General features: G+C 60.0%; 46 protein-coding genes, 1 tRNA gene and 1 pseudogene (1 of these 48 running past the window's edge). 16 read left to right on the top strand and 32 right to left on the bottom strand.

The window, feature by feature from the left end:
• From PY650_RS18035 to PY650_RS18020, 4 genes are all read right to left on the bottom strand, one after another.
• A protein-coding gene (locus PY650_RS18035; protein WP_285880825.1) for a Ppx/GppA phosphatase family protein crosses the window boundary here: on the bottom strand, positions 1 to 995 show its 5' portion. It extends 598 nt beyond the left edge of the window; the window shows 995 of its 1,593 coding nt (coding positions 1-995); its start codon is at positions 993 to 995; its stop codon lies beyond the left edge, outside the window.
• Positions 996 to 1,157: 162 nt separating this feature from the next.
• Positions 1,158 to 1,955, bottom strand: coding sequence for an anti-sigma factor family protein (locus PY650_RS18030; RefSeq protein ID WP_432761544.1), 798 nt, complete (start codon positions 1,953 to 1,955; stop codon positions 1,158 to 1,160).
• A gap of 16 nt (positions 1,956 to 1,971) precedes the next feature.
• The gene (locus tag PY650_RS18025; protein WP_285880823.1) at positions 1,972 to 2,616 is read right to left on the bottom strand and encodes an RNA polymerase sigma factor; all 645 of its coding nucleotides are present in this window, start codon (positions 2,614 to 2,616) and stop codon (positions 1,972 to 1,974) included.
• A 59-nt stretch (positions 2,617 to 2,675) separates the two neighbouring features.
• A complete protein-coding gene (locus tag PY650_RS18020) occupies positions 2,676 to 3,218 on the bottom strand; it encodes a tetratricopeptide repeat protein (RefSeq protein ID WP_285880822.1) in 543 nt (180 codons plus the stop codon).
• Positions 3,219 to 3,405: 187 nt separating this feature from the next.
• Here PY650_RS18020 and PY650_RS18015 point away from each other — a divergent pair, with 187 nt between their 5' ends.
• The 3 genes from PY650_RS18015 to PY650_RS18005 all read left to right on the top strand — a co-directional run bounded on the left by PY650_RS18015 (position 3,406) and on the right by PY650_RS18005 (position 6,338).
• The gene (locus PY650_RS18015) at positions 3,406 to 4,461 is read left to right on the top strand and encodes a type III polyketide synthase (RefSeq protein ID WP_285880821.1); all 1,056 of its coding nucleotides are present in this window, start codon (positions 3,406 to 3,408) and stop codon (positions 4,459 to 4,461) included.
• Positions 4,461 to 4,958, top strand: coding sequence for an isoprenylcysteine carboxyl methyltransferase family protein (locus PY650_RS18010; protein WP_285880876.1), 498 nt, complete (start codon positions 4,461 to 4,463; stop codon positions 4,956 to 4,958). Before PY650_RS18015 ends, PY650_RS18010 begins: the two co-directional genes overlap by 1 nt.
• Positions 4,959 to 5,090: 132 nt before the next feature.
• Positions 5,091 to 6,338 (top strand): NAD(P)/FAD-dependent oxidoreductase, encoded by a 1,248-nt coding sequence (locus PY650_RS18005; protein WP_285880819.1) that lies wholly within the window; start codon positions 5,091 to 5,093, stop codon positions 6,336 to 6,338.
• Positions 6,339 to 6,350: 12 nt separating this feature from the next.
• On the opposite strand, the gene PY650_RS18000 is transcribed toward PY650_RS18005, so the two are convergent.
• From PY650_RS18000 to PY650_RS17960, 9 genes are all read right to left on the bottom strand, one after another.
• Positions 6,351 to 6,878, bottom strand: coding sequence for a gluconokinase (locus PY650_RS18000; RefSeq protein WP_285880818.1), 528 nt, complete (start codon positions 6,876 to 6,878; stop codon positions 6,351 to 6,353).
• A 264-nt stretch (positions 6,879 to 7,142) separates the two neighbouring features.
• Positions 7,143 to 8,096, bottom strand: coding sequence for a peptide ABC transporter ATP-binding protein (locus PY650_RS17995; protein ID WP_285880817.1), 954 nt, complete (start codon positions 8,094 to 8,096; stop codon positions 7,143 to 7,145).
• Entirely contained in the window at positions 8,093 to 9,109 is a 1,017-nt protein-coding gene (locus PY650_RS17990) for an ABC transporter ATP-binding protein (protein ID WP_285880816.1), read from the bottom strand. The genes PY650_RS17995 and PY650_RS17990 overlap by 4 nt, the downstream gene beginning before the upstream one ends.
• Complete coding sequence (locus PY650_RS17985; protein WP_285880815.1) at positions 9,109 to 10,002, bottom strand: ABC transporter permease subunit; 894 nt, start codon at positions 10,000 to 10,002, stop codon at positions 9,109 to 9,111. Before PY650_RS17985 ends, PY650_RS17990 begins: the two co-directional genes overlap by 1 nt.
• A 9-nt stretch (positions 10,003 to 10,011) precedes the next feature.
• Positions 10,012 to 11,016, bottom strand: a complete 1,005-nt coding sequence (locus PY650_RS17980; RefSeq protein ID WP_285880814.1) for an ABC transporter permease subunit — start codon at positions 11,014 to 11,016, stop codon at positions 10,012 to 10,014.
• A gap of 89 nt (positions 11,017 to 11,105) precedes the next feature.
• Entirely contained in the window at positions 11,106 to 12,701 is a 1,596-nt protein-coding gene (locus tag PY650_RS17975) for an ABC transporter substrate-binding protein (protein ID WP_285880813.1), read from the bottom strand.
• A gap of 333 nt (positions 12,702 to 13,034) precedes the next feature.
• On the bottom strand, positions 13,035 to 13,523 hold the full coding sequence (gene rirA, locus PY650_RS17970; protein ID WP_285880812.1) for an iron-responsive transcriptional regulator RirA: 489 nt from the start codon (positions 13,521 to 13,523) through the stop codon (positions 13,035 to 13,037).
• A 284-nt stretch (positions 13,524 to 13,807) separates the two neighbouring features.
• On the bottom strand, positions 13,808 to 14,152 hold the full coding sequence (locus PY650_RS17965; protein ID WP_285880811.1) for a VOC family protein: 345 nt from the start codon (positions 14,150 to 14,152) through the stop codon (positions 13,808 to 13,810).
• Positions 14,153 to 14,296: 144 nt separating this feature from the next.
• Positions 14,297 to 15,793 (bottom strand): CoA-acylating methylmalonate-semialdehyde dehydrogenase, encoded by a 1,497-nt coding sequence (locus PY650_RS17960; RefSeq protein ID WP_285880810.1) that lies wholly within the window; start codon positions 15,791 to 15,793, stop codon positions 14,297 to 14,299.
• A 112-nt stretch (positions 15,794 to 15,905) separates the two neighbouring features.
• Here PY650_RS17960 and PY650_RS17955 point away from each other — a divergent pair, with 112 nt between their 5' ends.
• The gene (locus PY650_RS17955; protein ID WP_285880809.1) at positions 15,906 to 16,787 is read left to right on the top strand and encodes a LysR family transcriptional regulator; all 882 of its coding nucleotides are present in this window, start codon (positions 15,906 to 15,908) and stop codon (positions 16,785 to 16,787) included.
• A 403-nt stretch (positions 16,788 to 17,190) separates the two neighbouring features.
• Positions 17,191 to 17,343: a hypothetical protein gene (locus PY650_RS17950; RefSeq protein ID WP_285880808.1), complete on the top strand. Its 153-nt coding sequence runs from the start codon at positions 17,191 to 17,193 to the stop codon at positions 17,341 to 17,343.
• Positions 17,344 to 17,465: 122 nt separating this feature from the next.
• Here the strand turns inward: PY650_RS17950 and PY650_RS17945 are convergent.
• Positions 17,466 to 17,542 (bottom strand) — tRNA-His (locus tag PY650_RS17945).
• A 525-nt stretch (positions 17,543 to 18,067) separates the two neighbouring features.
• Positions 18,068 to 18,517: a phasin gene (locus PY650_RS17940; RefSeq protein ID WP_285880807.1), complete on the bottom strand. Its 450-nt coding sequence runs from the start codon at positions 18,515 to 18,517 to the stop codon at positions 18,068 to 18,070.
• Positions 18,518 to 18,740: 223 nt separating this feature from the next.
• On the opposite strand from PY650_RS17940, the gene PY650_RS17935 reads away from it, so the two are divergent.
• From PY650_RS17935 to PY650_RS17925, 3 genes are all read left to right on the top strand, one after another.
• Positions 18,741 to 22,436, top strand: coding sequence for an ATP-binding protein (locus PY650_RS17935; RefSeq protein ID WP_285880805.1), 3,696 nt, complete (start codon positions 18,741 to 18,743; stop codon positions 22,434 to 22,436).
• Positions 22,437 to 22,545: 109 nt separating this feature from the next.
• Positions 22,546 to 23,031 (top strand): RidA family protein, encoded by a 486-nt coding sequence (locus PY650_RS17930; RefSeq protein WP_285880804.1) that lies wholly within the window; start codon positions 22,546 to 22,548, stop codon positions 23,029 to 23,031.
• 175 nt (positions 23,032 to 23,206) lie between these two features.
• Positions 23,207 to 24,229 (top strand): class I SAM-dependent methyltransferase, encoded by a 1,023-nt coding sequence (locus PY650_RS17925; RefSeq protein ID WP_285880803.1) that lies wholly within the window; start codon positions 23,207 to 23,209, stop codon positions 24,227 to 24,229.
• Between the two features lie 85 nt (positions 24,230 to 24,314).
• On the opposite strand, the gene PY650_RS17920 is transcribed toward PY650_RS17925, so the two are convergent.
• On the bottom strand, positions 24,315 to 26,234 hold the full coding sequence (locus tag PY650_RS17920; RefSeq protein WP_285880802.1) for a DEAD/DEAH box helicase: 1,920 nt from the start codon (positions 26,232 to 26,234) through the stop codon (positions 24,315 to 24,317).
• A gap of 351 nt (positions 26,235 to 26,585) precedes the next feature.
• Positions 26,586 to 28,538, bottom strand: a complete 1,953-nt coding sequence (locus PY650_RS17915; RefSeq protein WP_285880801.1) for an acetoacetate--CoA ligase — start codon at positions 28,536 to 28,538, stop codon at positions 26,586 to 26,588.
• A 162-nt stretch (positions 28,539 to 28,700) separates the two neighbouring features.
• Between PY650_RS17915 and PY650_RS17910 the strand changes: the two genes are divergently transcribed.
• Entirely contained in the window at positions 28,701 to 30,602 is a 1,902-nt protein-coding gene (locus PY650_RS17910; protein ID WP_285880800.1) for an AsmA family protein, read from the top strand.
• Between the two features lie 38 nt (positions 30,603 to 30,640).
• Here PY650_RS17910 and PY650_RS17905 read toward each other — a convergent pair whose 3' ends face one another.
• The 4 genes from PY650_RS17905 to PY650_RS17890 all read right to left on the bottom strand — a co-directional run bounded on the left by PY650_RS17905 (position 30,641) and on the right by PY650_RS17890 (position 34,758).
• The gene (locus tag PY650_RS17905) at positions 30,641 to 31,456 is read right to left on the bottom strand and encodes an ABC transporter permease subunit (protein WP_285870714.1); all 816 of its coding nucleotides are present in this window, start codon (positions 31,454 to 31,456) and stop codon (positions 30,641 to 30,643) included.
• Between the two features lie 3 nt (positions 31,457 to 31,459).
• Positions 31,460 to 32,371, bottom strand: a complete 912-nt coding sequence (locus PY650_RS17900; RefSeq protein WP_285880799.1) for an ABC transporter permease subunit — start codon at positions 32,369 to 32,371, stop codon at positions 31,460 to 31,462.
• A gap of 2 nt (positions 32,372 to 32,373) precedes the next feature.
• On the bottom strand, positions 32,374 to 33,516 hold the full coding sequence (locus PY650_RS17895; RefSeq protein WP_285880798.1) for an ABC transporter ATP-binding protein: 1,143 nt from the start codon (positions 33,514 to 33,516) through the stop codon (positions 32,374 to 32,376).
• Between the two features lie 156 nt (positions 33,517 to 33,672).
• Positions 33,673 to 34,758, bottom strand: coding sequence for a polyamine ABC transporter substrate-binding protein (locus tag PY650_RS17890; protein ID WP_285880874.1), 1,086 nt, complete (start codon positions 34,756 to 34,758; stop codon positions 33,673 to 33,675).
• Between the two features lie 330 nt (positions 34,759 to 35,088).
• On the opposite strand from PY650_RS17890, the gene PY650_RS17885 reads away from it, so the two are divergent.
• The gene (locus PY650_RS17885) at positions 35,089 to 36,087 is read left to right on the top strand and encodes an aldo/keto reductase (protein WP_285880797.1); all 999 of its coding nucleotides are present in this window, start codon (positions 35,089 to 35,091) and stop codon (positions 36,085 to 36,087) included.
• 55 nt (positions 36,088 to 36,142) lie between these two features.
• Here the strand turns inward: PY650_RS17885 and PY650_RS17880 are convergent, their stop codons facing one another.
• The 4 genes from PY650_RS17880 to PY650_RS17865 form a co-directional block, all read right to left on the bottom strand.
• Entirely contained in the window at positions 36,143 to 37,015 is an 873-nt protein-coding gene (locus PY650_RS17880; protein ID WP_285880796.1) for a LysR family transcriptional regulator, read from the bottom strand.
• A 317-nt stretch (positions 37,016 to 37,332) separates the two neighbouring features.
• Complete coding sequence (locus PY650_RS17875) at positions 37,333 to 39,870, bottom strand: methyl-accepting chemotaxis protein (RefSeq protein ID WP_285880795.1); 2,538 nt, start codon at positions 39,868 to 39,870, stop codon at positions 37,333 to 37,335.
• A 357-nt stretch (positions 39,871 to 40,227) separates the two neighbouring features.
• On the bottom strand, positions 40,228 to 40,371 hold the full coding sequence (locus tag PY650_RS17870) for a hypothetical protein (RefSeq protein ID WP_285880794.1): 144 nt from the start codon (positions 40,369 to 40,371) through the stop codon (positions 40,228 to 40,230).
• A 230-nt stretch (positions 40,372 to 40,601) separates the two neighbouring features.
• Positions 40,602 to 41,786 (bottom strand): BaiN/RdsA family NAD(P)/FAD-dependent oxidoreductase, encoded by a 1,185-nt coding sequence (locus PY650_RS17865; RefSeq protein ID WP_285880793.1) that lies wholly within the window; start codon positions 41,784 to 41,786, stop codon positions 40,602 to 40,604.
• A 136-nt stretch (positions 41,787 to 41,922) separates the two neighbouring features.
• Between PY650_RS17865 and PY650_RS17860 the strand changes: the two genes are divergently transcribed.
• The 5 genes from PY650_RS17860 (at position 41,923) to edd (ending at position 48,991) form a co-directional block, all read left to right on the top strand.
• A complete protein-coding gene (locus PY650_RS17860) occupies positions 41,923 to 43,359 on the top strand; it encodes a glutamine synthetase family protein (protein WP_285880792.1) in 1,437 nt (478 codons plus the stop codon).
• Between the two features lie 13 nt (positions 43,360 to 43,372).
• Complete coding sequence (locus PY650_RS17855; RefSeq protein WP_285880791.1) at positions 43,373 to 44,671, top strand: NAD(P)/FAD-dependent oxidoreductase; 1,299 nt, start codon at positions 43,373 to 43,375, stop codon at positions 44,669 to 44,671.
• Positions 44,672 to 44,800: 129 nt separating this feature from the next.
• On the top strand, positions 44,801 to 46,276 hold the full coding sequence (gene zwf / locus PY650_RS17850; protein WP_285880789.1) for a glucose-6-phosphate dehydrogenase: 1,476 nt from the start codon (positions 44,801 to 44,803) through the stop codon (positions 46,274 to 46,276).
• A 15-nt stretch (positions 46,277 to 46,291) separates the two neighbouring features.
• Positions 46,292 to 46,990, top strand: a complete 699-nt coding sequence (gene pgl, locus PY650_RS17845; RefSeq protein ID WP_285880786.1) for a 6-phosphogluconolactonase — start codon at positions 46,292 to 46,294, stop codon at positions 46,988 to 46,990.
• Positions 46,991 to 47,167: 177 nt separating this feature from the next.
• Complete coding sequence (edd, locus tag PY650_RS17840) at positions 47,168 to 48,991, top strand: phosphogluconate dehydratase (protein WP_285880784.1); 1,824 nt, start codon at positions 47,168 to 47,170, stop codon at positions 48,989 to 48,991.
• Between the two features lie 69 nt (positions 48,992 to 49,060).
• Here edd and PY650_RS17835 read toward each other — a convergent pair whose 3' ends face one another.
• From PY650_RS17835 to PY650_RS17810, 6 genes are all read right to left on the bottom strand, one after another.
• Complete coding sequence (locus PY650_RS17835; RefSeq protein WP_285880782.1) at positions 49,061 to 49,474, bottom strand: hypothetical protein; 414 nt, start codon at positions 49,472 to 49,474, stop codon at positions 49,061 to 49,063.
• Positions 49,475 to 49,612: 138 nt separating this feature from the next.
• The gene (locus tag PY650_RS17830; protein WP_285880780.1) at positions 49,613 to 50,704 is read right to left on the bottom strand and encodes an ABC transporter ATP-binding protein; all 1,092 of its coding nucleotides are present in this window, start codon (positions 50,702 to 50,704) and stop codon (positions 49,613 to 49,615) included.
• A gap of 22 nt (positions 50,705 to 50,726) precedes the next feature.
• Entirely contained in the window at positions 50,727 to 52,379 is a 1,653-nt protein-coding gene (gene bglA, locus PY650_RS17825; protein ID WP_285880778.1) for a beta-galactosidase BglA, read from the bottom strand.
• Between the two features lie 36 nt (positions 52,380 to 52,415).
• Complete coding sequence (locus PY650_RS17820; RefSeq protein WP_285880776.1) at positions 52,416 to 53,579, bottom strand: carbohydrate ABC transporter permease; 1,164 nt, start codon at positions 53,577 to 53,579, stop codon at positions 52,416 to 52,418.
• 1 nt (position 53,580) lies between these two features.
• Entirely contained in the window at positions 53,581 to 54,594 is a 1,014-nt protein-coding gene (locus PY650_RS17815; RefSeq protein WP_285880774.1) for a carbohydrate ABC transporter permease, read from the bottom strand.
• A gap of 132 nt (positions 54,595 to 54,726) precedes the next feature.
• Positions 54,727 to 56,088, bottom strand: a complete 1,362-nt coding sequence (locus PY650_RS17810; protein ID WP_285880773.1) for an ABC transporter substrate-binding protein — start codon at positions 56,086 to 56,088, stop codon at positions 54,727 to 54,729.
• A 307-nt stretch (positions 56,089 to 56,395) separates the two neighbouring features.
• Here PY650_RS17810 and PY650_RS17805 point away from each other — a divergent pair, with 307 nt between their 5' ends.
• A complete protein-coding gene (locus PY650_RS17805; RefSeq protein ID WP_285880771.1) occupies positions 56,396 to 57,421 on the top strand; it encodes a LacI family DNA-binding transcriptional regulator in 1,026 nt (341 codons plus the stop codon).
• 84 nt (positions 57,422 to 57,505) lie between these two features.
• Here PY650_RS17805 and PY650_RS17800 read toward each other — a convergent pair.
• A pseudogene (locus tag PY650_RS17800) lies at positions 57,506 to 57,671 on the bottom strand (bifunctional methylenetetrahydrofolate dehydrogenase/methenyltetrahydrofolate cyclohydrolase); the annotation flags it as partial.

The raw sequence follows: 57,671 nt of genomic DNA, 5'->3' as shown, positions 1-57,671 counted from the left end.
GCGATTTCCGAGGAGCCGCCGCCAATATCGAACAGCACGACCGAGCGCGCCTCCGGACCGACGAGCGACGAACATCCTGAAACGGCAAGCCGCGCCTCCGTCTCGCGATCGATGATTTCGAGCCGCAGGCCGGTCTCTTCCGTGACTCGGGCGAGGAAGGCTTCGCCGTTTTCCGCCGCACGGCAGGCTTCGGTTGCGATCAGCCGCATGCGGCGGATCTCGCGCGTCTTCAGCTTGCCAGCGCAGATGCGCAGGGCCTCGACGGCGCGGTCCATGGCGTCGCTCGAGAGCCGTCCGCTGGCACCAAGCCCCTCGCCAAGACGGACGATGCGGGAAAAAGCGTCAACAACGCGGAACTGGCCGGGACGCGTTGGCTGCGCGATCAGCAGGCGACAGTTATTGGTGCCGAGATCGAGCGCCGCATAGAGATCGACGGATCGAAAATCGCCATCGTCGTGATGATGCGGCGCTTGTGCGTCGCGGCGTTGCGGCGGCGAATACCGATGATGATGATGATGGTCATTGTGAACAGGAGCTGGTTCAGCGGCGACACCAGCGGCGGGGGCGACGATCTGTGCCGTCTTTTCATGCACCAGCGGGCGGCCCTGCAGACCGCGCTTGCTCCGGTGCTTGCGCCTGTTCTTGCCATTCTTGTGCGATGGTGCATAGCCGTGCTCAGCCGCTGCACGATGCTCCTGCGCGGCGGAAGCCTGTTGCTGTTGTGCTGGGGAAGCATACTGCGCGCCATCATGCGCTACGCCGTGAGAACGGCGCCGACGCTTGCGCTTCTTGGCCGGAAAACCGGCGTCGTTGTCTATTGGGCGTATCGCCACCGGACCGGACGTGCCAGTCTGGTTGGCCTCCGCAGAATAAGCGTTCGGGCGGACGTGACCGCCACGCTTACGCTTAGCGCGCCGGGAGGATTTACCCTTCCTGCGCTCTGCTACCGACGCCCCGTCTGCCTGCGGCACTTTGCCGCTGTCGGGGTCACTCACGTATCTTTTCCACCGCGCCGCGCAAGGCCGAGAGGCATGCTGCAGGCGCTCATTTGATTTTCGTTGGGCGGAGAATATCAGCAGGATGGGTTTTCGCCAAATTCTTTTTGAATCGTGCGATTTGCGGGAGTTAACCCCTCCCACTCAGAAAGAGGGGCAATCTCAAACCGCCAAGCTTCCTCGAACACCATCGGCCAGCGTCTTTATCCGGTCGATCGGCGAATGACCGATCAGCATGAAGGCGTGGGTGGCATTCGACCAGTAGATGACATTCAAGCCGCGACGGTTTTCCATGTCCGGTGCCGAAGCGCCCAGGGTCGAGGGAATGATGCAAAGCGCCATCGGTCCGCTTTCGGGATCCAAATAAGCGATCTGCGCCAAAGGTTTGCTGTCATAATTCAAAACCTGGGCGCGCTTGAAATCGACGCCCGGTATCGCGACAGATTCGGGCGTCAGCGCGAGGCCCAGTTTGGAGCCCACTTCGCTCAATTGCGCAGCCTGCTCACCATGATCGCCTGCCGGTGCGCTCAATGTATCCGGCGTATAGAGCGAAAGATATTCGGCGACGACGGCGCGCCACTCGCTCCCCTCGTCTGGCGTGGCAAGACGATGGCTGATGCCGATCGCGGCGCGATCGATGGCGATGCCCACGACCAGGCAGGCGGCGATCGCCGAGAGGAAGCCGCGGCGGCTGATACCGGAAACGGCCCTGTTCTGTCCCGTTGTGGAATTCTGCTCCTTTGTGGACGGGATGGCGGCAAGCATGGCCTCCAGCTTAGCGCTTGGGGCGGCAGCAAGCATGGGCTCGAATGCCTTACGGAAAGGCAGATCGCTGCGCGATAGGAAATCGAAGCGCTCCGCCACTCGGGCATCGCTAGCGATCATCCTTTCTACGCTGTCGCGTTCGGCCGTCTCCAACTCGCCGTCGATATAGGCGGTGAGCAGCTCGTCCGAAGGCATATTTATCTTTTCCACTTCACTCATTTCCATTCCCCAGTCGCCCACCCCCAGAACGCCGTGCTCCATGTTCCGATGCAGTGCCATCGGCAAGCTTTGCGCGCGCCGCCGCCAACCGGCTCATCACCGTTCCGATCGGCACATCCAAAACCTCGGCCACTTCACGATAAGACAGTCCTTCGACATAGGCGAGGAATACCGCCGTGCGCTGCGCTTCCGGCAGCGCCTGCACCAGCTTCAGTACCTGGCCGGCGAGAATATGCGTTTCCGTCTCGCGCGCGCCATCGAAAACCAAGGTCTCATCGGCATCGACAAAACCCTGACCCATCCGCACCCGGCGCGAACGGATCTCGTTCAGCCAGATCGAGTGCAGGATTGAAAACAACCATCGATCGAGCCGCGTGCCGGCTGCGAACTGACCTGCCCGCTCCAGCGCTCTAACGCAAGTCGCCTGCACCAAATCATCCGCGAAGTCGCGCTGGCGCGACAGCACCACGGCATAGCGCCAGAGCCGCGTCAGGTGCTGCGACAGGCCCGTCCTGATATCCTCTTCGCTGGCTATGGCACCCTCCGCGAGGTTCGCGTTCTTGGGAATCGCCGGTCTTGCCGGCGGTTCCGATTTTACCCGACTATAAGCAGAAATTGTGGAATGAGCGACTGACACTCGGATATCTCTCTAAATGCTGACTGCTTATAGCGATCATCTCCGACCCGCCGTTGATATCAGAGGCTCGACGGATGCTGGATGGCCTCGTTCAGGTCCTGGTATTCCTCGCAGGAAGTGTTGCCGCAGAGCGCCTTGATCGTGCTCAACTGATCCTTGGCAAGATCGATCTGACCCTTGATGACATAGGCTTCGCCGAGATATTCGCGAACCAAGGAATACTTCGGGTCCATTGCGACGGACTTCAGGTAATAGGAAATACCTTCATCCGTGCGGCCGAGCTTGCGTGTGGCGTAGCCGCGATAGTTCAGCGCTTCTGCCGTGTTCGGATTTTGCATAGTGTCGAGTACTTCCAACGCTTCTTCATAGCGGTGGTCCTTCTTGGCGAGCGAATAAGCATAGTCGGCGCGGTTCTCGTCGGTAATATTGGCGCCCTGCTGCTTCACGCATTTCTTCGTCTTGTTGTCGTAGATCTCGCCCTTCTTGCAGGTCGGCGTCGTGCTCGAATTGTCGCCAGCCGCAAAGACGGGAACGGCAAAAGCGCCGAGGACGAGGCCGGCGCCGAGGGCGACGGAGACAAGGCGGAAAGCGGTAGTCGTCATGGGATTGCTCCTTGGCAAATGAACGTTGCGATGAGAGAACACGCCATCCGTTCATTTTATTCGGACCCCTCGGATATTTTCCTGGCGTTTGTCCTGGCGACCTGCCGTCACTCTTTCGTGACTGAATAACTCCTGATGCTGGCGTGTTTTCACCTATGTACCTGCCGAGGGTCGCAAGGAGAAACAAGTGACCGATATCGTTAAGCTTCTCAGTCTCGCCGTCGCCACGCCGGACAACATCATGTATCAATCGGAGGCCGCCGAGACCGCCGGCCGCCTGTTTTCCGATCGTTTCCGCGATTTCAAGCATCTTGCCGGGGTGTTCGAAAGCGCCGGCATCCGCAAGCGTTATGTCGCTCGCCCGCTCTCCTGGTACGAACAGTCGCACGGCTGGCAGGATCGCATGGAAGCCTATGCAGAGGTCGCAAGCCAACTCTTCGTGAAAACAGCTGGCAATGCACTGATACGCGCCGGGCTGAGAGCCGAAGAAGTCGATTGCATCGTCACGGTGTCATCGACTGGCGTCACGACGCCGAGCTTGGAGGCGCGGCTTGCGCGCGAGATGGGCTTCCGCTCCGATATCGAGCGTGTGCCTGTCTTCGGCCTTGGCTGCGCGGCCGGCGTTTCGGGCCTTGGCATTGCCACGCGCATGGCGAAGAGCCGTCCGGGCGCCGTCGTGCTCTTCGTCGCCATCGAACTCTGTTCGCTCGCCTTCCGGCTGGACGAACTCACGCGGCCCAACATCATCGCGACAGCACTGTTTGGTGATGGCGCGGCCGCCTGCGTTCTGCGCGCCGGCAAGGGTGGTGGTCTTGCGGAGATCGAATCGACAGGCGAGCATCTCTTTCCCGATTCGCTTGACATCATGGGCTGGAAGATCGACGACACGGGCTTCGGCATCATCCTGAACCAATCGCTGCCGCCCTTTGCCGAAGCGAATATCAAGCCCGCCGTCGCGGGCATTCTCGAACGCGCGGGTCTGACAATATCGGATGTCGACCGCTTCATCTGCCATCCCGGCGGCACCAAGGTGCTGGTCGCTCTGGAGACCGCCTTCGGGCTCGAACCCGGCTCGCTGGATATAGAACGCGAGGTGATCAGCGACTACGGCAACATGTCATCGCCGACCGTGCTCTTCGTGCTGGAGCGTGCGATCTTCGACGGCCTGCCGCCGCGTTCGGCCCTTATTGCCATGGGACCTGGCTTTACGGCCAGTTGCGTAACGCTAAAGAGGGTCCCGTGATGCTTTGGCCGTCGACCGTGCTTCTGATCTTCGTCACACTGCAACGGCTCGCTGAACTGGCGCATGCGCGGCGCAATACCGCCGCGCTTCTTGCGCGCGGCGCCCGGGAGATCGCGCCGGGACACTATCCCTACATGGTGGCGATGCACGCGACCTGGCTCATCGGCCTGTGGCTTCTGGCCGCAGGCCGGCCGATCAATCCTGTCTGGTTCGTCATCTTCATGGTGCTGCAAGGCCTACGGGTCTGGGTGCTGGCCACGTTGAAAGGGCGTTGGACAACGCGGATCATCGTACTGCCAGGCGTAGCCTTGGTGACAAGCGGGCCTTATCGGTTCTTCAGCCATCCGAACTATGCGGTGGTCGTCGGCGAGGTCGCCACCTTGCCATTGGCCTTCGGTCTGCCGCTCTACGCCTTGATCTTTTCGCTGCTCAACGCCGGCATTCTCACCGTGCGTATTCACGCGGAAAATGCGGCTTTGAGACAGGTCATAGCCTAATTGCATTTTTCATTTGCGCCGCAGCATTTTGGCAGGCATTTTCGCTGCTTGGAGCATGCCCTCAATAAACGGGAAACTGTTTCTTGAATAAGATCATTCGCAGATAAAAGAAGCATGCGGATAGCAGGGAACATGACAAAAGACGCAATTGTGCTCGGCGCGGGCATTGTCGGCGTATCGACAGCCATCCACCTCCAGCGGCGCGGGCGCCAAGTTACCCTTGTCGACCGCAAAGCGCCCGGCAAGGAGACCTCGTTCGGCAATGCCGGACTGATCCAACGCGAGGGCGTCGTACCCTACGGCTTTCCGCAGCAGATCGGCCTTCTTCTCCGCTACGCCTTCAACAACCGCATCGACGCACATTATCATCTGCGCGCCCTACCGGGGCAGATCGCCTTCCTTGCCCGTTACTGGTGGAATTCCAATACCAAGCGGCATGAGATGATCTCGCGCGCCTACGCGCCGCTAATCGAGCATTCCATCAGCGAGCACAACGATCTGATAGAAGCTTCGCACGCCGAGGAATTGATCCGCAAGAACGGCTGGATGGAAATTTTCCGCACAGACGAGAAGCGTGATGCGGAATTTGCCGAGGCTGAGCGTCTGAACCGGGAATTCGGGGTCGCCTATGAGGCGCTGACCGGCACCGACATCGCGACGATGGAGCCACATATCAATGGCAGGTTCTCCGGCGGCCTGCGCTGGCGCGACCCCTGGTCAGTGCTCGATCCGCATGGGCTGATCGCCGCCTACCGCAACTACTTCGAGAGCATTGGCGGGCGTTTCGTGACGGGTGATGCAGCCTCGCTCGGCCGATCCGGCTCCCACTGGAAGATGGTGACGTCGGAAGGCTCGATCGAGGCCGAAGATGCCGTTGTCGCCCTCGGACCCTGGGCCGATCTCGTGACGAAGCGTCTCGGATATGCTTTTCCGCTGGGCGTCAAGCGCGGCTATCACATGCATTACGCCGCCGAGGGCAATGCCATCCTCAACAATTGGACGCTGGATGCCGAGCGCGGCTATTTCCTGGCGCCGATGAACCGCGGCATCAGGCTGACGACCGGGGCCGAATTTGCCCTGCGTGACGCGCCGAAAACACCGATCCAGCTTGATCGCGCAGAAGCCGTCGCCCGGACCGTCTTTCCGCTTGGCGAGCGACTTGATCCGGAGCCGTGGATGGGCGCACGCCCCTGCACACCGGACATGATGCCGATCATCGGCAAGGCGCCGCGCCACAACGGCCTATGGTTCGCCTTCGGCCATGCCCATCACGGCCTGACGCTGGGGCCCGTGACCGGGCGTGTGCTCGCTGAGCTGATTACCGGTGAAAAGCCGTTAATCGACATCTCGGCTTATGCGCCGGACCGATTCGCGCCCTGACATTTCGGGGCATCAACGGATCGCGTCAAGGCCCTTAAGCGCGGCCTCGACGATGCCGTCGACCGTGTCGTCGATGCCGACCGTCACCACGCCGGGTTCGCCGGTCGGTACTTCCAGCGTCTGTAGCTGGCTTTCCAGAAGCGACGCCGGCATAAAATGGCCCTTGCGCTCGCCCATGCGCTTGGTCAGCAGCTCCTTCGAGCCATCGAGATAGACAAAATAGAGGCGCCCACCGGCGGCAGCCCGCAGACGCTCACGATAGATGCGCTTCAAAGCTGAGCAGGACACGGCGATCGCCTCACCTTTCGCCAGGCTCTCCGCGATCTGCTGACCGATACGCTCGAGCCAAGGCCATCGATCCTCATCGGTCAACGGGATGCCCTTGCTCATCTTCTCGACATTGGCTGCGGGATGCAGCGCGTCGCCTTCGATGAAGTGGATGCCAAGCTTAGCCGCGATACCCTCGCCAATTGAGGATTTGCCGCTACCGCTCACGCCCATGATGATGATGGCGAGGGGCGTCTTGGGTAGTTCACTCATGTTGTTTCTTTCTTGAAACATGGCCGACAATGACATTGGGGCGGATTCCACCTCCAATGCACCCGATTGCGTAGCCCCACACCCAAACTCTCTCCCCGTAAACGGGGCGAGGGAACGGCGGAGCAAGCCAATCGTCATCGAGAACTAGGACAGAGCCTGTTCTGCGCAAGACCGGTCCCTCTCTCCCCGCATGCAGGAGAGGGTTGGGGTGAGGGGCAGCAGAAAGGCGCGGCAAAGCCGCGTCTGCCAGATTCACAACTCGGATCAATCCAACGGAAAGAAACAGGAGAATTTATGCGTGCCCTCGCCCAAAAGTTCCGGCGCCACTTGCCGGCACTTGTCCTGCGCGCGCCAGCAACGCGGGTTGAAGTGACAACCTATCGGCGGATTGAGGGGGGACGGCAATTCACCCTGCAGGCGGATGCGGTTCTTCTCGCGTTCGGGATCGGCAATCGGCGTCGCCGACAATAGAGCAGCCGTATAGGGATGGCGCGGACGGGCAAAAACCTCTTCCGCGCTACCGGTCTCGACCGGGCGGCCGAGATACATCACCATCACGTCGTCGGCGATATGGCGAACGACCGAAAGACCGTGGGAGATGAAGAGATAGGCCAGCCCCATCTCCTTCTGTAGGTCCATCAAAAGGTTCAGCACCTGTGCCTGGATCGACAGGTCGAGCGCCGAGACCGGCTCGTCGAGCACCAGCACCTTCGGCCGCAGCATCAACGCACGGGCGATGGCGATGCGCTGGCGTTGGCCGCCGGAGAACATGTGCGGATAGCGATCATAATGTTCGGGACGCAGGCCAACGCGCGCCATCATTTCCTCAGCCTTGCGTCGGCGCGTGGCGGCATCGTCGTCGGTGTTGATCTTCAGCGGCTCTTCGAGGATGGAGCCGACCTTTTGGCGCGGATTGAGCGAGCCGTAAGGATTCTGGAAGACGATCTGAACGGCGCTGCGCAGGCTGCGATCGCCAAGCTTCGCCGGCTTGCCGTCGATCAACAATTCGCCGGCTGTCGGGTCTTCGATCATGGTGACTAAGCGGGCAAGCGTCGACTTGCCGCAGCCGGATTCACCGACGACGGCGAGCGTGCGGCCGGACTGCAGGCTGAAGCTGACACCGTTCAACGCCTTCACGGTGGCCTCCGGTTTAAAGGCGCCGCGCTTGACCGTGTAGAAACGGGCGAGATCGCGCCCCTCGAGAACAGCGCCCGTCATTGAAGGCCTCCTGCTGCTTGCGTGGCGACAAGGCCGGGATGGCCGAGCGGCTTGCCGTGTTCCAGCGGATAGTTGCACAGCGTCACTCCGAGTTCGACGCCTTGGCGCTTGACGCCGCGATCGCATTCCGGCGTCGCAAACGAGCAGCGCGGCGCGAAGAGACACCCCGAGGGCCGATCATGCTGACCGGGTACGACGCCGGCGATCGACGGCAGTCGCTCGCCGACGACAGCACGCTCCGGCAGGGCCGAAAGAAGGGCGGCCGTATAAGGATGATGCGGATCGCGGAACAATGCCTTCACCGGCTGCTCCTCAACCTTCTGGCCCGCATATTGCACCTGCACGCGCTCTGCCGTTTCGGCCACCACGCCCATGTCGTGGGTGATGAGCACCAGCGCCATGCCCTGCTCTTTTTGCAGGCGCACGAGCAGATCGAGGATCTGTGCCTGAATGGTCACGTCGAGAGCCGTGGTCGGTTCGTCGGCGATCAAAAGCTTCGGATTGCAAGCGAGCGCCATGGCGATCATGACACGCTGGCTCATGCCGCCCGACATCTGGTGCGGGAAGTTCGACAGACGATCCTCAGGCGCCGGAATACCGACAAGATTCAAGAGCTCGATCGAACGCGCGCGGCGCGCCTTGCGGTCGAGACCCATATGGATGCGCAGGGTCTCGCCGAGCTGGAAGCCGACGGTGAAGCACGGATTGAGGCTCGACATCGGCTCCTGGAAGATCATCGCCATGTCCTTGCCGATGATCTTGCGGCGCTGGCGGGACGAGATGCCCCGCAGGTCCTTGCCGTCGAACGTCATGCGATCGGCGGTGATCTTCGCCGTCCAGGGCAGAAGACCCATCATGGCGAGCATGGAGACCGACTTTCCTGACCCGGATTCGCCGACGATCGAGAGGATTTCCCCCTTGTCGCAAGTGAGGGATACGCCGTCGACGGCCCGGAACAGGCCGGACGCAGTCTGGAATTCAACGGTGAGATTTTCAATATCGAGAAGTGCCATTACGACCTCTTCAGCTTCGGGTCGAAGGCATCGCGCAGACCGTCGCCCATCAGATTTATGGCGAGAACCGTGATCAGGATGCAGAGACCGGGAAAAGTGACGAGCCAAGGGTTGCTCTGGAAGAATTCGCGCGAATCCGCGAGCATCGTGCCCCATTCCGGGGTCGGCGGCTGCGCCCCCTGGCCGAGAAAGCCGAGCGCAGCTGCGTCAAGGATCGCCGCCGAGAAGGCGAGCGTCGCCTGCACGATGAGCGGCCCCAGGCAATTCGGCAGGATGGTCTTGAACATCAGGCGAAGCGGCCCGGCGCCGGAAACGCGCGAGGCGATGACATATTCCTTGTCCCGCTCGGCTAAGACCGAAGCACGTGTCAGCCGGACGAAATGCGGCTGATTGACGATGGAGATCGCGATCATGGCGTTGGTCAGGCCAGGCCCCAGAATCGCCACCAGCACGAGAGCCAAAAGCAGCGAGGGGACGGCAAGGATGATGTCCATGATACGCATGATGATCGTATCGGTTCGGCCGCGGACATAACCAGCGACGAGGCCGATCAGGACACCGGCCAGCGCCGAAAGCGAGGCAACCACCAGGCCGATGAACAGCGAGAATCGCGTTCCATAGATCAGACGCGAAAGAAGGTCGCGGCCATTGGCGTCGGTACCGAGGAGAAAGCTGCTGTTGCTGCCTTCGGCCCAGGCGGGCGGCAGGCGTTGCATGGCGCTGCCAAAGGCGGCGTCCGGATCATGCGGGGCGACCAAGCTTGCGAAGATCGCCAGGAACAGAACGAAGAGGAAGATCGCCAGCCCGATGACGGCGCCCTTGTTGCGCGAGAAATAGTACCAAAACTCCGCAAAAGCGGAGGGGCGGTCGGATTTGAGACTTACCGTGCTCATGGGCCGCTCCTAATGACGAATGCGTGGATTGATGAAGCCGTAAAGCAAGTCGACGGCGAGATTGACGAGCATGACGATTCCCGCGATCAGCAGCAGACCACCCTGCACCACAGGATAATCGCGCTTGAAGACAGCGTCGATCATCCATTTTCCGATGCCTGGCCAGGAAAAGATGCTTTCCGTCAGGATGGCGCCGCCGAGCAGCACGCCGACCTGCAGGCCGATGGTGGTGACCACCGGGATCATGGCATTACGCAGCGCGTGCACGGAGACAACGCGCAGCGGCGCAAGGCCTTTGGAGCGGGCGGTGCGGACATAATCCTCGCCGAGAACTTCCAGCATGGCCGAGCGCGTCTGCCGCGCGATGACGGCAAGCGGAATGGTGCCAAGCACGACGGTCGGCAGGATCAGGGAATTGAGGGCGGACGCGAAGGCCCCCTTCTGGCCGGACAGGAGACTGTCGATCAGCATGAAGCCGGTAACCGGCTTGAAGAAATAGATGAGCCCGATGCGGCCTGAAACCGGCGTCCAATGCAGATAGCCATTGAAGACGATGATCAGCAGCAGGCCCCACCAGAAGATCGGCATGGAGTAGCCGACAAGCGCAACACCCATCACGCTCTGATCGAACCATGTGCCGCGCTTGACGGCAGCAAAAACGCCGGCCGGGATGCCAAGACAGACCGCCAGGATCATGGCGCAGATCGACAGTTCCAGCGTCGCCGGGAAGAAGGTCAGGAAGTCGGTCAAGACGTCGCGCTTAGTAGTGATCGACGTCCCGAGGTCGCCGTGCAGTGCGTTCCAAACGTAGTGGCCGTATTGCACGATCAGCGGCTGGTCATAGCCGAGATCATGGGAGATCTGGGCATGGCGTTCCGGCGACATGACGCGCTCGCCCGACAACAGCATGACGGGATCGCCCGGAAGCAGGCGGATGAAAGAGAAAGCGACGATCGAAACGCCGAGAAAGGTCGGGATCAGCACCGCGAGGCGGCTGAAAAGAAAGCGCAACATGGCAGATGTCCAAAGTTTTCCGGCGGTCAGGCATATTGCCTGACCGCCGGTTCACCCGGCTTTCGCCCGGGTATTTCAGAATGTGTCCGTTATTCGGCGATATCAACGCCATCGAAGCGGTGAACACCGACCGGATCCTGCACATAGCCAGAAACCTTGGCGCTCATCGGAACGAACTCCTCGGAATGGTCGATGGTCATCCACGGAGCTTCGCGCTTGAAGACGACCTGTGCCTGTTCATAGAGCTTGGTACGCTCCTTGACGTCGGCAGTCTGCTTGGCCTTCTTCACGAGATCGTTGAATTCCTTGTTGCACCACTGAGCGCGGTTGTTACCGCCGACTGCGTCGCAGCCGAGCAGCGTGTCAAGGAAGTTGTCCGGGTCGCCATTGTCGCCGGTCCAGCCGAGGATGGCCGCGCCATCGCGGTCCTTGGCGGAGGAAAGCTTTAGATACTGGGCCCAGTCATAGGTGACGATCTCGACCTTTACGCCAATCTTGGCAAGGTCAGCCTGCATCAGCTCGGCGGCGCGGCGTGCGTTCAACATGTACGGACGCGAAACCGGCATCGCCCAGATCTTCATGCTGAGATCCTTGACGCCAGCCTTTTCGAGCATCTTCTTGGCTTCTTCCGGATTGAAAGCGTCGTCCTTGATGTCCTTGTTGTAGGACCACATGGTCGGCGGGATCGGGTTGGTGGCAACGGAGCCCGAACCCTGGAAGACAGCGTCTACGATCGCCCGCTTATCCACGGCCATATTCAGCGCCCGGCGCACCTCGGCCTTGTCGAAGGGAGGGGTCAGCGTGTTGTAGGCGAGATAAGAGACGTTCAGGCCCGGCTGCTCGAGAACCTTCAGGCTCTTGTTGGTCTGGAGATCCTTGATGTCGGCGGCATTCGGATAAGGCATGATCTGGCATTCGCCGGACTTCAGCTTCTGCGCACGAACCGATGCGTCTGGCGTGATCGCGAAGACGAGATCGTCGATCTTTTCCTTGCCTTTGAAGTAGGTTTCATTCGCCTTGTAGCGAATGACGGCGTCGGGCTGATAGGCGACAAAGGTGAACGGACCAGTGCCGAGCGGCTGCTGGTTCATCTGTTCCAGCTTGCCGTCTGCCTGCAGCTTGTCGGCATATTCCTTTGACAGGATCGACGCAAAGTCCATGGCGAGGTCTGCGATGAACGGTGCTTCCGGATGGTTCAGTACGAACTTGACCGTGAGATCATCGACTTTGTCGACCGACTTGATGAGGGTCGGGAAGCCCATGCCTGCTGCATATTCATAGGAGCCGCCGGCGACATACTTGGCCCACGGGCTGTCTTCCTTGAGCTGGCGGTTGAACGAGAAGACAACGTCGTCAGCATTGAGATCGCGCGTCGGGGTGAAGTAATCGGTGGTCTGGAACTTCACGCCCTTGCGGAGCTTGAAGGTGTATTCTTTGCCGTCGGGGGAAACGGTCCAGCTTTCGGCGAGACCCGGCTCAACTTCGGTGCTGCCGTGCTTGAACTCGACGAGGCGGCTGTAGACCGTACGCGAAGAGGCATCGAAGGTGGTGCCGGCGGTATAAATTCCCGGATCGAAACCTTCCGGCGAACCCTCCGAGCAATAAACAAGCGTTTTGGACCAGGCGGACGTTGCCATGACCGAAGTCAAGGCAGTCACTGCCAACAGGACAGAGATCTTTTTCATGATATCGTTTCCCAGGTTTGTTCTTCTTTTGAAACCGTGGTTCCCCATAGGTTCCCATCCGGATCGCGCCGATGGAACGCTATTTAATGTGTGAAAGCAACACGCGCCGCCTAAAATTTTTCCAAATTTTGGAGTTTGGAAATTTTCAGACAAAAATGGTCCTGGATTGGTAACATTCTATCGAAATCGCGTCCCTTTTAGACGCAATTGGGATAATTTTACCCTTACCTCTTCGAAAATACTATTAGCTTGCCGCAGGACTACCTCACGTTACAAACAAAAATCCGCGGACGCTTCAAGCGACCGCGGATGGAAAACTGCGCATATTTAGGGTCAGGCTGCCGGCGCTGCGATCGCAGGCTTCTTGGCAATCGCCCTGTGATCGTCATCTGTCAGACCGAGCAGGAAATTGATCTGCGGACGGGCCTTGACGAGGTCGTCGATCGAATATTCCATTAGCACGTCGAAAAAGGCATTGAGCGCCTTGCGTAGCGCCGAATTCAAACCACAGCTATCGACCAGCGGACATTCGACGACACCTTCCTCGAAGCATTCGGCCATCGCGAAACTATCTTCGGTCACCCGGACAACGTCGAACAGGCTGATATCGGTCGCCGGCTTGCCGAGACGCACGCCGCCATTGCGGCCACGCACGGTTTCTACGAGACCGGCCTTGGTCAGCGGCTGCAAGATTTTGAACAAAAACAGCTCGGAAACACCATAAGCTTTGGCGATTTCCGGGATACGACTCAAGTGGCCTTCATTGGCGGCGCAATACATGAGCATGCGCACTGCGTAGTTGGTCTGCTTGGTCAAGCGCATGCCGATCTCCTGGAATCAAGGCCGCATAGGACGGTCCGACTGCTATATAGTGCCTTTCGTAGTTTTGAACAATTCCAAAAGATGAAAATCACATTCACGTTATTCTGATGGAGTGTCGGCCGTCAGTCGGGATTCGGCAAATACGTATCGGTCGCTCCCCGCCCCGTCCGCGGCTTCCTGGCGCAATCGAGGATAGCGCGTTTGCGTTCCGGCGTGCCAGATGGGTCGACAGCATGCTGGTACCGGAATGATCGCCGATTCCGATAAGCCGCTTGCAGCGAGAGTCATGCCGAAACCCAGACCGCCATCTCGCAGCCGCCAGGCTCACGGAAATGAAAGCGCCGACCGCCCGGGAAGTTGAAGGCGGGGCGGGTGACGACGCCGCCGGCGAGTTCGACGGCGCGCTGAGCCGCTTCAAGATCCGTCGTGCGCACGACGGGAAGCGGCGCGTCGGTGGCCTCTGCGGCGTTGCCCTGGATGCCGGCGTCGATGCCGGCGGCCTCGATGGCATGATAGGTCGGCCCATAGCTGACGAAGCTCCATTCGAAGGCTTCCTCGAAAAAGCGCCGGGTCTTCAACCCGTCGGTCGATGGAAATTCGAGATAGTCGATCTGATAGGTCGCGGACATCGCACCGTCCTCCAGTTGTTCTCGTTTTGTTCTAAAACAAAACGCACCCTCCGGCAAGATGACTCCGCAGGAAATAACCGCAACAAAAAACCGCCGCCCAATCTGCATTGGGCGGCGGTGCGTATCAGGCGGTATCGACGGACATCACTTCATCGTCGGCATGACGAATTCGGCGCCATCCTTGATGCCGGACGGCCAGCGGGCGGTGATCGTCTTGGTGCGGGTCCAGAACTTTATCGAATCCGTGCCGTGCTGGTTGAGATCGCCAAAGCTCGACGACTTCCAGCCGCCGAAGGAGTGGTAAGCGAGCGGAACCGGGATCGGCACATTGACGCCGATCATGCCGATGTTGATGCGCGAGGCGAAATCGCGGGCAGCATCGCCGTCGCGGGTATAGATCGCGACGCCATTGCCGTATTCATGCTTCATCGGCAGGTCGAGCGCTTCTTCGTAGTTCTTGGCGCGGACAACCGAGAGAACGGGCCCAAAGATTTCAGTCTTGTAGATATCCATGTCGGGTTTGACATGGTCGAACAGGCTGCCGCCGACGAAATAGCCGTCCTCATAACCTTGCAGCTTGAAGCCACGACCGTCGACGACGAGCTTGGCGCCCTCGTCGACGCCGCGATCGATCAGGCTGTTGACACGGTTATAGGCATCCTTGGTGACGAGCGGACCCATATCGGCCTTGTCATCTGTGTAAGGCCCGATGCGCAGCGACTCGATCTTCGGAACCAGCCTGTCGACCAGCCGATTGGCCGTGTCTTCACCGACTGGGACGGCGACGGAAATCGCCATGCAACGCTCGCCAGCTGAACCGTAGCCCGCGCCCATCAGGGCGTTGACGGCCTGATCCATGTCGGCATCCGGCATGATGATCATGTGGTTCTTGGCGCCGCCAAAGCATTGGGCGCGCTTGCCGTTCATCGCAGCCGTGCCATAGACGTAGCGGGCGATCGGCGTTGAACCGACGAAGGAAACAGCAGCGATATCCGGATCGGTCAGGATGGCGTCGACGGCGGCCTTGTCACCGTTGACGACGTTGAGGATGCCTGCCGGCAGACCGGCTTCGATCATCAGTTCGGCAAGACGGATCGGCACAGACGGATCGCGCTCGGACGGCTTCAGGATGAAAGCGTTGCCGCAGGCGATCGCCGGCGCGAACATCCACATCGGGATCATCGCCGGGAAATTGAACGGCGTGATGCCGGCGCCGACACCAACCGGCTGGCGGATGGAATACATGTCGATCGCCGGGCCGGCGCCTTCAGTGAACTCACCCTTCTGCAGGTGCGGGATGCCGCAGACGAATTCGCAGACTTCCAAGCCGCGGATGACATCGCCCTTGGAATCTTCGACCGTCTTGCCATGCTCCCTGGAGAGCATCGTCGCCAACTCGTCCATATGCTGGTTCAAAAGCTCAACGAACTTGAAGAAAACGCGGGCGCGACGCTGCGGATTGGTGGCGGCCCATTTCGGCTGCGCGGCCTTGGCGTTTTCGACGGCGGCGCGGATGTCGGCGACATCGGCGAGCGCGACCGTTGCCTGAACTTCGCCGGTTGCCGGATTGTAAACGTTGCTCGTGCGGCCGCTGGTGCCAGCGACATGCTTACCGCCGATGAAATGACCGATCTCACGCATGGATTTGCCTCCTCGCTTTCTGGAATGAATACAGGATGGCACTTCAATTTGCACAAATCAATGAGCTGTTATAAGCAACCGTTGTGCAGAAATTAAAGTCCTGGATGTGCATATGGATTGGGATGATGTCCGCATGTTCCTCGCCGTCGCCCGCACGGGACAGATCCTTGCGGCCTCGAAACGACTTGGTGTCAACCACGCGACGCTCTCCCGGCGGGTGACGACGCTGGAGGAGCGGCTGAAGACGCGGCTGCTGGTGCGTCGGACCAATGGCTGCGACCTGACCTCCGAGGGCGAGATCTTTCTGCATGCGGCCGAACGCATGGAAACGGAAATGCTGCGCGCCCAGGCAAGCGTCGGCCATCTCGACAGCGCCATTACCGGTACGGTGCGCATCGGCGCACCCGATGGTTTCGGCGTCTCCTTCCTTGCGCCCCGTTTGGGACGGCTGATTGCGCGGTATCCGGAACTGCGCATCCAGCTCGTGCCGGTGCCCCGCTCCTTCTCACTATCCCAGCGCGAGGCCGATATCGCCATCACCCTCGAACGTCCGGAACAGGGTCGCCTGGTCTCGTCCAAGCTGACGGACTACACGCTCGGCCTTTACGCGTCGAAGGCCTATCTCGACCGGGCGGGCCTGCCCGACAGCGTCGAGGGGCTGAAATTGCATCCACGCATCGGCTATGTCGAAGACCTGATCTTCACCGCCTCGCTGAATTTCTCCGGCGAGATCATGCGTAGCTGGGATGCGTCGTTCGAAATCTCCACCGCCATCGGCCAGACGGAGGCTGTGCGCTCCGGCGCCGGTATCGGCATCCTGCACGACTACATCGCCCTGCAATTTCCGGAGCTGACCCGCATCCTGCCTGATATCTCGATCAAACGCGCCTATTGGACTATCTATCACGAAAGCGCCCGCGATCTGGTGCGGGTGCGCACTGTCGCGGACTTTTTGCAGGAGCTGGTGAGCGAGGAAAGGCGGATGTTTTTGTGAAGCTATCTCCGACGTAGGCATGCTTCGGCGGATCTTCGTTCTCGTCGGGATTGGGGACGGGCATCTCGTCCGGCAGCCTGTCGGGATCCGGCTCCTCTATCGGCGGCTCCGGTGTCCAGCCGGGACCGGGCATCGGTGGCTTTTCTGGAATCGGGTCGCGTGGCACGGACATGGGCAGTTCCTTCCGTTTTGTTGTTGATCTTGGGGAACGGTCGGGAGCAGGCGCGGTTCCACATGAATTCCTGTCGGCCACCCAGCGGCCCGGCCATGATGGTGTCGCGGAATGCGTTCCAAGAACGTCTTCGGTTCGCCCAAGAGGCGCGCGGTGCGCCTTCCAGGTGACCGACGCTGGACAAGCACCTGCGATCTTCTAGATATTTGAGAACACCAAGGGAGTTGCACCATGAGCGAGAAAACGAAAAAGCAATCGGAACTGACCGAAAAAGAAATCAAGGAACAAGACGACTATCTCGAGGAAGCGCTTGAGGAAACCTTTCCCGCCAGCGACCCGATTTCGCCGGGACATGTCACAAAGAAGCCAGCGGATAAGAAATAGACCGCAGCAGAGTGCGACGCCGCGGGTGCCACAAGCGTTGGCGACCGGCGCGAAATGTCCGAACCGACAGAGACAAGTCCGGACAGCGTCGGACAACCAGAACCTCTTGATTTTTGTGGAAATGGTACGGTTGGGTGGTCTCGAACCACCGACCTCAGGTGCCACAAACCTGCGCTCTAACCAACTGAGCTACAACCGCACATGCCGCGTTGCCACGGGAACGGGGGTCACATACGAGGACTTTGAAATTATTTCAAGTCCTATCTCCCCGCAATGTGAAAAAGGCTGGGCAAAACGCTTAGCGGAATTCGAAAACAAATGTCATCAGTCGCAGTGAAGGAGTTCACGGCAACGTGTGCCGCAAGAGGCGACCTTCAACCCAGTTAGGCTATTGACAGGGTCAAGAGTGCGGCGGCCAGAGCGACAAATATGAGTGCATATTTAAGTTGCGTCCAAGAGACGTGTCGATCGCTAGATGGTCGCTTTTAGAAGCCGCGCCCTTTGGTGAGAGGGGCGAATTTTCGCCCAGTATTTTCGCGATAGTTGACGGCCTCCATTGGATGACGCACGCCCAATAATACCACCGACAACAGTAGGATGCAGCTAACGGCGCGCTGTACCCGAACAAACGCGCAGCGGATGTTCCATGCCCCGAAACTAAAACGTCCCGCTTTCGGTGCTTTACCTGAAAGCGAGACGTTTGGCCTTGGGAGGCTTCTGGAAATTAAGCAGCCTTGAATGAGGCCATTGCCTTTTCGGCAGCGTCCTTGGCCGGCTTTGCCAGCTTTTCGGCGACCTTCTTCGTGGTTTCCTGGATGGACTTGGCCTGCTCGACGGTCACTTCAGCCTGCTTGCGGATGAAGGAGGTCTGCAGTTCGAAGAGTTCGGCGACGGACTTGACGCGAAGCAAGGCTTCCATGTGCGCCAGCGAGCTTTCGGCATTGGTGCGCAGGACGTCGATGGCCTTGAGGCCGATTTCCACTGAGCCAGCCTGTGCGGTCTGCACGGTGGCTTCAACGGTCTTGCCGGCTTCTTCGGCGGCCGTCTTCATCTTGGCGAAGGCTTCCTTGGACTGTGCAGCACCCTTTTCCGCGAAGTCGCGGAAGGATTCCGAGAGCTTGGACGGGTCGAATGCAGCCGTTGAAAAAACGTCGTCTTTCTTTACAGTAGCCATGCTTGCGCTCCTATGTGGGGCCCTACTCGGAGGCGCCCTTGGTGAAATGAATGAGCTTTATATAATATAGATAATTGTGCATTGCAACATCTTTGTGCGACGCACAACGCGTTAACCCTGCCAGTCAAAAACCTGGCCCTTCGCTGGACCTGAAACCGGGGCGCCGTTATTAATAAAGCGTTAAAGCAAGAGAGGCGATCACGCCCGCAAAGCAGGTCGGAACATGCCCGCAATTCAGTACCCATTCATTGACATTGCCGTGCACCCCCGCGTTCGGGAGCGTTTTGCACGCGGCGAAGCCGTGGTGCTGTTTTCGACCGGCATGGATCGGGTGCTTTGGGCCAATGGCGCCGGCGCCAATCTCTTCGGCTACGATGTCATCTATGATTTCCTCGACCAAGGACCGAAACCCGGCGACGTCTCCTTCCGGCAGATCCAGGCGACGGCACGCGGACTTGGCGCCGGCGGCGATCAGCGCACTTTCCTGATCCGCATGGCCTCGGGCTTCCAGCGCGCGGTCGTCATTGCCGCGGTCGAACTCGTTCGGGTGCAGGCAAGCGAAGAGGCGATCCTGTTTTCGTCTCCGGTCTCCTCCAAGCCGCTGGCCGCAATCGAGAGCGCGAAACGGATGATCGACGGTTTCGACGATCCCGATACGCATATGGCCGTGATCGGGCGCGACGGCGAGGTCATCGCGGCTTCGGCACGCTTCGATAGCCTTGGTGTCACGTCGCAGACCGCGAGGATGTTGACGACCATGGCGGGCGCCCAGGCGGAGAGGCTGATCAAGCGACCGATCCCGACAGGCCGTGGCTATCTGCCCGCCGCCGTCGGCAAGCTGTCGGAAATCCCTGCCTTGCATCTACTCTTCGTCGTCGAGACCGCAGCCGGTAGTCTCGATCCAACGGCAAGCCTCGGTGCTAGCGCATCTACCGGTACGGCGGCCGCAGCGATCGAGCCGGAGGCGGAAGAGGCGCGGACGGAACTCGAAACTGCCACGGCCGAGGAAACGCCCGTTCCCGATGCGGCGCCTATCGCGGAGGTGCCCTCTCCTGACGTCATCGACGCGGCGGCGGATATCGAAGAGGTCGAGGACGCGCGGGAAAATTCTGGTGCCGTCCATGAAGAGACACATCCGCAGTCCGATGCCACCGGCAAAGCTATCGACGCGCTGGTGATGATGGACAGCGCGACACCGGAACAGATCGAGGCGGCCGCGCATGCCGACGAGCTTTTACCGGACGTCGATGACGATCTTCTGGTCAGTGGCGGGGAAGGACCGGTGGAGCGTGCGGACGCAATCGCTGAACCGGTCGTGGCCAAGGCCGTCGCCCCCGCCGCGGAAGTCGGTCAGCCGGAGGGCTTCACTTTCAAGCGCAGCGGTCGCGCCACGCGTTTCGTCTGGAGGATCGATGCCGAAGGCCGCTTCAGCGAAGTCTCGCGCGAATTCGCTGAGGCCGTAGGCCCGCATGCCACGAAGGTAACCGGCGTTGCCTTCGCCGACATTGCCAAGCATTTCAATCTCGATCCGGATGGCAAGATCGCCGAGCTCTTGGCGCGGCGCGATACATGGTCTGGTCGGACGATCTACTGGCCGGTGGAAAAGACCAGCCTGATGGTGCCCGTCGACCTGGCCGCATTGCCGACCTATACCCGCAGTCGCGACTTCGATGGCTTCAGAGGCTTCGGCGTGGTGCGCCTCTCCGATGCCATCGAAGATCCGATGAAGCTTGGGTTGACATTGGGTGGAGAGGAAGAGCGGGCACCGTCGACGCCGAGAGTTGCAGAAGAGCCTGTCGCGGAAACGGCAGCGCCAACAAGTGCTGAAGAAGCACCGCACAGCCCGCCGGGGGAAAGTGTAGCCGAAGGAAAAGTGGCTGCTCACGAAGCTGGCCCTGAGGCGGCGGAGCCTGCTCCGAAGAATGAAGAGCCGCCTGCCCTGAAGATTGCGCAGACGCCGAACCGCCGCGAATCCGATAAGGTCATCCAATTGCATCAACGCCGCCCGTTGACGCTAAGCGGCTTGTCGCTGAGTGAACAGGCCGCCTTCCGCGAGATCGCGCGGCAGCTCGAACCCTTTGGCAAGCGCGCCGAGCCGCCAGCCGATCAGCCTGAAGCGATGGAACAGTCCGAAGAGGTGGCGAACATCTCCCCGCAGCCGAATGCTGCGGATGACGTTCTATCCGATGCCGTCGAAACACCAGGCGATGGCGATGCTGCCGAAGGTCGACCTGAAAGCGACGAAACCACGCAATCCGAACCGGACATGACGGCGCCTTTGGCCGAGACGGAAAAGCCGGAAGAGGTCGCCACGCCCGACTTTGAGGAATCGAAATTCTCCGGGGAACCGGAACAGGATTTCGATCCGCTGGACGTATTGAGCACCGCTATTGCGCCACGCGTGAAAATGCGCGATGGCCTATCGGCGGAGATCGTCGACCAACTGCCCCTCGCCATTCTCGTTCATGCCGGCGACCGGCTGATCCATGGCAATCCGGAATTCCTGCGGCTGACGGGTTATGAAAGCCTTACAGACCTCGAGCATGTCGGCGGGCTGGATGCCCTGTTGCAACGTCATGACCTCGAAGGCAAGACCGAGCGGCCAGGCACGATGATGGTCGTACGCGCCGACGATACGCTGGTGCCGGTCAACGCTCGGCTGCAATCGATCCGCTGGGAAGACGGCACGGCCTTGATGCTGGCGCTGATGCCACTCGACAAAAGCGAGACTTCGACGCCGCCATCGGAGCCCGTGCCCGAAGAAGCCCGGCCCGAGCGTATGGTCGAAAAACTTGCCAAGCTGCAGGTCGAAATCGAAGAGCTGCACTCGACATTGGAGACGGCGACGGACGGCGTCATCATCATCGGACAGGAGGGCGAGATCCGCTCGATGAACCGCTCGGCGAGCGCGCTCTTCAACTATGACGAGCAGGAGACCCGCGGTAAGCCTTTCGTCATACTGTTTGCACATGAGAGCCAGAAGGCCGTGCTTGACTATCTCGCCGGGCTCTCCGGCCATGGCGTGGCAAGCGTGCTGAACGATGGCCGCGAGGTCATCGGCCGTGAGGCCTCGGGCGGTTTCGTGCCCTTGTTCATGACCATGGGACGACTGAACTCCTCGAACGGCTATTGCGCTGTCATCCGCGACATCACTCAGTGGAAGCGCACCGAGGAAGAGTTGCGCAACGCCAAGCGTGCGGCTGAGACGGCCAATGCCCACAAGACCGATTTCCTCGCCCGGGTCAGCCACGAGATTCGCACGCCGCTCAACGCGATCATCGGCTTTTCCGACATGATGGCCGGCGAGCGCTTCGGGCCGATCGGTCATTCTCGCTATATCGAGTATGCGACCGATATCGGCCGCTCGGGCCGCCATGTGCTCGACATCGTCAACGATCTGCTGGACATCTCCAAAATCGAAGCCGGTGAAATGGACCTGGAATTTTCCTCCGTCGGCCTCAACGAAGCGATCGCCGAAGCCGTGTCGCTGGTGCAGCCGCAAGCCAACAGCCAGCGCGTCATCATCCGTACGGCGCTGTCGCAGGCCGTGCCGAATGTCGTCGCCGACCTGCGCTCGATCAAGCAGATCGCATTGAACATCCTGTCGAACGCTATCCGCTTTACGCCGTCAGGCGGCCAGATCGTCGTCTCAACATCTTACGAAGGCAATGGCAGCGTCGTCATGCGCATTCGCGACACCGGCGTCGGCATGACCCGCAGCGAGCTGGAACAAGCGATGAAGCCCTTCCGCCAGGTCTCGACCAATGCCCGCAAGCGCGGCGACGGCACCGGCCTCGGCCTACCGTTGACCAAAGCCATGGTCGACGCCAACCGCGCGACCTTCTCGATCAACTCGGCCCCGAATGAGGGGACATTGGTGGAGATTACATTCCCTTCGCCGCGTGTGCTGGCGAACTAAAAGTAACTTCGTTCGCTTCGAGCAGAGGCTGAAAATGGGCATTTTTGACCAGCGAGCGACAAGGGGTCGGCGACAGGAAGCTCGAATTTGAAGGATCGGAACACTAGCCATGGCAGACGTTGAAAGCCGGTTGGCGGCGCTTGGATTGCAGCTTCCACAGCCGATAAAACTTCCACCGAATGTGGTGCTCAACTTCCCTTGGGTTCGCATCCATGGCAACCGGGCTTTTATTTCCGGACACGGAGCTTTGGCACCGGACGGCTCGATCGCCACGCCTCTCGGCAAGGTCGGCCGCGATCTGTCGTTGGAGGAAGCCTATCATGCGGCCAAATTAACCGGATTGGCGATGGTTGCTAGCTTGAAGGCAAGCATCGGCGATCTCGATCGTGTCGAAAGCTGGCTGCGCGTATTCGGCATGGTCAATGCAGATGAAAGTTTCAATGGCTATCCGTTGGTCATCAATGGCTTCAGCGACCTCATCACGGATCTCTACGGCAAGGAGCGCGGCGCTCACTCTCGTTCGGCCGTCGGTGTAGCCGGATTGCCTTTCAATCTCCCGGTGGAAATCGAAGCCGAAGTCGCAATCCGCACTTAGGGCGATCATCTCTCCGGCAAACGGCCAACCCGGCATTGCCTGCATCACCGACATGGATTACTCGTTTGGCGCGTACTAACAATTGCGCACTTATGCACCGTTGCCTTCCGTGGGATAGTTTCCGATCGAGACCGGCTATCCTGGTCGGTCGTTGGATGCAAATGGGGAGGCTCCAATGTCATCGACTGCAGCAGAAGCAGGCATGGGCGAAATCTCACCCGATCTGATAGTTGATGCGATGTTTGCATGCCGGAAGACGGCCGCGATCAAGGCCGCGATAGAGCTCGATCTCTTTACGTTGATCGGCGACGGCGGGACTGCTGAATCGCTGGCAGTCGCGACGAACGCAGCCGAACGCGGCGTACGCATTCTGTGCGACTATCTCGTCGTAAACGGCTTTCTCACCAAGACGGGTCATCAATACGCTCTGACCCCCTCCAGCCGAGCATTCCTCGATCGGCATTCGCCGGCCTATATGGGCTCAGCCATCGAGTTCCTCGCCGCGCCGGAAATTCTCAAGCAAGTCCTGGACGATCCGACATCTTATGTCCGCAACGGCGGGTCCATTGGATTGGCAAACATGTCGCCGGACAATCCCGTGTGGGTGAAGTTTGCCCGTGGCATGGGTTCGTTCACGGGCGGCAGCGCGGTCAGCCTTGCAGCTGAAATGGCCAATTTGCCTGTGCCGCCAAAGAGGATTCTGGACATCGCCGCGGGACACGGACGTTTCGGGATAGAGATGGCGAAGACTTTTCCCTCGGCCGAGATCGTTGCGGTCGATTGGAACTCCGTTCTGCAACTGGCCAAACACAATGCGTGGGAATTTGGCGTTTCAGAGCGCTACAAGGCGATTCCCGGCAGCGCATTCGACGTCGACTGGGGCACGGATTACGATCTTATCCTGCTTGCGAACTTCCTACACCACTTCGACATGGAAACCTGCGCAGGATTGCTAGGAAAGACCCGGGCCAGCCTCAGCCGCGACGGCCACGTGGTCGCGGTCGAATTCGTTCCCAATGACGATCTCGTCTCGCCTCCTTTCGCAGCCGCCTTCTCGTGGGAGATGCTCGCCAACACGCCGAAGGGCGAGGCCTACACGAAGAAGGACTTAACCGAAATGGCCAGGCGCGCCGGTTTTCAAGACGCTAGGGTAAAGCCGTTGCCGCCATCACCGGCGAGCGTGATTTTCTTCGAGTAGTGGCGCCCTAAATACCGATCCCCTTGCTGAGAGGCGTGGAGATAGCAACAACGGGGCTGTTCCCCCTCGCGCGCAGTTACAAATATTACTCTCCGCGCGCCTTCGCGGCCTTGCGCGCGGCCCTTGAATCCGGCTTTCCGCTCTTGGGAGGACCGTCGTTCTTACCGAAATTCTGCTTGCCTGGCTTCTTTGCCCAGGGCTTCTTGTCCGGGCGTTCGGAAAAGTCGCCCTCGCCTGCGGGCGTCCGTTCTGGCTTGCGATCGGATTTCCATTTTGGCTTGACGGTGTCATTCGGACGGGCGCTCTTCTCCGAGTAGGGTTTTTTCTTCCCGAAAGTTCCTTCCCGCTTGGCCTGCGAAAAATCCGGTATGCCAGCGAGCGGCTTAACGCGAATGCCGCGCTCCAAGGTCTTGTCTGGGCCGATGGCAGATAGGAAGCGTTCGGCACCTTCGCTCGAAAATTCGACGAAAGTTTCTTCCGGCGTCATCTTGATCGCGCCGATGTCGCGCTTGGTGAGATTGCCGTTGCGGCAGAGCATCGGGATCAGCCAGCGCGGCTCGGCATTCTGCTTGCGACCGACCGAGAGCGACACCCAGACGCCGTCGGTGAAGTCGTTGCGTCCGGCGGAAGGCGCATCATCGCGCGGCGCCGAAAAATCGTCGCGGCGCGGTTTCCTACGCTCGCCCTCAGCGGGAACGTGCTGCAGATCCTCCGGCGCGGAATGACCGGCGCGATATTGGCGCAGGAAGGCGACGGCAACCCGTTCGGCACCGTGACTTTGCAACAGTTGCTGAACCAGGGACTGTTCGTCCTCACGCAAGGGCGCGGAGAAGATCGGATCGGCGAGAAGGCGTTCGTCGTCGCGGCGATTGACCTCTTCGGCTGATGGCGGTTTTGCCCAGGTGGCGCGGATGCGGGCGTTTTCCAGCAAGCGTTCGGTGCGGCGGCGGGCACTGAGCGGCACGATCAGGGCGCTGACGCCCTTGCGTCCGGCGCGGCCCGTGCGGCCGCTGCGATGCAGCAGTGTTTCCGGATTGGTCGGGAGATCGGCGTGAACTACCAATTCCAGACCCGGCAGATCGATGCCACGGGCGGCAACGTCGGTGGCGATGCAAACGCGCGCGCGACCGTCGCGCATGGCCTGCAGCGCATGTGTACGCTCGCTCTGGCTAAGTTCACCCGACAAGGCAACGACGGAAAAGCCTCGGTTATTGAAGCGCGCCGTCAGATGGTTGACGGCTGCACGTGTCGAACAGAAGACGATAGCGTTCTGTGCTTCGTAATAGCGCAGAACGTTGATAATGGCGTTTTCCCGGTCGCTCGGGACAACCGTCAGGGCGCGATAGTCGATATCGACATGCTGCTTGGCTTCGGACGCGGTGGCGATGCGCACGGCGTCGCGCTGGTAGTTTTCCGCGAGCTTTGCGATCGAGCGCGGCACGGTCGCCGAGAACATCATTGTCCGCCGCTCGGCCGGCGCGGTCTCGAGGATGAATTCCAGATCTTCACGGAAACCGAGGTCGAGCATCTCGTCGGCCTCGTCCAGCACCACGGCCTTTAGCTCGGAAATGTCGAGCGAGTTGCGGCGAATATGGTCGCAGAGGCGGCCCGGCGTGCCGACGACGATGTGCGCGCCGCGCTCCAATGCCCGCCTCTCCGTGCGCATGTCCATGCCGCCAACACAGGAAGCAATGGTCGCGCCAGTGAGTTCGTAAAGCCATTCCAGCTCCCGCTGCACCTGCAGCGCCAGCTCGCGCGTCGGCGCGATGGCCAATGCCAGCGGCCGGCCGGCGGGGCCGAAACGCTCATTGCCCTCGAGCAGGCCCGGAGCCAAAGCCAGGCCGAAGGCAACCGTCTTGCCGGAGCCGGTCTGGGCCGAAACCAATGCGTCCTTGCCGGCAAGGCCCGGATCGAGCATGGCCTTCTGTACCGGCGTCAGCACTTCGTAACCGCGCTTTGCCAAAGCCTTGGCGATCGCAGGAACGATGCCTTCGAATTCAGTCATATCTTGTCTTTCGGAATTCTTCGCGCCAGCCGGCGCGGATCATCGCGACCCGCACGTTGCAGGCCTCTTCTTCAAGCGTGCACATACTTGCTCGGCGGGCCAATGTACAGAGCAAGCACGAATTTGTGCGATGCACAATGAAAAAAAGGCAGCTGAGAGCGCTGCCTTTGAAGTTGATGCTGTCTAACGAAAGCTCGAGTCGATCAACGTCATGTCTCGGGAACCTCGCGGCTCCAAGCCGTTCCTAACTCATGCGAACGGCCTCAAGTTGGATTTTACCTTTGACCAAGGTTTCTTAACACCGGGTTACCGCCCATTGGTCATGGTTTGCCCCTCAATTTTAAGAGAGGCTTAGCTTTTCAGCTCATCCAGCCCGGCAAAAAGATCCAGCGCTTCGGGATTGGCGAGTGCTTCCTTGTTCTTCACCGCCCGGCCATGCACAACGTCGCGGACGGCGAGTTCGACGATCTTACCCGACTTGGTGCGCGGAATATCGGTAACAGCAATGACCTTCGCCGGCACATGCCGCGGAGAGGCACCGGTGCGAATGCGGGTCTTGATCGCCTTGACCAGGTCTTCCGTAAGCGCTGCGCCCGCCGCCAGGCGGACGAAAAGCACGACGCGAACATCATCATCCCAATCCTGTCCGATGCAGAGAGCTTCGAGGACTTCAGGCATCTGCTCGACCTGATTATAAATCTCAGCCGTGCCGATGCGAACGCCGCCGGGATTGAGCGTCGCGTCCGAACGGCCGTGAATGATCAGGCCATCATGCTCCGTCCATTCGGCAAAATCGCCATGGCACCAGACATTGTCGAAACGCTCGAAATAAGCGGCATGATATTTGACGCGATCGGGGTCATTCCAGAACATCACCGGCATCGAGGGGAAAGCTTTGGCGCAGATGAGTTCGCCCTTTTCGCCGCGCACCGGCTGGCCGTCCTCGTTCCAGACATCGACCGCAAGGCCGAGGCCCGGTCCCTGGATCTCGCCGCGCCAGACCGGCTGCAACGGATTGCCGAGCACGAAGCAGGAGACGATGTCGGTGCCTCCCGAGATGGAGGCGAGCTGGATGTCGTCCTTGATGCCCTCATAGACGAAGGAGAAACCTTCGGGCGACAGGGGCGAGCCGGTGGAAGTCATCAGCCGCAGACCCGAAAGATCGTGCGACGTCTTCGGCGTCAGGCCGCCCTTGCGTACGGCGTCGATATATTTCGCAGACGTGCCGAATAGGGCGAACTTCTCCTCCTGCGCATAGTCGAAGAGGATATTGCCGTCAGGCGAAAAGGGAGAACCGTCATAGAGGCAAAGAGTGACACCGGCGGCAAGCCCGGTTACCAGCCAGTTCCACATCATCCAGCCGCAGGTGGTGAAATAGAAAACCTTTTCGCCCGGGACCACGCCGCAATGCAGACGATGCTCCTTGATGAGTTGCAGCAGCGCGCCGCCAGTGGAATGAACGATGCATTTCGGCACGCCCGTCGTACCTGAGGAGAACAGAATGAACAGCGAATGCGAGAACGGCAGCTGCACGAATTCAACCGCCCTTGCCTCGAAGGGCGCGATTAAGGCCGTGAGCGTCTTTGCGTTTGGCGTCGCAGCCACGACCGCATCGGCGTCGCCGGCATAGGGAACGATGACAGCAGGCGCGCCGAGACGTTGCGCGATGGCGCTGACCTTGGTCGTCACATCCTGCAATTTGCCGCCATACCAGTAGCCGCTGCAGGCGATAAACAGTTTCGGCTCGATTTGGCCGAAGCGATCCAAAACTCCCTGCTCACCAAAATCCGGGGAGCAAGAAGACCAGATGGCACCTATGGAGGCGGCCGCCAGCATGCAGGCGATTGTTTCCGGCATGTTCGGCATCATCGCGGCGACACGGTCCCCCTTGCCGATACCGAGGGCGCGATAGGCCTGCTGTAGGCGCGACACCATGGCCGAAAGCCGATCCCAGGACCAGCGATCGCGCACCTTGTCCTCCCCCCAGAAGACCAGCGCGTCCCCCTCACCGCTTTTCGACAGCAGGTTCTCGGCGAAGTTCAGCTCGGCATCGGGAAAGAAACGCGCTTCCAGCATGAGGTCGCCGTTGATCAGCGCCCTTTCGCCGCGATTTCCCTTGATGCCACAGAAATCCCACACTGCTGTCCAGAAGGTTTCGCGGTCGGCGATCGACCAGGCATGCAGGCTGCTGAAATCAGAAAGGGATAGGCCGAAGCGTCGATTGCAGTCTTGCATGAAGACAAACATCGGGCTTTGCCGGCGAAATTCATCCGATGGCGTCCAGAGCGGCTGATTATCTCGCATTTTTTCTCCTCCGGTTTTGGCTTATATACCATGCTGCAGCGCATTATAAAGTCACTGAGTTGTGTGTATTCCCGCTGTACAATGTTTGCATCCGCCGATCATTTCCTATATCCGGCAAACACAGGCATATCAGCGCTATCAGTATGAAAGTCTCCGCGGATCATGAGAGCGTCGAGGAATAATAAGTGGTGGTTGACGATGCGATCAGCCTCGCGTTGGCTGCCTACTGTTGCACGCACCACGGGCATCGCCCTTTTCACCATTATCGTGATCTTCGCCGTTTTCAGGGCAACCGCTCCCTTCCTGATCTCCAGCGGCCTGGTGCGCTCCGGCATCGAGAAAGCGCTGTCGGACTGGACGGGATATCGTGCCCAGATCGAGGGCGCACCGACACTGGAATTCTGGCCGACGCCGCGCGTGACGCTCAACCAGGTCACCATTCGCGAACCGACGAAAAACGGCAAGGTGCTCGGCCATGTCGACAGCCTCTCGGCGGATTTCTCGCTGTTTGCTGCCCTGCGAGGGCGTGCGCATTTTCATGAATTCCATTTCCTGCGGCCTGTGATCTATATCCGCCGCGACGAGACCGGTCTCATCGATTGGACGAATGAAGGGCTGCTGTCCAAGGCAATCGAACGGGTGGAGCAGTCCTCCAACCAGAACACGACGATGAGCAAGGAAGAGGATGCCGCCATTGGCACCTTGACCATCGAAGACGGCAGCGTCGAGATGACTGATGACCGCAGCGGCAACCTCTACAAGCTGGGCGGCGTCAATGCCGACATCTCATGGCCGCGGCTTTCCCGCCCGATGACTGCCGTCATCCTGGCTCGTCTCAACGGCCAGGACGTGAAGATCGACTTCAATTCCGCACAGCCCCTGTTGCTCTTTGCCGGCAAGCGGGTGGATGCGAAGACAAGCTTCTCCTCGCCGCTGATCAGCTGGACCTATACCGGCGCCACCAGCATTTCCAATATCGCCGCATTGACCGGAAATCTGGATCTAAGCGTGCCGAATATGCCTGCCTTCCTGGCCTGGAGTGGGCAACACCTGCCGGCCGCAAGTACACTTCGGAACGTTTCCCTCAATGCCGACGTCGCCACGATCCCAAATGGCCTGCGCTTCAACAATCTGAGCTTCAAGGTCAACGACGCCGCTGCGTCCGGCGTCATGGATCTGAGCTATTCGAAGGCGGGCAAGCCGAAGATTTCCGGCACACTTGCCTTCGACCAGATGAACCTCAATCCGTTCCTGGCGGCATTTTCCATGCGGCTAGCTGCCGATACTGCCATCGACGCTTTGCTCAACGGCAATCCGCTGCAACGCCTAGATGTCGACATGCGGCTTTCGTCGAACAAGGCCGTGCTCGGCCCATTTCAATTCGATGATATCGGCGCCAGCCTGCTCGTTGCCGGCGGCAGCGCAAAGTTCGACATCGGCGACAGCGGTTTCGAGGGCGGCGAGCTCACCTCGCATCTGGAGGTCACTCAAGGCGACTTCGATGCCGGCGGCAAATTGCAGATCTCCATCCGCAACGCCGATTTCGGCGGGCTGTTCACCCGGCTCAATCTAATGGGGCCGCTGCCGCTGACCAGGGGATCGCTGGATCTTTCACTCAGCACATCGAAGCCGATCTGGGCCGCGAGCCTCAGCGACGTCGCCGGCAAGATGCATTTCACCTCGGCCACCGGCTCCTTCCGGCAGTTCAACATCTCGACCTTCCGCGCGCTCGCGTCCAGCAAAGCCTTTTTCCGGATGAGCGACATCGCCGACACGGCCTTCGATTTCGATAGCCTCGACGTCGAGGCAAGCGTCGCCAAGGGCTCTGTCGAGGTTCACGACGCCAAGATCGAGGGACGCAATGAAACGGTGGTGCTGAACGGCGTCGTTCCCTTCCGCAGCAACGGACTGGCGCTGTCTGGCACCATGCAGGCGAGCGATCCGGCCAATGCGGCGGAATTGCCGACGCTGCCATTCTATATCGGCGGCACCTGGCCGGACCCGGTGATCTCGCCTGTCAAAACGCTGCTGCAAAAATCCGACAAGCAGCCGCAGCAACAATAGCTCCCAGCCGGCGGCTGCCTTCACCCTACCTTACGATCCTACGCCGCGGCGGCCGCCTGCTCATCCCTCTGGCGCTGCACTTCGCGGCGCTTCGTGACGACGGAGGCGCAGATGACGCCGATGGTGACGACGCCGATCAGAATGGTGCAGATCGCGTTGATCTCCGGCGTCACGCCGAGCTTCACCTGGCTGTAGATGAGCATCGGCAATGTCTTGGCACCCGCCCCGGAAGCAAATGTGGCGATCACCAGGTCATCCAGCGACAGCGTCAGAGCCAGCACCCAGCCGGAGAACACGGCCGGCGCGATGATCGGCAGCGTGATCTCGAAGAAGGTACGCACGGGCGGCGCGCCGAGATCGAGAGCCGCCTCTTCGATCGAGCGGTCGAAGCTCAGAAGCCTGGACTGGACGACGACGGCGACGAAGCACATAGTCAGCGTCGTATGCGCCATGACGATGGTCCAGAAGCCGCGATCGATGCCGACGGTGACGAAGAGCAGCAGCAGCGACAAGCCGGTGATGACGTCTGGCATGACGAGCGGCGCGTAGATCATGCCGGAAAAAAGAATACGGCCGCGGAAGCGGGTGTAACGAACCAGCGTCAACGCGGCCAGAGTGCCAAGCACGGTCGCGATCGTCGCCGAGAACACAGCGATGCGCACGGTCAACCAGGCAGCGTTGAGCATATCGCTGTTTCGAAGGAGCCGGCCGTACCATTGCGTCGAGAAGCCTCCCCAGACCGTGACCAGCCGCGAGGCGTTGAAGGAATAAATGACCAGCAACAGGATTGGCAAATAGAGGAAGGCTAGGCCGAGCGTGACGGAGATGATGTTGAAGCGGGACCAGCGGATCATGGCTTACCTCCCCCTCTCGTCAGCTTTCGCCTGCATATGTTGGAAGAAGACGATGGGCACCACCAGCACCAGCAGCAGGATGGTCGCCACCGCGGAGGCCAACGGCCAGTCGGTATTGCCGTAGAACTCGTTCCACAACACCTTGCCGATCATCAGCGTTTCGGAGCCGCCGAGCAGATCAGGGATGACGAACTCGCCGACCGCCGGGATGAAAACCAGCATGCAGCCGGCGATGACACCCGGGATCGACAGTGGGAAGGTGACACGCCAGAAGGCGCCGATCGGCGTGCAGCCGAGATCCTGGGCCGCTTCGATCAGCGTACCGTCCATCTTTTCCAGCGAGGAATAGAGCGGCAGAACCATGAAAGGCAGATAGGAATAGACCATGCCGATATAGACGGCGGTGTTGGTGTTCAGGATCACTAGCGGCTCATGGATGATGCCAAATGCCATCAGCAGCTGATTGAGCAAACCGGTCGTACTCAGGATCGCCATCCAGGAATAGACGCGGATCAAGAAGCTCGTCCAGAACGGCAGGATGACCAGCATTAACAGCGTCGGGCGGATGCTGCGCGGCGCCTGTGCCATGCCGTAAGCAATGGGATAGGCGATGATCAGTGTCAGGATCGTCGATATGCCCGCTATCTTCAGGCTCTGGAGATAGGCATTAAAATAGAGCGGATCGCCGGCCAACCAGGTGTAATTGTCGAAGGACATGCTCTGCAGCTTGTCCCACCAATCGCCGAAACCGTCCGACCAACTGAAAGCCGGATCGTACGGCGGAACGGAGAGAGCCTTGGTCGACAGCGAAATGCGGAAGACGATCAAGAAGGGCGCGAGAAAGAAAATCAGTAGCCAGGCATAGGGAATGATGATGACGAGGCGCTGATAGATGGAAGAGCCGAGCGTCTTCATGATCAATCCCTCAGCAGCACACCGGCATTCTCGTCGAAGGAGACCCAAACGTCCTGATCATAGGCAAAAGGCTCCTCCACGGCGCGCACCGCATTCAGTGACGAGGCCTTCACGACCTGTCCGCTCTTCAGCTTGACGTGGAGAACCGTCATGTCGCCGAGATAGGCGATATCCCAGATCTCGCCCTCGGCGGCATTGACCGAGGCATTGGCCGGCGGGCGCGGCGTGACGCGCAGCTTTTCCGGCCGAATGGCGAACCCTGCGCGGCTGCCTTCGGTCGGCATCTCGCCGGTTGCGGTGCGCAAAATGAAGCCGTTGTCGACGGCGATCTCGACCGTGCCGCCTTTTGCGCGAGTGACATTGCCGTCGAGAATATTCACATCGCCGATGAAGTCGGCTACGAAGCGGGAATTGGGGGCTTCATAGATTTCCGCCGGCGTCGCCACCTGCACAACCTTGCCGTGGCTCATCACTGCAATGCGGTCGGCCATGGTCATCGCCTCTTCCTGGTCGTGAGTGACGACGACGAAGGTGAGGCCGAGACTCTGTTGCAGGTCCATGAGCTCGAACTGGGTCTCCTCGCGCAGCTTCTTGTCGAGCGCGCCGAGCGGTTCGTCGAGCAGCAGCACCTTCGGCCGCTTGGCGAGCGAGCGGGCGAGCGCCACACGCTGACGCTGGCCCCCCGAGAGCTGATTTGGCTTGCGCTTGGCGAATTGCTCCAGCTTGACGAGCCTCAGCATCTGCGCGACGCGCTCTGCGATCTCTACTTTCGGCATGCCATCCTGGCGCAGCCCGAAGGCTATGTTCTTTTCTACCGTCATATGGGGAAAGAGTGCGTAGGACTGAAACATCATGTTGACGGGACGACGATAGGGCGGCGTGCCGGCAAGGTTCTGGCCATCGAGGACGATCTCGCCTGTCGTCGGCTGCTCGAAGCCCGCCAGCATACGCAGCAGCGTGGATTTTCCGCAGCCCGAGGCACCGAGCAGAGCAAAGAATTCGCGGTTGTAGATATCCAGCGAAAGATTGTCGACGGCGGTGAAATCGCCGAACTTCTTCGTCACATTCTTGAATGAAATGTAAGGCTTTGCTGAAGCATCGCTCCAAGGAGCAAAGGAGCGCCGGATGTTACCGAGAGACTTCATCATCTATCCCCGAAATGAATGGATGCCGCTCCGGCTTTTCCCCATCCGGTAGCGCTTAAGATTTCAAACTACCCCGTCCACAACTGCTGAGCGCCGTCCTGGACCGCTATCGTACTAAGGAAAGGCCCGGGCGTTTCCGTCCGGGCCTTTGTCGACTTATTGACCGGTAACGACCTTAGTCCACAAGCGCGTCGCCAGCCGCTGCGTTTTCGGATCCCACGGCGTCACCGTGAACAGGTGTTTCATGATCTCATCGGTCGGATAAACCGCCGGATCTTCAAGTACCTCCTTGTTCACGAATTGCTGCGACGCCTTGTTGCCGTTGGCATAGGCAACGAAGTTGCTGGCCTTGGCGATGACTTCCGGCTTCATGATGTAGTTCAAGAACTCATGGGCCTCCGCCACGTGCGGCGCATCGGCCGGGATCGCCATGACGTCGAACCACATCTGTGCCTGCTCCGGGATCGAATAATCGACGAGCACGCCGTTCTTGGCCTCTTTGGCGCGGTTGCGCGCCTGCAGCACGTCGCCGGAATAGCCGAAGGCGATGCAGATATCGCCGTTGGCGAGCGCGTTGATATATTCGGACGAATGGAACTTGCGGATGAAGGGCCGGATCGATGTCAGGAGAGCCTCGGCCTTCTTGAAATCCTCAGGCTTGGTCGAGTTCGGATCGAGGCCGAGATAGGCCAGCGCCGTCGGGATGACGTCCTTCGGCGCATCGAGCATGTAAATGCCGCAATCCTTGAACTTGGCGGCAATCTTCGGGTCGAATATCACGTCAAGCGTCGGCTTGTCGTCGGTGCCGAGGATCTGCTTCACCTTGTCGACGTTATAACCGATGCCGTTGGTGCCCCACATGTAGTCGACGGCATATTGATTGCCCGGATCGTAGGCGGAGATGCGCTGCATCACCATGTCCCACATGTTGGAGATGTTCGGAAGCTTCGATTTGTCGAGCTTCTGGAACACACCGGCCTTAATCTGGCGCTGCATGAAATCTGCCGTAGGCACCACGATGTCGTAGCCGGTCTTGCCCGCCAAGAGCTTGGTTTCCAGCGTCTCATTGGAATCGAAGGTATCGTAGACGACCTTGATGCCGGTTTCCTTCGTGAAGTCGGCCAGGATCGAATCATCGATGTAATCCGACCAGTTATAGATGTTGACGACCTTGTCTTCGGCCTGGGCTGCCGTCACCAGCGAAACGGCGGCGAAAGCCGTTGCTGCGAGCCGCGCGAACATGGACTTCATAGTCTCTCCTGTTTGTTCAAGGGTATCCCGGCGATACCCAACCCTCTGTTTTTCCCGTTAGACTAGAAAGGAAATCCCGAGGCCACAAGGGGGAAAAGTCAGCCGGCATAAGCTTTCGCGGAATCACTGAAATTCGGGAGATCACGCGGCGGAAAAGGAGTCCGTGAGCGCACGCGATTGTGAACGGAAGTATCGCTTCCTGCGTGAATGCGGCGATGAGCTTTGCTAACATCCCGCCGTCTCATCTCGAACAATCTCCCGCCTGTTTTCGCCGCCCTGCCCAAGGGGCAAACTCAACCCGTGTTTTCCAAGGGTTTCACCATGCAGTACCAAAAATTCGGCAATACCGGTCTCAGCGTCTCGCGCCTTTGCCTGGGCACCATGACCTTCGGCGTGCAGATCGAGCAGGAAGACATCGCCCATGCCATTCTCGACAAGGCAACTGACGCCGGCGTCAACTTCATCGACACCGCCGACGTCTATCCGCTCGGCGGAGGCGAACAGCTTGCCGGACGCACCGAAGAGATCGTCGGCCGCTGGCTAAAGGGCAGGCGCGACCGCTTCATCGTCGCGACCAAGGCCGTCGGCAAGGTCGGTCCGTCCCCCTGGGATCAGGGCGCATCGCGCAAGCACCTTCTCGACGCGATCGACGCATCACTGCGACGTCTCGGCACCGACTATGTCGACCTCTATCAGCTCCATTCCGACGATCGTGAAACGCCGATCGACGAGACCCTGGAAGCGCTCGATGTCATCGTGCGCTCGGGCAAGGCGCGTTATGTCGGCGTATCGAATTTCCTCGCCTATCGGCTGGCCCTGGCGCTCGGCCGCGCCGACTTCCTGCGCACCGCCCGTTTCGTCTCGGTGCAGCCGCGCTACAATTTGCTGTTCCGCCAAATCGAGCGCGAGCTGCTGCCACTCGCAGAAGAACAGCACATCGCGGTCATTCCCTACAATCCGATCGCCGGCGGCCTCCTGACCGGGAAGCACAAGCATGACGTCGCACCGACAGAAGGCCGCTTCAGCTCAAAGATGCGTAGTGCCGGCGCCAACTATTTGCAGCGCTACTGGCACGAACGTGAATTCGCGACCATCGAAAAGCTACGCGGCATCGCCAATGAGGCCGGCCGTTCGCTCACCCAGCTCGCGGTCGCCTGGGTCGCCGCCAACCCGGTGATCACCTCCGCCATTATCGGCGCCAGTCGTCCGGAACAATTGACCGACACGCTCGCTGCCGTCGACGTAAAGCTCGATCCTCAGCTGAAGGCAAAGCTGGACGACGCGACGGTGGAATATCGCTGGGGCGACGCAATTCGCTGAATACGAGTTCGTCATTCATGCCCACGATACCGGCAGCCGTTTTGGTTGCCGGTTTTCATATGTAGGTTGGGCGATTGCCGGCGAAGAGATCGGCGTGGCTCCTCAGCAAGCGGGTCATGCGATCCACCACGGTGCGGATTTCGCGGCGGTGGCGATCGGCGTCGTTCATGACGATCCATTGCCCGTGCCGCAGAGGCGCGACCTCCTCGCCAACCCGTTCCAGCCGCGGCTCCAGATCTCCGACGAAGCAAGGAAGAACGGCAACGCCCGATCCCGCAAGCACCAGATCGTAAAGGGAGCGTGGCCGGTTGACCGTCACCGCGATCGCCTCGCGCTCGTTCTGATGCGGCCAGCGCAGATAGGCGGAGATCGCCTCTTCTTCGGCCACGGCGATCCAGCGTCTCGGTCCGGCAAAGCGCATGTTGCGCGCCTGGTAGGCGGCATAGGCAACATCGCCGGTCTTGACGGCTGCCAGATTAATCTCTTCCGGTTCAAAGGCGCGGATACCGATGTCGCTTTCGCGATGGGCGAGGCTGGCACGACGTTCGGCGAGATGGAGATCGATGCGGAAGCCGTCCCGCTCGCAGCAGATCGACGGCATGTTCTGGCTGAGCAGCAAGCCAACCCAGGTGCCGGCCGCGATCCGGACGATTGTCGCGCCCTGGGCATCGCGCTGCCAGCTATCGACCTTGCGCGCGGCGGCTTCCATCTCTAGCAGTTGGTCGAACAGTTCCTGGCCGTCGCCGGTCAGGACGTAGCCCGTCTGGCTACGCTGAAAGAGCGGGCGCCCGACCTGGCTCTCCAATTCCAGCATGCGCCGGCCGATTGTTGCCGGGCTCAAGCCGCTCGAAGATGCAGCGCCCGTCAGCCCGCCGCCGCGAGCGACGTCGAGGAAAAGCTGATAGGAATCCCATGTGGCATTTTTCATAGCTGAAAAACATAAGGCGAAAACGACTGTTTATAAAGAAAATTCCTCTGTGTAATTGAAAGGACGCTTTTCAACTTGGAGACTTCCCGTGACCGACAGCATCGCCTTAGCAAGAATTATCAAACTGCAGAACGAAGCCCGCCACGCTCAATGGCGAGGCAATGAGGACGCTTTCTACCGGGAATACGGCCATGACTCCTCGGCACTATTTACCTGGTTCGGGAACGCGCTCGATGCGGGCTATTCATGGCTCAAAAGGAAAAAGGCGGACCGGCCTTTGAGGACCGATCCGCCTGTGATGGTGACGATTGCTGCGCTCAGGCGGCTTCCGCCCGCATATAGCCTACGCCTTTTCCACCTTCGATCTTGAACTGCTGGATGAGATAGAGCAGCGCGTCCGCTTCGGAGGCCAGTTCGCGGCTGGCCGCCGTGGTCTCTTCGACCATGGCCGCATTCTTCTGCGTCATCTGATCCATCTGGTTGACAGAGGCGTTGACCTCCTGCAGCGCGCTTGCCTGATCATGGCTGGCGCGTGCGATCATTTCCACATGCTGGCTGATGGTGACGATCTGTCCGCTGATCTGCGCCAGCACAGAACCGGCTTCCTGGACGAATTGCGAGCCGGAATTGACTTCGTGGGTCGATTTGTTGATCAGCCCCTTGATCTCCTGTGCCGCTGCGGCCGAGCGCTGGGCGAGCTCGCGCACTTCCATAGCGACGACCGCAAAGCCCTTGCCGGCCTCGCCGGCGCGGGCGGCTTCGATGCCGGCATTCAGCGCCAGCAGGTTCGTCTGGAAGGCGATCTCGTCGATAACGCCGATGATCTGCTCGATCTGGCGCGACGCATCCTCGATGCGGGCCATGGCGTCGATGGCATTACCGACGACAACGGAACTGTCGTCGGCGCTGCGCTTGGCTTCACGTACGATCGCATCCGCATCCTTGGCACGCTCGGCAGACGCGCGGACGGTGACGGTGATCTCGTCGACGGCGGCGGCGGTCTCCTCCAATGAGGCGGCCTGCTGCTCGGTGCGTTTCGACAGGTCCTCGGCGGAGGCCGCCATCTGACTGCCGTTGCTCTGGATCATCTCGACATTGTCGCGCACCTGGCTGATGGTCTGTTGCAGGCGCGACAGCGAGCTGTTGAAATCCTGGCGGAGCTGTTCGAGGCGGCCGATGAAAGGCGTTTCGATCGTCGAAGAAATATCGCCTTGGGCCAGGCGCTCGAGACCGGCGGCGAGTTCGCTGACGGCGAAATCGATCTGGCGGTCGAGCTCGCGCTTGTCGGCATCGTTGCGCTGACGCTCCTGTTCGGCAGCCGCGCGCTCCTCGTCGCTCTGCTCCTCGATGCGGATTTTTGAGAGCGCATTTTCCTTGAAGATGCCAAGGGCGCGGGCCATGTCGCCGATTTCGTCGTGGCGCTGCTCGCCCGAAATCGCGGTTTCCAGCATGCCGTCGGCAATGCGGCGCATGGCGGCGGTGATCTGGCCGATCGGGCGCTGCAGGGTCAGGACCAGGGCGATGCCGCCGGCGACCGAGAGGATGATGCCGAGCGTAGTGGCAAGGATCGAGATGTAATTTGCCTGATCACGTTCAGTGCCGGCACTCTGCTTCTGCGTTTCGGCAAAGGCGGTGAGCTGGCCCCAGACCTGGTCGAGCTGCTGGCGGGCGCTTGCATATTCGGTAATGCGCTGAGCGATGGTGTCGACGAGCTTGCCGCCGGCTTCGTCCATCGACTTGATGGCGGGGCGGATGGCGGTGTCGATATCGCCGGTAAAATCCATTCCTTTGGCGCTCTGGTTGAGCGTATCCATGTCGCCGGCAAGCTTGGAAGTTTCCTGCCGCAACCGGACCAGATTGTCCTTATTGGTATTGGACGTAAAATCGGCGAGCACGAGCTGCAGCGAATAGATCGAGCTTTCGAGGCGGCGGGTGTCTTGCAGAACGGAATTGGTCTGGACAACACGGGCGTCCAGCTCGACAAATGTCGTCGTCGCCTGGCGCATCATCTGCGTTGCTGTCAGCTGCGTATAGGTCGAGGTCTGACGGAAGCGCGAGAGCAGCCGGCTGATACCGGCAACGGTATCGTCCGTCGGTGCATCGGCACTTTCGGTGAAGGCTGTAAGATCCTTGATCGTGCCCACCAGCGACTGGACGACGCTCTTCTGGTTCTGCGGCAACGCAAGATCGATGGAGCGCTGCGCCTTGTTCAGATCCGGCAAGCGGTCCTTCAGAAGCTTGACTTTGTCCGCAGGTGAGGCCGCCTTGTTGAAATCCTCCGCCACGGCGACCAGCATGTCGCCGCCTTTCAGCAGGCGATCGGCCGAACGCAGCGTCGAAGTCGCGTCGGCCTGGTCCTGGCGCATTCGGTCTTCCAACTGCTGGCCATTGAAATCGACATTGAAGCGAGTGCTGATCAGCGCTCTCTGTGCATCGTCGATCACTTTACGGAAGGCGACTTCCTGTTCATGCAGCGTCCAGAGCTTGGCGACGACGTTTGCCATGTCGGCGGTCTTGGTCGTCGCGTCCGTGAGATTGTCGCGGCCTTCCGCATCCTTGCCGAGCTGGTTGAGCGTTGCGTTCAAAACGCCCTGCTGCGAATTGATATCCTGATAAAGCTTATCGCGCTGCTGCTGATTGGTGATGCGGAGGAAGTCATCCATCGAACCGTAGAGATTCTTGAAGCCCGTCAGCGATTGCAGCACGCTGTTGGAGATTTCCATGCGCCCCTGCAGCAAGCCCGAAGCGTAAAGCCCGGTGAGGCCGACGGCGGAAATGCTGATGACGAAAGGTAGAACGAAGATCAGGACCTTCGTCTTGATCTTGAAACGAGACAGGATCTTGTCAATGAACATGGTGGCTCTGGCCTTTCATACATCGCTCCCCCTGCCGACGCCCGCACGGCGCTGACCGGATGCATAACCATCAATCTTGAGATGTTCGCAAGCGGGGGTCCTGACCAGCGCCAGGAGGCAATCATTGCTTTCGGCTCTACGTTGTAGAAGCACGCCCCAGAAAATCTTCGCGGATTGTGAGTCCGATTGATTAATTTTCGGATAAGGGGCTTCGGCAGGAAGCCGCAAGGCCTTCAATATCAGGGGAAAGCGCTGAAATGCGGGGGATACGAGGGCTCGGCCGAGAAGAGGTCCGGCGTGTGCACACATGCCGATCGCCGGGGGAAACGGCGACCAAAGCCTATCAGACCGATGATATCAGAAGCTGCGTAGCGCGAGGTAAGCGATGCAAGCAGCCGTGGCGCCGGTCGCCAGCATCAGCAGCCGGGTGGCGACCAACTTGGCATTGTCACGGGTTTGAGCAATTGCAATGGCGCGAGCGCGACGCTGTGTTCTGTTCATGAGCTTAAATCCCATTTTAACATTTGCAGGATAACCGGCAAAAGGCCGCTCCGGCAACAACCAATGTGTAGAATAAAGATGTAGGAATGGAAAACGCCGGAACCAGAGCATAGTCGTAATTGTCGCATGTCGCGAAAATTTGCTCGAAAGGAGTAGGACGTTGTTAGGTGTTCTACTTCTGCGGCACGACGTTCACGATCGCCAATTCCGTGACAATCTTGCCGAGCGCTTCAAGCCGCTTCGCCGGCAACATACCCGGAAGCCCAGGCCCACTGGAAGTTATAACCGCCGAGCCAGCCGGTGACGTCGACGCATTCGCCGATGAAGAACAGCCCGGGGATGGTTTTCACTTGCATCGTTTTTGAATCGAGGCAAGCGGTATCGACGCCGCCGAGCGTGACTTCTGCCGTGCGATAACCTTCGGACCCTGACGGCTTGATCGGCCAGGCTTGGACGGCGGCGGCAAGCTGCTGCAGGCGCCTATCTGGTTGATCGGCCATATTGCCCGACATGCTCTCCCCCTCGGCGAAATGCTGCGCCAGTCGCTTCGGCAATATCTCCGCCAGGGCCGTCTGCGCCGATTGCCGGCCATTGGCCTGCCGGGCTGTTTTCAGGGTGATGAAAATGTCGATATCGGGCTCGATTGCGACGGTGATCTCGTCCCCTTCCCGCCAGTAGGAGGAGATCTGCAGAATTGCCGGGCCACTCAAGCCGCGATGGGTGAAAAGTAGGGCTTCGCGGAACGCCGTCTTGCCATGGCGGATCTCGGCGGGCGCGGCAATGCCGGCAAGCGGGGCCAAACGCTGGAGAAGCTGCGGATCGAGGGTCAGCGGCACGAGGCCCGGACGCGTCTCAACGAGCGGCAGCCCGAACTGCTCGGCGACACGATAGGCAAAGCCGGTAGCACCCATCTTCGGGATCGACTTGCCGCCGGTGGCGATGACCAGGGAGGTTGCCTCCACGACGCCCCCCGACGTGGCGATGCGATAACCGCCGCCGGCAACGGGGTCGATGGCGCCGATTTCAGTGCGCAGCCGCAAATCCACGCCGGCGGACCGCATCTCGTCGGTCAGCATACGGATAATATCCTTGGCGCTGTTGTCGCAGAAGAGCTGACCAAGCGTCTTCTCATGCCAGGCGATGCCATGGCCTCCGACCATTGCCAGGAAATCCTTCGGCGTGAAGCGGGCCAAGGCCGACTTAGCAAAATGCGGATTGGCGGAGAGGAAATTCCTCGGGCCGGCGTGGATGTTGGTGAAATTGCAGCGGCCGCCCCCGGAAATGCGGATCTTCTCGCCCGGTGCAGCGGCGTGGTCGAGTACGGCGACAGATCGCCCGCGCTGGCCGGCGCCGATAGCGCACATCATGCCTGCGGCACCCGCGCCAAGAACGATCACATCATATCTGCCGGCCACGTTTCATTCCTTTATCGCTTGCTGCGCTGCAACGTCATTTTTCCATCATACGGCGAAAGTGCGATCGGTTTTCCCCTCGCCAATTGGCAAACTGTGGTTATGATGCGATCACCGATCAACGCAAATACGGTGTTTTATGGCCGCGAGAAAGACCCCGCTGAAAGCTTCCACGCCGGTCCCGAAAGTCGCAACAGTTCCCCCGAGTTTAAGATCGGCGCGCGGCGTGGCAAATTGGAAGGAAGCGGCTCAATGGCTGCGGGCGCGTGGGATCGAAGACATAGAATGCATCACGCCGGACCTTGCGGGCGTGCCGCGCGGCAAGATGATGCCGACCTCGAAATTCACCTCCAACACATCGCTGGCCCTGCCCTCGGCAATCTATCGCCACACGATTTCGGGCGAATATCCGGAGGAAACCGAGAGCTTCCGCTATGAGCCGCGCGATAGCGACCTGAAGCTGGTGCCTGATCTTTCGACGCTCTCCGTCGTGCCCTGGGAATCAGATCCGACGGCGCAGGTGATCTGCGACATCGTCAATTCAGATGGCGTGGCAGTGTCTTATACGCCGCGCAATCTCTTGAAACGGATCATGGGGCTCTATCGCGAGCGCGGCTGGAAGCCGGTGGTGGCGCCGGAGATCGAATTTTATCTCGTCGCCAAGAACGACGATCCGGATTATCCGTTGCATCCGCCGAAGGGCCGTTCGGGACGCTCTATCCTCGGGGGCCAGGGCTATTCGATCGCCGGCATCAACGAATTCGACGAACTGATCGACGATATCTATCACTTCTCCGAGAAGCAGGGGCTCGAGATCGATACGCTGATCCATGAAGAAGGTCCGGCGCAGCTCGAAATCAACCTGCGCCATGGCGACCCGATCGAGCTCGCCGACCAAGTGTTCATGTTCAAGCGCACCATCCGTGAAGCAGCGTTGAAGCACGGTATCTATGCCACCTTCATGGCCAAGCCGATCCAGAGCCAGCCAGGCTCGGCAATGCATATCCACCAGTCCGTGGTCAACATCGAGAGCGGCAAGAACGTTTTCACCAATCCGGACGGCAGTCCCTCGCCGGAATTCTTCCACTTCATCGGCGGTATGCAGCGCTATGTGCCGAACGCGCTGGCGATGCTTGCGCCCTATGTGAACTCCTATCGGCGTCTGGCGCCGAACATGTCCTGCCCTGTCAACAATGCCTGGGGCTACGACAACCGCACGACGGCTTTCCGCGTGCCGGTTTCCGATGCGCAGGCGCGCCGCGTCGAGAACCGATTGCCGAGCTCGGACGCCAACCCGTATCTGGCGCTCGCTGCCTCGCTCGGCTCCGGCTTGCTCGGCATCATGAAGAAGGTGGAACCGACGCCGCCGACGGAGGATTCGGCCAATGAAGGCTCGATCGACCTGCCGCGCGGCCTTCTCGAGGCCATTGCGCTCCTCGAAGACGAGCCGGCTTTTGAAGAGGTTCTGGGCAAGGACTTCATCGACATCTATGTCGGCGTCAAGCGCGGCGAATTCGAAACCTTCATGCAGGTGATCAGCCCCTGGGAGCGGGAATTCCTTCTGCTCAACGTGTGAGGGAGGCCGGCCCATGACATTGCAGGAACCATGGCAGAGCCCGATCGCGCCGGGCCTTTCCTGGTATCAGGCAACCGTCGGGCCCCGCCCGGCCTATCCGAGGCTCGACGGCTCCCGCCGCGCCGATGTTGCCATCATCGGCGGCGGCTACACCGGCCTGCAGGCCGCCTGCAATCTTGCCAAGGCCGGCGTCGATGTCGCACTGATCGACGCCAACCGCTTTGGCGACGGCGCATCCGGTCGCAATGGCGGCCAGCTCGGCACGGGCCAACGCTCATGGCCGGAAGAGCTGGAGGCGAAGATCGGCTTCGAGCGCTCCAAGGCGCTGTTCGATCTTGCCGAGGATGCCAAGCGTTACCTTTTCGATTTTGCCGCAGAGCATAATATCGACATCGACTTCATGCCCGGCCAGATGAATGTCACGCACAAGCGGAGCTACAAGCGCGACTATATGGAGAACGCCGAAATCGCCGCGATGCGCTACGGCTATGCGCATGTGAGCTTCATGGATCAGGCCGAAACCCAGGAGCGGCTTGGCTCCAAGTTCTATCTCTACGGCGTGAGGGACGTGGGTACGGGTCATATCCATCCGCTGAAACTGCTCATCGGCTTGGCACGGGTGGCGAAGGCCGCCGGTGCATCGATCTTCGAAATGACACCGGCAAAGGCGATCCGCCAATCTGCCGGCAAGACGTTGATCGAGACCGACAGCGGCACGATCACCGCCGACCGAGTCCTGATCGCCTGCAATGGTTATATCGGCAATCTGGAGCCGGTGACCGCGAGCCATGTCATGCCGATCCGCTCCTTCATCGGAGTGACGGAACCGCTCGACAAGTTTCCTGATGTCCTGCCCGGCGGCGAAGCAGTGGCGGATTCGCGGTTCGTAGTGCGTTATTTCCGAAAATCGAAGGACGGGCGTCTGCTGTTCGGCGGGCGCGAGGCCTATACGTCCGATAATCCGCGCGACATAACGCAGCACATCCGCCGCCAGATCGCCGAGATCTACCCTGCCCTCGGCAATATCGCTATTACCCATGCCTGGGGCGGATCGGTCGGCATCACCATGCCGCGACAGCCTTTCGTGCGCGAGGTCATGCCGGGCGTCACCTCCATCGGCGGCTATTCCGGGCACGGAGTCATGCTGTCAAACTATTGCGGTAAACTTTATGCGAAAACGGTCCTCGGGAACGCCGACGACCTTGCTCTATTCAAGGCGTTGAACGTCCCGCCCTTTCCCGGCGGTGCCCGCATGCGGGCGCCTCTTCTGTTCCTGGCGCTCTCGTGGTTTGCGTTGCGCGACAGGTTTTAGACACAGAATGGATTTCCTCCTGCGGCAATCCGCTCTAAAAGCCGAGTCTGAATTTTGCGATGCACACTGGCCTTTTTAAATCGATTAGATTAAAAGGGGCCTTAACCAAGACCGATTGAGAGATAGCTCATGAGCAGCCAAATCATTCCCGTTGAACCATTTGACTATGTCGTTTTCGGCGGCAGCGGCGACCTTGCTGAACGCAAACTTCTGCCCGCCCTCTATCATCGTCAGATCGAAGGTCAATTTTCCGAACCGACCCGCGTCATCGGCGCATCGCGCAGCGCGCTCTCGCATGAAGAATACCGCAAGTTCGCCGAAGCCGCTTTGAAAGAGCACCTCAAGAAGGGCGAATACGACGAAGCCGAAGTGAAGAAATTCTGCGCGCGCCTGTTCTACGTGTCAGTCGACGCCAAGACGGATGCCGGTTGGGATCAGCTCAAGAAGATCCTGGACGAGGGCAAGGATCGCGTACGCGCCTTCTACCTCGCTGTCGCTCCCGGCATTTTCGGCGACATCTCGCAGAAGATCCACGATCACAAGCTGATCACCAAACAGACCCGCATCGTCGTCGAAAAGCCGATCGGCCGCGACCTTGCTTCCGCCCTGCAGCTCAACGACACGATCGGCAAGGTCTTTAAAGAGGAGCAGATCTTCCGCATCGACCACTATCTCGGCAAGGAGACCGTGCAGAACCTGATGGCGCTGCGCTTTGCCAATGCGCTTTATGAGCCGCTGTGGAACGCCGATCATATCGATCACGTGCAGATCACGGTTGCCGAATCGGTCGGCCTCGAAGGCCGTGCCGGCTACTACGATACGGCCGGCGCACTGCGCGACATGGTGCAGAACCACATCCTGCAGCTCCTCTGCCTAACGGCGATGGAAATCCCCTCCTCGATGGATTCCGAAGCCGTCCGCGACGAGAAGCTGAAAGTTCTGCGCGCGCTGAAGCCGATCGACGCTTCCAATGTCGAGCAGTCGACTGTGCGCGGCCAATATCGCGCCGGCGCGTCGGCAGGCGGTCCGGTCAAGGGCTATCTCGATGAACTGGAAGGCGGCGTCTCCAACACTGAAACCTTCGTCGCCATCAAGGCCGAAATCGGCAACTGGCGCTGGGCCGGCGTGCCGTTTTACATCCGCACCGGCAAGCGTCTTGCCGGCCGCATGTCGGAAATCGTCATCACCTTCAAGCCCATCCCGCACAACATTTTCGATCAGGCCGCCGGCCGCATCGTCGCCAACCAACTGGTCATCCGCCTGCAGCCGGATGAAGGCGTCAAGCAGTCGCTGATGATCAAGGACCCAGGCCCGGGCGGTATGCGCCTGCGCAACGTCTCACTCGACATGAGCTTCGCTTCGGCTTTCAACGTTCGCAATCCGGACGCCTACGAGCGTTTGCTGATGGATGTCGTTCGTTCCAACCAGACGCTGTTCATGCGCCGCGACGAAGTGGAAGCCGCGTGGAAATGGGTCGATCCGATCCTCAAGGGCTGGGAAGAGGCCGGGCAGCAAGTGCAGGGCTATACCGCCGGCACCTGGGGTCCGAGCCAGGCCATCGCGCTCATCGAGCGTGACGGCCGCACCTGGCACGACGATATCTAAACTGGGACGACGACGATGACAGCGAACATGAATGCTTTCGCCAATGGTGCAGAACTCGCCGGCAAGCTCGCGGACAAGGTGGCCGAGACGCTCTCGGCCGCCATCGCCGCGCGCGGCTCCGCAACTATTGCGGTCTCCGGCGGTTCGACGCCGAAGGCCTTCTTCCAGGCGCTGTCATCGCGCTCGATCAATTGGAGCAAGGTGACGATCACACTTGTCGACGAACGGTTCGTGCCGGCTGACAATCCGCGGTCGAACCATCTGCTCGTCCAGGAAAACCTGCTGATGGACAAGGCTGCGTCGGCACAGTTCTTTCCGCTCTACCAGGCTGTGGCTTCCGTCGAAGAGGCCGCCGTCATCGCTACGGAAAAGACCAAGAGCATTGGCTTTCCCTTCGACGTCGCGATCCTCGGCATGGGCAATGATGGCCACACGGCCTCCTTCTTTCCAGGCGGGAGCAATCTCGCAACCGCGCTTGATCCAAAGACCTCGCGCGGCATCATCACCATGGAAGCTGAAGGAGCCGGCGAACCCCGACTGACGTTTACCTTCTCCAGCCTTCAGGATGCCCGATTGCTGGTGCTTCATATTGAAGGAGAAGGCAAAAAAGACGTTCTCGCCAAGGCCGAAGCGCCGGGCGATGAGACCGAGATGCCGATCCGCGCCGTGCTGCGTCGGGCCGCCTCTCCGGTCGAGATTTATTGGGCTCCCTGACGGGCCGAACGGCCATCATCGGACCCTGAAGACACAGCAACCACTGCTGCGCCGTGCGCCCGAGAGGGCGCGCCGGCGATGCAGTGACATTTGAAGCCTGCGCCTAGTCCTTTCCCAAGATAAGATCGAACTCGATCTTCGGGGTTATGCGCAAGAACAGACGGAGGCAGATCGAGCATGGCCGCTGACGCACGCATTTCCGCGATTACCACACGCATCGTCGAGCGTTCGAAACCGACACGCGAGCGCTATCTGGACCGCCTGCGCAACGCCGCGACGGCTGGCGTCCAGCGTTCCGTGCTTGGCTGCGCGAACCTCGCCCATGGCTTCGCCATCTGTTCGCCCTCCGAGAAGGACGCGCTGGCGGGCGACCGCGTACCCAATCTCGGAATCATCACCTCCTATAACGACATGCTCTCGGCGCATCAGCCCTTCGAGACCTATCCGGCGATCATCCGCGAGGCGGCGGCAGAGGCCGGCGGCATCGCGCAGGTCGCCGGTGGCGTGCCGGCGATGTGCGACGGCGTCACGCAGGGACAGCCGGGCATGGAGCTGTCGCTGTTCTCGCGTGACCTGATCGCAATGGCAGCCGGCGTCGGCCTGTCGCACAATATGTTCGACGCGGCCGTCTTCCTCGGCGTCTGCGACAAGATCGTGCCCGGACTGGTCATCGCCGCACTTTCCTTCGGCCATCTGCCAGCTGTCTTCATTCCCGCCGGCCCGATGACTTCCGGCCTGCCGAACGACGAGAAGTCGCGCGTGCGCCAGCTCTTTGCCGAAGGCAAGGTCGGCCGCGCCGAACTGCTGGAGGCCGAATCGAAGTCCTATCATGGCCCCGGCACCTGCACCTTCTACGGCACGGCCAATTCCAATCAGATGCTGATGGAGATCATGGGCTTCCATATGCCCGGCGCCTCCTTCGTCAATCCCGGCACGCCGCTGCGCGAAGCACTGACCCGCGAAGCCACCAAGCGGGCGCTCGCCATTACCGCCTTGGGCAACGAATTCACGCCTGCCGGCGAGATGATCGATGAGCGCTCCATCGTCAACGGCGTCGTCGGCCTACACGCGACCGGCGGCTCGACCAATCATACGATGCATCTAGTCGCCATGGCCCGCGCAGCCGGCATCGTGCTGACCTGGCAGGACATTTCCGAGCTTTCCGACATTATTCCGTTGCTGGCCCGCGTCTATCCGAACGGGCTTGCCGATGTGAACCATTTCCATGCTGCCGGTGGCATGGGCTTTCTGATCAACGAGCTACTGAAGAAAGGGCTGCTGCACGACGATGTCCGCACCGTCGCCGGCCAGGGGCTTTCCGCCTACTCGATCGAGGTGAAGATCGGCGCCGATGGCAGCGTCGTCCGCGAGCCGGCGCCGGAAAAGAGCGGCGATCCCAAGGTACTGACAGGCGTCGACACGCCGTTCCATACCACTGGCGGCCTGAAGATGCTGCGCGGCAATATCGGCAAGGCGGTAATCAAGATCTCCGCCGTCAAGCCGGAGCGCCATGTGATCGAGGCACCCGCCGTCATCTTCCACGATCAGCTGGAAATGCAGCAGGCGTTCAAGGACGGCAAGCTCAACCGCGATTTCGTCGCTGTCGTCCGCTTCCAAGGCCCGAAGGCAAACGGCATGCCGGAGCTACACAAGCTGACCCCTGCGCTCGGCGTGCTGCAGGACCGTGGCTTTCGCGTGGCACTGCTGACCGATGGACGCATGTCCGGCGCGTCGGGCAAGGTGCCGGCCGCGATCCACGTCACGCCGGAGGCCGTCGATGGCGGCCCGATCGCTCGCATCCGGGACGGAGACATCATCCGCATTGACGCGATCGCCGGCACGCTGGAAGTGCTGGTCGATGCCGCCGACATGGCCGAACGCGATCCTGTCGTCGCCGACCTCTCCTCAAACGAATTCGGCATGGGCCGCGAGCTTTTCGCCCCCTTCCGCCACAGCGCCGGCCCGGCCGATCAGGGCGCCAGCGTTCTCTTTCACCATTGAGGGGATAACAGCCAAAAAAAGAGCCCCGCGCGACGACGCTGCGCGGGGCTCTTTTTTCTTCGGTTCAAATCAGGCGCGGATATCGAGCACGCGGTCGCGATGCGATGGGTGGGTGCTGTAGACGAAGATCTTGTTCATTTCCTTCTCCGACAGCAGGCGCAGGAAACGGACCTCGATGGTGTTGTTGGGGAATATCTTCATCAGCATGCAGCCGACTTTGGTGATGCGGGCATCGGGGATGTCGAGATAGAATTGCTTCGGCAGATTATATTGGGTGAGGATCGCCAGGATCGCGCTGCTCTGTGAGATCCGGATGATGTCACAGCGGCGTGACGCGAGGTTCATGACGCCTTTTTCCGTATATTCGATGCGTGCTGCGTTCATCGTATCCTCCATTTTGTACCGCACCTCGCGGTCGTACATGAAAGATTCTTCTTTGTTGAGGTAATGGTGGCCAGGATTAGCCGTGCCGGAAGCTGCCATCGTCGTAAATCCCTAAAGTATATCGCGATGTGCAGGCTATCAGTGGGGATTTAACAGAAGGTTTGGAAGCGCTAGACCAAGTGCATTTTATTAGATTGCTATATTTGGACTAGCGCTCCCGCGCCTTTGGAAGGATGCTTATTGCTTACGATAGGTGTGGCCTTCAGCATCGAAGAGATGCAGCTTCTGCCTATCGGCCGCAAAGCGCATCTTCTGCCCGCGCTTGACGTCCGCGATGCCTGGGATCTTGACGATGATCGGCTCACCGTTCGCCAGACCTTCGATATAAAGTTGCGTGACCTCGCCGAGGGCTTCGACGATGGAGACCTCGCCTTCGAAGAGGTAGTTCTCATCGGTGGCGACCCGCAGGTCTTCCGGGCGAACGCCGAAGCTCGCGGTCTTGCCCTGCTCGGATGCCGCCGTGGGGATGTCGAGCGTCACCGCCTTGCCGCCCGCCAGCGTTACAGTCGTCGTCGCGCCTGTTCCGGTGATCATCGCCGGGAAGATGTTCATGGCCGGCGAGCCAATGAACTTCGCCACGAAGAGATTGGCCGGATGCTCGTAGAGCTCGAGCGGCGCGCCGACCTGCTCGACGCGACCTGCCGACAATACGACAATGCGGTCGGCCAGTGTCATGGCCTCCACCTGGTCGTGGGTGACATAGATCATCGTCGTCTCGGGCATGGAGTCGCTGAGCTTGGCAATCTCGATGCGTGTCGCTACGCGCAACGCGGCGTCGAGGTTCGACAATGGTTCGTCGAACAGAAAGACTTTCGGGTTGCGGCAGATGGCGCGACCGATGGCGACACGCTGGCGCTGACCACCCGAGAGAGCCTTGGGGAGACGCTCGAGATATTGCGTGAGTTGCAGGCTCGCCGCCGCGGCGCGGACGCGACGGTCGATCTCCCGCTTGTTTTCCTTGGCGATCCGCATGCCGAAAGCCATGTTATCGTAGACGGTCATATGCGGATAGAGAGCGTAGGACTGGAAGACCATCGCGATGCCGCGCCTCGACGGCGGCACCTCGTTGACCTTCTGCCCGGCGATGAGCATGTCACCGGAGGTGATGCTTTCGAGCCCGGCGATCATGCGCAGCAATGTGGATTTGCCGCAACCGGACGGCCCAACGAAGACGATGAATTCGCCCTCCTGGATGTCCAGATCGATACCGTGCAGTACATGCACATTTCCGTATGATTTCCGGATGTCCTTTAGAACAAGTCCCGTCATCTGTGCTCTCCTCCCCAAAAGCTCAGGCAAGGCGCGCGAAATATGCGCCCCAGGCCGGAATATCGATCTGATTGCCGTAGTTGTTGCTCGTGAAACCGTGCCCGGCCAGTGTCTGCCAGCTCCCCTCAGGCAGGGTTGCCGCAGCCTCCGTCGCGCTCATGTTGAACATGCAGAGGATGGTTTCGTCGCCATAGTGGCGAGTATAAACCAGCACATCCCCCCGCGGTTCCGTGAAGGCGATCTCGCCCTTGGCAAAAGCCGGGTGCTGCTTGCGAAAGGCGAGGAAGCGGCGATATTGCTCCAGCACCGAATTCTCGTCGCCGTGCTGCACGCTGACGGCACGCAGGATATGCTCCACCGGCACCGGCAGCCAAGGCTTCACCGTCGAGAAGCCGCCCTGGGTGACCTGACTGTCCCAGACCATCGGTGTGCGGCAGCCGTCTCGGCCCTTGAATTCCGGCCAAAACTGGATGCCGTAGGGGTCCTGCAGATCCTGATAGGCGAGATCGGCCTCCGTCAGGCCGAGCTCTTCGCCCTGATAGAGGCAGACTGAGCCACGCAGGGTCAGGAGCAGGGCCGCATATTGCTTGGCAAGCGCATCGCGATCGGCGACCAGGCTGCCCCAGCGGCTGACATGGCGCATCACGTCATGGTTCGAAAATGCCCAGCATGCCCAACCATCCGGCGCGGCTTCGGCAAAATCCTTCATCACATCTTCGACGCGCTCCGGCGACAGGGGGTCCGGCGCCAGAAATTCGAAGGCATAGCACATGTGCATCTTGTCGTTGCCGGAGGTATATTCGCCGACGATCTCAAGACCGCGCTGGCTATCGCCGACTTCGCCGACGGCGGCAATGGCCGGATATTCGTCGAGCACGGCGCGGAATCGCTGCAGGAACTTCAGGTTCTCCGGGCGGTTCTTGTCGTAGAGATGCTCCTGGAAGTTATAGGGATTGACCGCTGGCGCGGTCGACGCGTTTCGGCGCGATGGCTCCAGCGCCGGATTATCACGTAGCTCCCTGTCATGGAAATAGAAGTTGATGGTATCGAGGCGGAAGCCGTCGACGCCCCGGTCGAGCCAGAAACGCACGACGCCCAGCAGTCGTTCCTGGACCTCCGGATTATGCAGGTTCAGGTCCGGTTGCGAGATCAGGAAGTTGTGCATGTAATACTGCATGCGTGTCGGATCCCAGGCCCAGGCAGAGCCGCCGAAGATCGACAGCCAGTTGTTGGGCGGCGTGCCATCCGACTTAGCGTCGGCCCAGACATACCAGTCGGCCTTGGGATTGTCCTTGCTCGAACGGCTTTCGACAAACCAGGGATGGCGGTCGGAGCTGTGCGACAAAACCAAATCGATCATCACCTTGATGCCGAGGCGGTGCGCTTCCGTCATCATGACATCGAAATCGGCAAGCGTACCGAAGATCGGATCGACATCTTCATAGTTGGAGACGTCGTAGCCGAAATCACGCATCGGCGACGTGAAGAACGGCGAAATCCAGATCGCATCGACACCAAGGGCGGCGATGTGCGGCAGCCGAATGGCGATGCCTTTGAGGTCGCCGATGCCGTCACCGTTGGAGTCCTGATAGGAGCGCGGATAGATCTGATAGATCACTGCTCCGCGCCACCAGTCTTTGTCCACCGTCGAAATCGATTGAGAGGCAGTGCTCATGCTGAATAGGTCCTGTATGGTTGGAAAGGTATTGGATCAGCCCCCCTTGACCGATCCAGCGAGCAGACCGCGCACGAGATAGCGCTGCAGACCGAAGAAGACGAGGAGCGGAATAAGAATGGTGACGAAGGCCGAGGCCGTCAGGATTTCCCAATTGCCGCCGCGCGAGCCGAGCAGAGCGTTCAGGGCTGCCGTCAGGACGAGATGATCCTTGTCGGTGCCGAGGAACACCATGGCGATTAGAAGGTCGTTCCAGACCCAAAGGAACTGGAAGATCGCGAAGGAAGCGAGCGCCGGAAAAGACAGCGGCAAGATGATCTTGACGAAAATGTCGAAGTCGCTAGCGCCATCGACGCGGGCGGATTCGATGATTTCCTTCGGCAGGCCGGCAATGTAGTTGCGCAGCAGATAGATGGCGAGCGGCAGGCCGAAGGCGGTATGCGCCATCCAGATGCCGGGATAGGTCTTTGACGGTACGCCAAATACCTGGCCGATATCGTTATAGATGCGCAGCAGCGGGATCAACGACATCTGCAGCGGCACGACGATGAGGCCGACAACGACCGCGATCAGCACCGCTCGACCGCGAAAATCCATCCAGGCAAGCGCATAGGCCGCGAAAGCCGCAATCAGGATCGGGATGATCGTTGCCGGAATCGTGACCGTCAGCGAGTTGATGAAGGATTGGCCAATGCCTTCGCCCGTCAGAACCGTCCGGTAGTTGTCCTTCGTGAACTCCGGCGGCGTCGCGACCGTCAGATACACGCGTCTGGCGCGCTCATCCGGGGCGAAGGCGCCGTTCTTCTGAAGACGATAGGTACCATCGGAATTGATGATTAGGCTTTGGCCTTCGCCGAGGTCGGCCGGCGACCCAGCCTGATAGGCAGCCGGTTCCTGGACACGCAGGCCAAACGCCCTGATCCTGCCGCCACTATTGTTGCTGCCTTCGAAGACATTGCCTGCGATGACATAGTTGGCGCCGTCCTGAGTTGCCTTGTCGGGACCAGCAAGCCGGACGGCGATCGTGCGCGACGAGCCGGCGAAAGCGGTCCACCAGCCGGAGACGGCAATCTGGTCCTTGTCGCGCAAGGCCGTGACGAAGATGCCGAGCGTCGGGATCAGCCAGATGACGACGATAAGCAGCACCGCGAAATGAACGAAGAGGCGAGCAGGGCCGATACGGCCAAGGTTTCCAAGCATGTTAGCGGCCCTTCGTTTCTGCGTTTGCGCGACGGATGTTCCAGATCATGATCGGGGTGACCGCAACCATGATGACCAGCGCGATGACGGCACTACGCCCGGAATCAAAGCCTCGGAACGCCCAGTTGAACATCAGGTTCGCAAGAACCATCGTATCCCACTGACCGTTGGTCATGGTCAGAACGATGTCGAAAACCTTCAAGACGAGGATAGTGATGGTGGTCCAGACCGTGGCGATCGTACCCCAGACCTGCGGTACCATGATCTTCCAGAAGATCTGCCAGCCATTGGCACCGTCGATGACCGCCGCTTCGATCGTTTCCTCCGGAATGCCGCGAAGAGCGGCCGACAGGATGACCATGGCGAAGCCGGTCTGAATCCAGATCAGCATGATCATCAGGAAGAAATTATTCCAGAAGGGGATGGTGATCCAGACCTGGGGCGTGCCGCCGAAGAGCTGTACGATCGCGTTTAGCAACCCGATCTGAGTGTCGGTGCCGCCGCGATATTCGTAGATGAACTTCCAGATGACGGACGCGCCGACGAAGGAGATCGCCATCGGCATGAAGATGACCGCCTTGGCGATGTTGCCCCACCAGATGCGATCGGTCATGACGGCAATAACGAGACCGAAGAAAGTGCAGGCAGCCGGCACCACCGCGAGCCAGAGGATGTTGTTGAAGATCGACTGGCGGAATTCGGTATCGTTGACGGCCCAGGCGTAATTGGCGCCGCCGACAAAATGGTTGCCGTCAGGACCATAGAAAGACAGGATGAGCGTCGCAACCACAGGATACATCAGGTAGACGCCGAGAAGGATGAGTGCCGGTCCGAGGAAAAGCCAGGGGCGGATCAGGCCACGGCGACGCAGATTGACTGCGATCCGGTGAACATCGCCACCCTCTTTTGTTGGGAAGATTATCTCCAGCAGCTTGTTAGAAAAGAGAAAATAAGCGGCGCAAACTGCAACGCCGAATATCATGGCTCCAATCGCGGTCAGTATCTGCGAAATCATTCTTCCCTCCCGGATTATTGCTTGCTTGAAGCCGCCCGTCCGGCGGGTCAGCGCCTCACAAAAGCGCCGGCCGCGACAGGGTAGATCGGCGTCGCCGGGAAATGCCGGCGACGCGCTTCCGCGATGTTTTGATTACTTAATGGAGTCCCACGTCTTCTGGATTTCGTCGGCGGAGTCCTGAGCCGACTTGCCGCCGACGAAGTCCACCATACCGGTCCAGAACGAGCCAGCGCCGATCTTGCCCGGCATCAGGTCGGAACCATCAAAGCGGAAGGTGGTGGCGGTCGTCAGGATCTCGCCTTCCTTCCTCAGGGTATCGTTGGCGTAGGCTGCCGTGCTGACGCCCTTATAGGGGGTCAGGAAGCCGGACTGCGCCATCCAGATTTCCTGGGCGATTGGCGTCTGCAGGAACTCGATGAAGGCGCGAGCGGCCTTCGAGTCTTTGGTGATCGTTGCCAGCGTGCCAGCGCCTTCGACCGGCTTGCCGAGTTCAGGATGCGAGGCAAAGGGCGGGAAGTAGAAAAAGTCCACATCCTGGCCGAGCTTAGTGCCTTCTGGGAAGAAGGATGGGATGAAGGATGCCTGCTTGTGCATGTAGCACTTCGGCGGAACCGTGAAGAGACCCTTCGGGCTGTCGCGGAAGTCCGTCGAGGCAACGGCTGCGACGCCGCCTGCAACGTATTTCGGATTCTTCGCGAACTTGCCGAATTCATCGATAGCGGCGACGACCTTCGGATCGTTGAACTTCAGCGTATTGTCGACCCAGTGATCGTAGTCCTGCGGCGTATTCATGCGCAGCATCAGATCTTCGACCCAGTCGGTTGCCGGCCAGCCGGTCGCACCACCCGAACCGAGGCCGATGCACCAGGGCGTGCCGCCGTCCTTGACGATCTGATCGGAAAGCTTGATCAGGTCCTCCATGGTTGTCGGAACCTTGTAGCCGGCTTCCTCGAAGTTTTCCGGGACGTACCAGACCAGCGACTTCAGATCGGCCTTGTACGGGAATGCGTAGAAAGCGTCCTTGCCGTCCTTGCCCTTATAGGTGCCGTAGCTGACCCAGCTATCGCCAGCACCGTAGTTCGTCTTGACCCAATTGGCGAGATCGTCACCGAGCGGCGTCAGGTAGCCCTTGCTGGCGAGGTTGGCGAGCAGGCCCGGCTGCGGCAGGATCGCGACGTTCGGCGGCGAACCGGCTTGAGTGTCGATGACGATCTGCTGCTCATAGTTTTCCGAGGACGAGTATTTGGCGTCAACGCCGGTCGCCTCGACGAAATAGTTCAGAACGCTGGTAAAGAGCCCTTCGTCTTCGCCGCGCCACGGACCGAAGATGGTCAGCGTCTCACCCTTCAAATCCGCATGGGCCGACTTAAAATCGTCAAAGCTCTTCCAGTTGAACTTGGAATCCTGGCCGGGTTGGAACTTCAAATCCGCAGCCAGAGCCGAACCGGCTGCCAAGGCTGCAACGGCGACGGTCATTAAAAACAATTTCTTCATGTGGTTGTCCTCCCAAATCAATCCCACGAGCCCGAACATGATTAGCATGTTGCGCGCCCATTTCTCAAAGCGCTTTGGCTACTCACTCATTCCATTGCGGGCAGAGCAAAGTCAAGCGAATTTGTGAATTTGGCTAATATACACCCAAATCTCGCGACGCAGCATGAAATTGAGCATCATTATTTCGCAATTCGCCTTGTTTCAAATGCGCCGCCTGCTACATAGTCAAAAGCGCTTTGGGAAACAGTCGCATGGCAGGAGGAGGCCATCGGCCGCAGACAATGAGCAGATGGAGGAGCGGAGCCACGTGAATCTGAAGCAGCTATCGCAAATGTTAGGCCTGTCGCAGACCACGGTCAGCCGTGCTTTGAACGGATATCCGGAGGTCAATCGCGAAACCCGCGAGCGAGTGCTCAAAGCGGTTCGGGAAACAGGTTATCGTCCCAACAGGGCGGCGCAACGTCTGGCGACCGGCAAGGCCGGTTCAATCGGTCTGGTCATGCCGACGGCGCCCGGCCATCCCTCCGACGTGCATTTCAGCGAGTTCCTGACCGGCCTTGGCGAAGAGGCTTTGCGGCATGATTTCCATTTCGTTCTGACACCGGCCGACCCCAACGACGAGGTCGGGGCGCTGAAGCGGCTTGCCGCCAGCGGCAACGTCGACGCTTTGTTCGTTACCTACATGCGCGGCCATGATCCGCGCGTCGACATGCTGAAATCACTATCCATGCCCTTCCTGGTGCATGGACGGTCCTTTGGGACTGAACCGGATTATCCCTATCTGGACATCGACAACGAGGCCGCCTTCTACGACGCCACGAAATTGCTGCTGCAGCTTGGCCACAAGCGTTTTGCGCTACTGAACGGTCCGATTTATCTCGATTTCGCCATTCGGCGAAAAAACGGCGTGGTCGCAGCACTTGCCGAACGAGGTCTGACGCTGGACGAAACCTATGTCAGCCATACGCCGATGACCGATGAACAGGGCCTCTTTGCTATGGAGCGCATCCTGCAGCTGGATGAGCAGCCAACTGCTATCCTCTGCTCCAGCACCGTACTGGCGCTCGGCGCGGTGCGCGCCATCAACCAAGCGAAACTGAAGCTCGGCGAGGATATTTCGCTGATCGCCCACGATGACGTGCTGACGCTGTTGAAGCCGGAGAATTTCACCGTGCCGCTGACGACCACGCGCTCATCGCTGCGCGCCGCCGGCACGCGCGTCGCAGAGCGGCTGATCGGCGAGATCAAGCAACTCGAAACGTTTCCCAAGCAGGAACTTTGGAAGACCGAACTCATCGTGCGCGCCTCGACCGGCGTGGCACCGGCCGAGTAACCCGTTTTGCTGGCATGTTCTTATCCGAAATCGCTTCGCACTTTTCGCCGCCCGGTCCTCCGGTTCGGGATCATGCCCCAGGCGTCAGAACTTTGGCACCTTTCTGCCGGCTGCACGATGGGCGGCAATGGATGTATTGGCCATCAGCATAGCGATGGTCATCGGGCCGACGCCGCCAGGCACCGGGGTTATGGCGGCGGCAACTTCCGCAGCCTCAGCAAAAGCGACGTCCCCGACCAGGCGGCTCTTG

This window comes from Martinezella calliandrae (genome assembly GCF_030272695.1).
Lineage (GTDB): Bacteria > Pseudomonadota > Alphaproteobacteria > Rhizobiales > Rhizobiaceae > Rhizobium > Rhizobium calliandrae.
Note: the sequence above shows the minus strand (reverse complement) of the source record. Positions and strands in the feature narration are given on the sequence as shown.

Coding starts and splice junctions, on each gene's coding strand:
- PY650_RS18030 (WP_432761544.1), bottom strand. CDS start 1,955: ATGCCTTCGGACGAGCTGCTCACCGCCTATATCGACGGCGAGTTGGAG.
- PY650_RS18020 (WP_285880822.1), bottom strand. CDS start 3,218: ATGACGACTACCGCTTTCCGCCTTGTCTCCGTCGCCCTCGGCGCCGGC.
- PY650_RS18010 (WP_285880876.1), top strand. CDS start 4,461: ATGCTTTGGCCGTCGACCGTGCTTCTGATCTTCGTCACACTGCAACGG.
- PY650_RS18005 (WP_285880819.1), top strand. CDS start 5,091: ATGACAAAAGACGCAATTGTGCTCGGCGCGGGCATTGTCGGCGTATCG.
- PY650_RS18000 (WP_285880818.1), bottom strand. CDS start 6,878: ATGAGTGAACTACCCAAGACGCCCCTCGCCATCATCATCATGGGCGTG.
- PY650_RS17995 (WP_285880817.1), bottom strand. CDS start 8,096: ATGACGGGCGCTGTTCTCGAGGGGCGCGATCTCGCCCGTTTCTACACG.
- PY650_RS17990 (WP_285880816.1), bottom strand. CDS start 9,109: ATGGCACTTCTCGATATTGAAAATCTCACCGTTGAATTCCAGACTGCG.
- PY650_RS17985 (WP_285880815.1), bottom strand. CDS start 10,002: ATGAGCACGGTAAGTCTCAAATCCGACCGCCCCTCCGCTTTTGCGGAG.
- PY650_RS17980 (WP_285880814.1), bottom strand. CDS start 11,016: ATGTTGCGCTTTCTTTTCAGCCGCCTCGCGGTGCTGATCCCGACCTTT.
- PY650_RS17975 (WP_285880813.1), bottom strand. CDS start 12,701: ATGAAAAAGATCTCTGTCCTGTTGGCAGTGACTGCCTTGACTTCGGTC.
- rirA (WP_285880812.1), bottom strand. CDS start 13,523: ATGCGCTTGACCAAGCAGACCAACTACGCAGTGCGCATGCTCATGTAT.
- PY650_RS17965 (WP_285880811.1), bottom strand. CDS start 14,152: ATGTCCGCGACCTATCAGATCGACTATCTCGAATTTCCATCGACCGAC.
- PY650_RS17960 (WP_285880810.1), bottom strand. CDS start 15,793: ATGCGTGAGATCGGTCATTTCATCGGCGGTAAGCATGTCGCTGGCACC.
- PY650_RS17955 (WP_285880809.1), top strand. CDS start 15,906: ATGGATTGGGATGATGTCCGCATGTTCCTCGCCGTCGCCCGCACGGGA.
- PY650_RS17950 (WP_285880808.1), top strand. CDS start 17,191: ATGAGCGAGAAAACGAAAAAGCAATCGGAACTGACCGAAAAAGAAATC.
- PY650_RS17940 (WP_285880807.1), bottom strand. CDS start 18,517: ATGGCTACTGTAAAGAAAGACGACGTTTTTTCAACGGCTGCATTCGAC.
- PY650_RS17935 (WP_285880805.1), top strand. CDS start 18,741: ATGCCCGCAATTCAGTACCCATTCATTGACATTGCCGTGCACCCCCGC.
- PY650_RS17930 (WP_285880804.1), top strand. CDS start 22,546: ATGGCAGACGTTGAAAGCCGGTTGGCGGCGCTTGGATTGCAGCTTCCA.
- PY650_RS17925 (WP_285880803.1), top strand. CDS start 23,207: ATGTCATCGACTGCAGCAGAAGCAGGCATGGGCGAAATCTCACCCGAT.
- PY650_RS17920 (WP_285880802.1), bottom strand. CDS start 26,234: ATGACTGAATTCGAAGGCATCGTTCCTGCGATCGCCAAGGCTTTGGCA.
- PY650_RS17915 (WP_285880801.1), bottom strand. CDS start 28,538: ATGCGAGATAATCAGCCGCTCTGGACGCCATCGGATGAATTTCGCCGG.
- PY650_RS17910 (WP_285880800.1), top strand. CDS start 28,701: ATGAGAGCGTCGAGGAATAATAAGTGGTGGTTGACGATGCGATCAGCC.
- PY650_RS17905 (WP_285870714.1), bottom strand. CDS start 31,456: ATGATCCGCTGGTCCCGCTTCAACATCATCTCCGTCACGCTCGGCCTA.
- PY650_RS17900 (WP_285880799.1), bottom strand. CDS start 32,371: ATGAAGACGCTCGGCTCTTCCATCTATCAGCGCCTCGTCATCATCATT.
- PY650_RS17895 (WP_285880798.1), bottom strand. CDS start 33,516: ATGAAGTCTCTCGGTAACATCCGGCGCTCCTTTGCTCCTTGGAGCGAT.
- PY650_RS17890 (WP_285880874.1), bottom strand. CDS start 34,758: ATGTTCGCGCGGCTCGCAGCAACGGCTTTCGCCGCCGTTTCGCTGGTG.
- PY650_RS17885 (WP_285880797.1), top strand. CDS start 35,089: ATGCAGTACCAAAAATTCGGCAATACCGGTCTCAGCGTCTCGCGCCTT.
- PY650_RS17880 (WP_285880796.1), bottom strand. CDS start 37,015: ATGAAAAATGCCACATGGGATTCCTATCAGCTTTTCCTCGACGTCGCT.
- PY650_RS17875 (WP_285880795.1), bottom strand. CDS start 39,870: ATGTTCATTGACAAGATCCTGTCTCGTTTCAAGATCAAGACGAAGGTC.
- PY650_RS17870 (WP_285880794.1), bottom strand. CDS start 40,371: ATGAACAGAACACAGCGTCGCGCTCGCGCCATTGCAATTGCTCAAACC.
- PY650_RS17860 (WP_285880792.1), top strand. CDS start 41,923: ATGGCCGCGAGAAAGACCCCGCTGAAAGCTTCCACGCCGGTCCCGAAA.
- PY650_RS17855 (WP_285880791.1), top strand. CDS start 43,373: ATGACATTGCAGGAACCATGGCAGAGCCCGATCGCGCCGGGCCTTTCC.
- zwf (WP_285880789.1), top strand. CDS start 44,801: ATGAGCAGCCAAATCATTCCCGTTGAACCATTTGACTATGTCGTTTTC.
- pgl (WP_285880786.1), top strand. CDS start 46,292: ATGACAGCGAACATGAATGCTTTCGCCAATGGTGCAGAACTCGCCGGC.
- edd (WP_285880784.1), top strand. CDS start 47,168: ATGGCCGCTGACGCACGCATTTCCGCGATTACCACACGCATCGTCGAG.
- PY650_RS17835 (WP_285880782.1), bottom strand. CDS start 49,474: ATGGCAGCTTCCGGCACGGCTAATCCTGGCCACCATTACCTCAACAAA.
- PY650_RS17830 (WP_285880780.1), bottom strand. CDS start 50,704: ATGACGGGACTTGTTCTAAAGGACATCCGGAAATCATACGGAAATGTG.
- bglA (WP_285880778.1), bottom strand. CDS start 52,379: ATGAGCACTGCCTCTCAATCGATTTCGACGGTGGACAAAGACTGGTGG.
- PY650_RS17820 (WP_285880776.1), bottom strand. CDS start 53,579: ATGCTTGGAAACCTTGGCCGTATCGGCCCTGCTCGCCTCTTCGTTCAT.
- PY650_RS17815 (WP_285880774.1), bottom strand. CDS start 54,594: ATGATTTCGCAGATACTGACCGCGATTGGAGCCATGATATTCGGCGTT.
- PY650_RS17810 (WP_285880773.1), bottom strand. CDS start 56,088: ATGAAGAAATTGTTTTTAATGACCGTCGCCGTTGCAGCCTTGGCAGCC.